The 57,671-nt window shown below is 60.7% G+C and carries 51 protein-coding genes, 1 other RNA gene and 1 riboswitch (1 of these 53 running past the window's edge); of the genes, 29 read left to right on the top strand and 23 right to left on the bottom strand.

The annotated features are described in order from the left end of the window. The 3 genes in view from A477_RS0108120 to A477_RS0108110 are tightly spaced (at most 2 nt apart) and all read left to right on the top strand, a layout consistent with a single transcriptional unit that may run on beyond the window. Window positions 1-1,997: the 3' portion of a glycosyltransferase gene (locus A477_RS0108120; RefSeq protein ID WP_017198518.1), read on the top strand. Its footprint begins 10 nt before the window's first position; only the last 1,997 of its 2,007 coding nucleotides appear in the window; its start codon lies beyond the left edge, outside the window; the stop codon is at window positions 1,995-1,997. Window positions 1,998-1,999: 2 nt separating this feature from the next. Continuing rightward, a complete protein-coding gene (locus A477_RS0108115; protein WP_026005449.1) occupies window positions 2,000-2,857 on the top strand; it encodes an ABC transporter permease in 858 nt (285 codons plus the stop codon). Further along, window positions 2,858-3,589, top strand: a complete 732-nt coding sequence (locus tag A477_RS0108110; protein WP_017198516.1) for an ABC transporter ATP-binding protein — start codon at window positions 2,858-2,860, stop codon at window positions 3,587-3,589. A gap of 269 nt (window positions 3,590-3,858) precedes the next feature. On the opposite strand, the gene A477_RS0108105 is transcribed toward A477_RS0108110, so the two are convergent. The 7 genes from A477_RS0108105 to A477_RS0108070 all read right to left on the bottom strand — a co-directional run bounded on the left by A477_RS0108105 (window position 3,859) and on the right by A477_RS0108070 (window position 17,180). After that, window positions 3,859-6,102, bottom strand: coding sequence for a glycosyltransferase family protein (locus A477_RS0108105; RefSeq protein ID WP_017198515.1), 2,244 nt, complete (start codon window positions 6,100-6,102; stop codon window positions 3,859-3,861). Between the two features lie 97 nt (window positions 6,103-6,199). Further along, on the bottom strand, window positions 6,200-7,228 hold the full coding sequence (locus tag A477_RS0108100; protein ID WP_017198514.1) for a lysylphosphatidylglycerol synthase domain-containing protein: 1,029 nt from the start codon (window positions 7,226-7,228) through the stop codon (window positions 6,200-6,202). Continuing rightward, window positions 7,225-7,980, bottom strand: a complete 756-nt coding sequence (locus A477_RS0108095) for a glycosyltransferase (protein WP_017198513.1) — start codon at window positions 7,978-7,980, stop codon at window positions 7,225-7,227. The genes A477_RS0108100 and A477_RS0108095 overlap by 4 nt, the downstream gene beginning before the upstream one ends. Window positions 7,981-8,193: 213 nt before the next feature. Then, entirely contained in the window at window positions 8,194-11,277 is a 3,084-nt protein-coding gene (locus tag A477_RS0108090) for a chitobiase/beta-hexosaminidase C-terminal domain-containing protein (RefSeq protein ID WP_017198512.1), read from the bottom strand. After that, entirely contained in the window at window positions 11,277-11,804 is a 528-nt protein-coding gene (locus A477_RS0108085; protein ID WP_017198511.1) for a hypothetical protein, read from the bottom strand. The genes A477_RS0108090 and A477_RS0108085 overlap by 1 nt, the downstream gene beginning before the upstream one ends. A 1,043-nt stretch (window positions 11,805-12,847) precedes the next feature. Then, window positions 12,848-14,194, bottom strand: coding sequence for a hypothetical protein (locus A477_RS0108075; RefSeq protein WP_017198509.1), 1,347 nt, complete (start codon window positions 14,192-14,194; stop codon window positions 12,848-12,850). Between the two features lie 262 nt (window positions 14,195-14,456). Continuing rightward, window positions 14,457-17,180, bottom strand: a complete 2,724-nt coding sequence (locus tag A477_RS0108070) for a GH25 family lysozyme (protein ID WP_237715752.1) — start codon at window positions 17,178-17,180, stop codon at window positions 14,457-14,459. 284 nt (window positions 17,181-17,464) lie between these two features. On the opposite strand from A477_RS0108070, the gene A477_RS0108065 reads away from it, so the two are divergent. The 14 genes from A477_RS0108065 (at window position 17,465) to A477_RS0108005 (ending at window position 28,908) form a co-directional block, all read left to right on the top strand. Beyond that, window positions 17,465-18,688, top strand: a complete 1,224-nt coding sequence (locus A477_RS0108065; protein WP_026005445.1) for a TadA family conjugal transfer-associated ATPase — start codon at window positions 17,465-17,467, stop codon at window positions 18,686-18,688. Next, window positions 18,688-19,542: a type II secretion system F family protein gene (locus A477_RS0108060; RefSeq protein ID WP_017198508.1), complete on the top strand. Its 855-nt coding sequence runs from the start codon at window positions 18,688-18,690 to the stop codon at window positions 19,540-19,542. Before A477_RS0108065 ends, A477_RS0108060 begins: the two co-directional genes overlap by 1 nt. Then, window positions 19,539-20,480 (top strand): type II secretion system F family protein, encoded by a 942-nt coding sequence (locus tag A477_RS0108055; RefSeq protein ID WP_017198507.1) that lies wholly within the window; start codon window positions 19,539-19,541, stop codon window positions 20,478-20,480. Before A477_RS0108060 ends, A477_RS0108055 begins: the two co-directional genes overlap by 4 nt. A gap of 92 nt (window positions 20,481-20,572) precedes the next feature. After that, the gene (locus tag A477_RS0108050; RefSeq protein ID WP_017198506.1) at window positions 20,573-20,812 is read left to right on the top strand and encodes a hypothetical protein; all 240 of its coding nucleotides are present in this window, start codon (window positions 20,573-20,575) and stop codon (window positions 20,810-20,812) included. An 8-nt stretch (window positions 20,813-20,820) separates the two neighbouring features. Further along, complete coding sequence (locus tag A477_RS0108045) at window positions 20,821-21,240, top strand: TadE family protein (RefSeq protein WP_017198505.1); 420 nt, start codon at window positions 20,821-20,823, stop codon at window positions 21,238-21,240. Then, entirely contained in the window at window positions 21,221-21,763 is a 543-nt protein-coding gene (locus tag A477_RS0108040) for a hypothetical protein (RefSeq protein ID WP_017198504.1), read from the top strand. The genes A477_RS0108045 and A477_RS0108040 overlap by 20 nt, the downstream gene beginning before the upstream one ends. Next, window positions 21,760-22,215 carry a pilus assembly protein TadG-related protein gene (locus tag A477_RS0108035; protein WP_044568553.1) on the top strand — a complete coding sequence of 152 codons (456 nt, stop codon included), beginning with the start codon at window positions 21,760-21,762 and terminating at the stop codon, window positions 22,213-22,215. Before A477_RS0108040 ends, A477_RS0108035 begins: the two co-directional genes overlap by 4 nt. A gap of 69 nt (window positions 22,216-22,284) precedes the next feature. After that, complete coding sequence (prfB, locus tag A477_RS0108030; RefSeq protein WP_017198502.1) at window positions 22,285-23,403, top strand: peptide chain release factor 2; 1,119 nt, start codon at window positions 22,285-22,287, stop codon at window positions 23,401-23,403. A 188-nt stretch (window positions 23,404-23,591) separates the two neighbouring features. Continuing rightward, complete coding sequence (ftsE, locus tag A477_RS0108025; RefSeq protein WP_017198501.1) at window positions 23,592-24,356, top strand: cell division ATP-binding protein FtsE; 765 nt, start codon at window positions 23,592-23,594, stop codon at window positions 24,354-24,356. Further along, window positions 24,353-25,267, top strand: coding sequence for a permease-like cell division protein FtsX (gene ftsX / locus A477_RS0108020; protein WP_017198500.1), 915 nt, complete (start codon window positions 24,353-24,355; stop codon window positions 25,265-25,267). The genes ftsE and ftsX overlap by 4 nt, the downstream gene beginning before the upstream one ends. Window positions 25,268-25,322: 55 nt before the next feature. Further along, window positions 25,323-26,738 (top strand): M23 family metallopeptidase, encoded by a 1,416-nt coding sequence (locus A477_RS0108015; RefSeq protein ID WP_017198499.1) that lies wholly within the window; start codon window positions 25,323-25,325, stop codon window positions 26,736-26,738. 75 nt (window positions 26,739-26,813) lie between these two features. After that, window positions 26,814-27,284, top strand: coding sequence for an SsrA-binding protein SmpB (smpB, locus tag A477_RS0108010; RefSeq protein ID WP_017198498.1), 471 nt, complete (start codon window positions 26,814-26,816; stop codon window positions 27,282-27,284). A 97-nt stretch (window positions 27,285-27,381) separates the two neighbouring features. Beyond that, window positions 27,382-27,750, top strand: a transfer-messenger RNA (tmRNA) gene (gene ssrA, locus A477_RS22955). A gap of 174 nt (window positions 27,751-27,924) precedes the next feature. After that, window positions 27,925-28,908, top strand: coding sequence for a S1C family serine protease (locus A477_RS0108005; RefSeq protein ID WP_017198497.1), 984 nt, complete (start codon window positions 27,925-27,927; stop codon window positions 28,906-28,908). On the opposite strand, the gene A477_RS0108000 is transcribed toward A477_RS0108005, so the two are convergent. Beyond that, window positions 28,905-29,273, bottom strand: a complete 369-nt coding sequence (locus A477_RS0108000; protein WP_237715751.1) for a hypothetical protein — start codon at window positions 29,271-29,273, stop codon at window positions 28,905-28,907. The genes A477_RS0108005 and A477_RS0108000 overlap by 4 nt on opposite strands. A gap of 31 nt (window positions 29,274-29,304) precedes the next feature. On the opposite strand from A477_RS0108000, the gene A477_RS0107995 reads away from it, so the two are divergent. Then, entirely contained in the window at window positions 29,305-30,759 is a 1,455-nt protein-coding gene (locus tag A477_RS0107995) for an MFS transporter (protein WP_017198495.1), read from the top strand. Window positions 30,760-30,807: 48 nt separating this feature from the next. Here the strand turns inward: A477_RS0107995 and A477_RS0107990 are convergent, their stop codons facing one another. The 7 genes from A477_RS0107990 to A477_RS0107960 form a co-directional block, all read right to left on the bottom strand. After that, window positions 30,808-31,521 (bottom strand): metal-dependent transcriptional regulator, encoded by a 714-nt coding sequence (locus A477_RS0107990; protein WP_017198494.1) that lies wholly within the window; start codon window positions 31,519-31,521, stop codon window positions 30,808-30,810. A gap of 9 nt (window positions 31,522-31,530) precedes the next feature. Beyond that, window positions 31,531-32,355: a class I SAM-dependent methyltransferase gene (locus A477_RS0107985; RefSeq protein WP_044568568.1), complete on the bottom strand. Its 825-nt coding sequence runs from the start codon at window positions 32,353-32,355 to the stop codon at window positions 31,531-31,533. Window positions 32,356-32,463: 108 nt separating this feature from the next. Continuing rightward, a complete protein-coding gene (locus A477_RS0107980; RefSeq protein ID WP_017198492.1) occupies window positions 32,464-33,873 on the bottom strand; it encodes an aminotransferase class V-fold PLP-dependent enzyme in 1,410 nt (469 codons plus the stop codon). Window positions 33,874-33,905: 32 nt separating this feature from the next. Then, window positions 33,906-34,019: riboswitch (SAM riboswitch) on the bottom strand. Window positions 34,020-34,198: 179 nt separating this feature from the next. Next, the gene (hisN, locus tag A477_RS0107975) at window positions 34,199-35,011 is read right to left on the bottom strand and encodes a histidinol-phosphatase (protein ID WP_017198491.1); all 813 of its coding nucleotides are present in this window, start codon (window positions 35,009-35,011) and stop codon (window positions 34,199-34,201) included. Window positions 35,012-35,067: 56 nt separating this feature from the next. Then, window positions 35,068-36,183, bottom strand: coding sequence for a ribosome small subunit-dependent GTPase A (gene rsgA, locus A477_RS0107970; RefSeq protein ID WP_017198490.1), 1,116 nt, complete (start codon window positions 36,181-36,183; stop codon window positions 35,068-35,070). Between the two features lie 2 nt (window positions 36,184-36,185). Further along, on the bottom strand, window positions 36,186-37,568 hold the full coding sequence (gene aroA / locus A477_RS0107965) for a 3-phosphoshikimate 1-carboxyvinyltransferase (protein WP_017198489.1): 1,383 nt from the start codon (window positions 37,566-37,568) through the stop codon (window positions 36,186-36,188). 6 nt (window positions 37,569-37,574) lie between these two features. Further along, window positions 37,575-38,090, bottom strand: a complete 516-nt coding sequence (locus A477_RS0107960; RefSeq protein ID WP_017198488.1) for a DoxX family membrane protein — start codon at window positions 38,088-38,090, stop codon at window positions 37,575-37,577. A 181-nt stretch (window positions 38,091-38,271) separates the two neighbouring features. Between A477_RS0107960 and A477_RS0107955 the strand changes: the two genes are divergently transcribed. Then, complete coding sequence (locus A477_RS0107955) at window positions 38,272-39,066, top strand: sigma-70 family RNA polymerase sigma factor (RefSeq protein WP_017198487.1); 795 nt, start codon at window positions 38,272-38,274, stop codon at window positions 39,064-39,066. After that, on the top strand, window positions 39,063-39,323 hold the full coding sequence (rsrA, locus tag A477_RS0107950; protein WP_017198486.1) for a mycothiol system anti-sigma-R factor: 261 nt from the start codon (window positions 39,063-39,065) through the stop codon (window positions 39,321-39,323). The genes A477_RS0107955 and rsrA overlap by 4 nt, the downstream gene beginning before the upstream one ends. A 101-nt stretch (window positions 39,324-39,424) precedes the next feature. Here rsrA and A477_RS24070 read toward each other — a convergent pair whose 3' ends face one another. From A477_RS24070 to A477_RS0107930, 5 genes are all read right to left on the bottom strand, one after another. After that, entirely contained in the window at window positions 39,425-39,499 is a 75-nt protein-coding gene (locus A477_RS24070) for a 50S ribosomal protein bL37 (RefSeq protein ID WP_369299106.1), read from the bottom strand. Window positions 39,500-39,624: 125 nt separating this feature from the next. After that, the gene (locus A477_RS0107945; RefSeq protein ID WP_017198485.1) at window positions 39,625-40,239 is read right to left on the bottom strand and encodes a PadR family transcriptional regulator; all 615 of its coding nucleotides are present in this window, start codon (window positions 40,237-40,239) and stop codon (window positions 39,625-39,627) included. Beyond that, window positions 40,239-41,087 (bottom strand): DUF4097 family beta strand repeat-containing protein, encoded by an 849-nt coding sequence (locus tag A477_RS0107940; protein WP_017198484.1) that lies wholly within the window; start codon window positions 41,085-41,087, stop codon window positions 40,239-40,241. Before A477_RS0107940 ends, A477_RS0107945 begins: the two co-directional genes overlap by 1 nt. A 252-nt stretch (window positions 41,088-41,339) precedes the next feature. After that, entirely contained in the window at window positions 41,340-41,987 is a 648-nt protein-coding gene (locus A477_RS0107935; RefSeq protein WP_017198483.1) for a GDSL-type esterase/lipase family protein, read from the bottom strand. Between the two features lie 92 nt (window positions 41,988-42,079). Beyond that, complete coding sequence (locus A477_RS0107930) at window positions 42,080-45,883, bottom strand: multifunctional oxoglutarate decarboxylase/oxoglutarate dehydrogenase thiamine pyrophosphate-binding subunit/dihydrolipoyllysine-residue succinyltransferase subunit (protein WP_017198482.1); 3,804 nt, start codon at window positions 45,881-45,883, stop codon at window positions 42,080-42,082. Between the two features lie 487 nt (window positions 45,884-46,370). On the opposite strand from A477_RS0107930, the gene A477_RS0107925 reads away from it, so the two are divergent. The 5 genes from A477_RS0107925 (at window position 46,371) to A477_RS0107905 (ending at window position 51,774) form a co-directional block, all read left to right on the top strand. Continuing rightward, window positions 46,371-47,723 (top strand): hemolysin family protein, encoded by a 1,353-nt coding sequence (locus A477_RS0107925; RefSeq protein ID WP_017198481.1) that lies wholly within the window; start codon window positions 46,371-46,373, stop codon window positions 47,721-47,723. Beyond that, on the top strand, window positions 47,720-48,790 hold the full coding sequence (locus A477_RS0107920) for a hemolysin family protein (RefSeq protein WP_017198480.1): 1,071 nt from the start codon (window positions 47,720-47,722) through the stop codon (window positions 48,788-48,790). The genes A477_RS0107925 and A477_RS0107920 overlap by 4 nt, the downstream gene beginning before the upstream one ends. Window positions 48,791-48,896: 106 nt before the next feature. After that, on the top strand, window positions 48,897-49,913 hold the full coding sequence (locus A477_RS0107915; RefSeq protein WP_017198479.1) for a metal ABC transporter solute-binding protein, Zn/Mn family: 1,017 nt from the start codon (window positions 48,897-48,899) through the stop codon (window positions 49,911-49,913). A gap of 136 nt (window positions 49,914-50,049) precedes the next feature. Further along, on the top strand, window positions 50,050-50,883 hold the full coding sequence (locus A477_RS0107910) for a metal ABC transporter ATP-binding protein (protein WP_192811991.1): 834 nt from the start codon (window positions 50,050-50,052) through the stop codon (window positions 50,881-50,883). Further along, entirely contained in the window at window positions 50,884-51,774 is an 891-nt protein-coding gene (locus A477_RS0107905; RefSeq protein WP_017198477.1) for a metal ABC transporter permease, read from the top strand. On the opposite strand, the gene A477_RS0107900 is transcribed toward A477_RS0107905, so the two are convergent. Further along, window positions 51,771-52,238: a Fur family transcriptional regulator gene (locus A477_RS0107900; protein ID WP_017198476.1), complete on the bottom strand. Its 468-nt coding sequence runs from the start codon at window positions 52,236-52,238 to the stop codon at window positions 51,771-51,773. The genes A477_RS0107905 and A477_RS0107900 overlap by 4 nt on opposite strands. A gap of 94 nt (window positions 52,239-52,332) precedes the next feature. On the opposite strand from A477_RS0107900, the gene A477_RS0107895 reads away from it, so the two are divergent. Next, window positions 52,333-52,986, top strand: a complete 654-nt coding sequence (locus tag A477_RS0107895; protein WP_017198475.1) for an MBL fold metallo-hydrolase — start codon at window positions 52,333-52,335, stop codon at window positions 52,984-52,986. On the opposite strand, the gene A477_RS0107890 is transcribed toward A477_RS0107895, so the two are convergent. Beyond that, a complete protein-coding gene (locus A477_RS0107890) occupies window positions 52,983-54,065 on the bottom strand; it encodes a PLP-dependent cysteine synthase family protein (protein WP_017198474.1) in 1,083 nt (360 codons plus the stop codon). The genes A477_RS0107895 and A477_RS0107890 overlap by 4 nt on opposite strands. 83 nt (window positions 54,066-54,148) lie before the next feature. On the opposite strand from A477_RS0107890, the gene A477_RS0107885 reads away from it, so the two are divergent. From A477_RS0107885 to A477_RS0107875, 3 genes are read left to right on the top strand one after another with little or no spacing between them, the layout of a single operon-like run. Next, window positions 54,149-55,048 (top strand): sulfurtransferase, encoded by a 900-nt coding sequence (locus A477_RS0107885; protein WP_017198473.1) that lies wholly within the window; start codon window positions 54,149-54,151, stop codon window positions 55,046-55,048. Further along, window positions 55,045-56,193 (top strand): NAD(P)-dependent alcohol dehydrogenase, encoded by a 1,149-nt coding sequence (locus A477_RS0107880; RefSeq protein WP_017198472.1) that lies wholly within the window; start codon window positions 55,045-55,047, stop codon window positions 56,191-56,193. The genes A477_RS0107885 and A477_RS0107880 overlap by 4 nt, the downstream gene beginning before the upstream one ends. Then, entirely contained in the window at window positions 56,190-56,618 is a 429-nt protein-coding gene (locus A477_RS0107875; protein WP_017198471.1) for an HIT family protein, read from the top strand. Before A477_RS0107880 ends, A477_RS0107875 begins: the two co-directional genes overlap by 4 nt. A 102-nt stretch (window positions 56,619-56,720) precedes the next feature. Here the strand turns inward: A477_RS0107875 and A477_RS22195 are convergent. Further along, a partial coding sequence (locus A477_RS22195; protein WP_044568546.1) for a DUF3418 domain-containing protein occupies window positions 56,721-57,671 on the bottom strand: 951 nt, incomplete at its 5' end.

Below are 57,671 nucleotides of genomic sequence, written 5' to 3'. Positions count from 1 at the left end.
CAACAAACGAAAGCCAGGAGATCGCCATGACGGCCACCACTGCCGCTGAAATCCCCGCTTCGACGGAACAGAGCCTGCGGATTGTCCAACGCGTAGTTTTCCCTGCCAACCGTGACCTCGACACACTGCCCCTGTATGTGGATCCAGACACCAACAAGGTCCACAGGAGCGACAGCAGCTCCGATGTTCAGGCAATTGGCATGGCCAGGAAACTGCACCCGGAGGACATCTTGGACCGGGGCTCCGTTCAGGTGCGCCGCGGTGAGCGTCTTTCCTTCGGTTCATACTTCAACGCCTTCCCTGCGAGTTACTGGCGCAAGTGGACCATCGCCACCAAGACCGTGCTCCACATTGAAACCGAGGGCGAGGGGACGGTTATTGTTTACCGCTCCAACGCCCGTGGCGCATCTCAGCGTGTCGACTCGATTCTCGTCGAAGGCGCTTCCGTCAATGATTTCGAACTGACCTTGGCACCTTTTGGCGACGGCGGCTGGTACTGGTTCGACCTCATCGCGGGCGGCGATGGCATGACGCTGAAAAGCGCTCACTGGGCTGTCCCCGATGAAGGCCGACCCCAGGGCCGCGTGACGCTGGGCGTAACGACGTTCAATCGCGCCGACTACTGCCTTGAGACCATAAAGTCCATTGATGCTGACGCTGGCCTACGGGAAATCCTGGCGGAACTCATCATCGTTGACCAGGGCAACAAGAAAGTTGCTGACGAAGCTGGCTTCGACGCAGTTGCGGAGTCCATGGGCGATCAACTGCGGATCATCAACCAGGGCAACTTGGGCGGCTCGGGCGGTTTTGCCCGGAACATGTACGAGATGGTCGTTTCTGACAAGAGCGATTACGTCATGCTCCTGGACGACGACATCGAGCTGGAAACAGAGGGCGTCATGCGCGCAGTGGCGTTTGCCGATCTCTGCCGGAAGCCGACCATTGTTGGCGGCCACATGTTCGACATGTACAACAAGTCCGTCCTGCACGCCTACTCTGAGGTAGTCAACTTTTATCGCTTCCTCTGGGGTCCTGTGGAGGGACTGGGTAACCACGACTTCTCCACCGCAGGTTTGCGCTCCACGCCGCAACTCCACCGTCGCTGGGATGCAGACTACAACGGCTGGTGGATGTGCCTCATTCCCAAAACCGTTGTCGAAACCATCGGCCTGTCCCTTCCCGTCTTCATCAAGTGGGACGACGCTGAGTATTCCCTCCGTGGCCGTGCAGCAGGCTTCCCCACAGTGACCCTTCCCGGCGCAGCCGTCTGGCACGTTTCCTGGGCTGACAAGGACGATTCCGTGGACTGGCAAGCCTACTACCACGAGCGCAACCGACTTATCGCGACTCTCTTGCACTCCCCGTTCCCCAAGGGCGGACGTATCCTTCGGGAGAGCTTGAACACGGACGTCAAGCACCTGGTGTCAATGCAGTACTATCCGGAGCAGGCCCGTGTTATGGCTCTCCGCGATGTTCTCGCCGGACCAGGCAATCTGCACAAGCAACTGCCCACCATGATGCCGAAACTCCGCGCAATGCGCGAGGAGTTCCCGGACTCCCAGGTCAAGACCGACCCGGCAGCGTTCCCGGAGGTCTTCCTCAAGCGTCCCCCCAAGAAGCCGCAGTCTTATAAGCAGCCAGGTGCTTTGGGCCTGCTTCCTTGGGCAGTTAAGACTGTCCTTAAGCAGACTCTGGCTCCTGTCCGCGATACCGCGAAGGCCAACCCTGAGGCTCATGTGGCCCACCAGGACGGCAAATGGTGGAGCTTGGCGCACCTGGACAGCGCAGTGGTCTCCAATGCCGACGGCACAGGTGCTTCATGGCACTTGCGAGACCCCAAAATGGCCCGTCAACTGGTGGTCGAATCGGCCAAACTCCACGCCCAGCTCTTCTCCAACTGGGAGACCCTCCGGGCCCAATACCGTGAGGCTCTTCCTGAGATCACCTCCATGGAATCGTGGCGGGAAACATTCGAAGCTTCGGAGCCCAGCAAGTAGCAATGACGACTTCCACAGATACTTATGCTGTTCCTGGGGTTGGTGCCGGGCTGCTGGACGTTTACCGGCGCCGATACCTCCTCAAACTGATAGTCCGTAAGGAACTCCGTGTAAGGTACCGGGGGTCCGTCCTCGGCCTTGCCTGGTCCTACGTCAAGCCGTTGGTTCAGTACGTTGTGCTGTTCTTCGCCTTGGGAATTGTCCTGCGCGTGGGGGATCAGATTCCCAATTACGCGTTGTACATGTTCTCCGGCGTCATCGTCATCAACTTTTTCTCCGAAGCGTTTTCGAATGCCACGAGATCCATCGTGTCGAACGCTGCCTTGGTTAAAAAGATCTACCTGCCGAGGGAGCTGTTTCCCGTTGCGTCAGTGTGGGTGGCAGCAGTTCATTTCCTCCCACAACTTGTGGTCTTGTTGGCAGCTGCGCTGCTGAGCGGGTGGAAACCGGACGTCATGCAGCTTATTGGAGCTGCTTTGGGCTTCGTCATTGTGGCAGTTACGGCAACGGGTTTGGGCCTGTTGGCGGGCGCCATCAATGTCTTCTTCCGCGACGCCGAAAATATCGTGGATATGTTGATGATGATCGTGACGTGGACGTCGCCGGTGCTCTATGACTGGACCATGATCCGCCGTCTGGCGCCCCCCTGGGTGTTGGTCATCTATCAGCTCAACCCGATAACCGTCGCTGTCGAATTGTTCCACTGGGCTTTCTGGTATCCCACCGTTGACCGCCCGGTCGAGCTGCCACCGCACCTCATGTGGACGGGATTGATTGGTCTCGGCATGGCAGCCCTGTTCCTTATCATCGGCCAACTCGTCTTCCGACGACTTGAGGGCCACTTTGCGCAGGAGGTCTAGATGGGCGCCGCAATAATCGTCAAGGGCCTTAAGAAGACATTCAATCTCCGCCATTCGCACTCCCTCAAGGAGACCCTCGTTTGGTTGGTCAAGGGTCGGAAAAGCGACCTCAGCAAGAAGTTCGATGCTCTCCACGATGTGAGCTTCGAGATTCAGCCGGGGGAGACCGTGGCACTGTTGGGGTTCAACGGCTCAGGAAAGTCCACACTGCTCAAACTCATATCGGGCGTCATCCTGCCCGACAAGGGAACAGTCCGCACAAAGGGTCGCGTAGCCGGGCTCATTGAGGTGGGAGCAGGATTCCACCCGGACTTGTCCGGGCGTGAAAACGTCTTCCTCAATGCCGCCATTCTGGGAATGACCGAGCAGGAAATCAACGAGAAGTTCGACGAGATCGTCGCGTTCTCTGAAATAGAACAGTTCATTGACACTGAAGTGAAGTTCTACTCCTCCGGTATGTTCCTGCGGCTGGCTTTCGCCGTAGCAGTCCACACGCAGCCGGACATTTTCCTGGTGGACGAGATCCTGGCTGTTGGCGATGAACCTTTCCAGAAGAAGTGTTTGGCCAAGATCAAACAACTTTCGGCGGAAGGACGGACCCTGGTGGTGGTCAGCCATGACCTCGACATGATCTCACGCATATGCGATAGGGGAGTGGTGCTTTCCTCCGGCACGGTGCAATTTGAAGGCCCTGCCAAGGAAGCTGTAGCTTGGCTGCGGGATAGCAACTAGCCGACACTCCTTAGGTGACCGCGTACTGATGTGGCGTCAAGGCCACCTCCCATCTTCTCTAAAGATGGGAGGTGGCCTTTGCCGTACCCCGGAGCAGGAATCAAAGGCCGTGCATCAATAGAAAGCATCAACGTCACACTCAGCACGCCTCGCACCGTCCGTGAATGCTCCTAGCGGGCCTTTGTAGGCAACAAGAAAAGAGCGCCCGCTCCCTGTGAGGAACGGACGCTCTTCTACGTTTCAGGTGCCACTGGGGCATGCACGGCTGCCTAGACAGAAACCTTTTCAGCTGGCGCGTGGACGACATGCTCTTCCGACTTAGTCCGGCGATGCCGGCGGATGTAATGGAAAACAGTGAACACCAAGATCCCAAACCACGCGACTGCTTGAGCGGCAAGGCCCATGGTGAGGCCCGGCGTCGTGAAGGCTACGTCCACTGAGGTGGCGCCGGCCGGAACGTCCACCAGTATTACTCCCGCTGGGCCCTGAGTGAGCTTCTGCGGCTCCCCATCAACAGTGACGGTGTACCCGGGCCAAGCGAGACGGGCGAGTGTCAACTTCCCGGCGCTGCCGTCTCCGGACAGCGTGATGTGTTCATCGTTGCCGTTCCTGACAGCATCCTGCACAGAGATACCGTCGGAAGCCCAGGAAACGGTACCAGGATAGGGTAGTGGGTTCTCCCGCTGGAGGATTGTCCTGGTCTCATCCGAGGCCACGATCCTCCAGCCCGGGGCTACGTTCAGTTGGTCCGGGGCGATCAACGTTTTTTGGACGGCCACAGTCTCCACTTGGAGGACATCTGCCAAAGTAACATCAATTTCACTGGATGCCTGCTTGAACAGCTCAGTGTAGGCCAGTGGACAAGTCTCCCCGCGGTAATTCATGCACAACGCGTTCACGTACGTGGTGAAGCTGATCCCGCTGTACCGGCCCATGCTGTTGTTCACATCGGCATTGAGGATCTGATTGCCATACAGGAGACGGCCCTCAGTGAATTCCTCTCCTGTAATCTTCATGGTGTTGAAGATCTGAATGGTGTTACCCCTGTAGTTACTGGTTGAGTCACGAAGCGTGTCTGCATCCACGGGGGAACCGATCCCGGCAACAGCGTTGTGGGGGACGAACTGCCTGGACTGCATTCCAAGCGTGGCGATTGTGCCGACCACCATGACGGCTGCGAGGCCGCGGTAGCCGAATCGCTTCCAACCCAGGACTGCCAGCCCCACCAAACCCAACGTCACGGCCAAGGTGAAGACCTGCCATTTGCCGCCCTCGGGCACCATGGACCACGCCCGGTAGGTTCCAAAACCAAGGATGGCCACCGTTATGAATAGCCGCTTTTTCCACGACGTGGTCTTCAGGCCCGCTGAGGCCACGACTGCGACGAGGACGATGACACCGAGGTATACATACTCAATGAGCCGAATGGGCCAGCGGAACACAAGCACCTGGGAGGGAGCGAAGGTCAGCAGGAAGTAGATTCCCGTAATGATGTAGATACTGAAAATCTGACGCGAGCGGTTCCTAAAGCTGCGGAAATCCAGCCACGGAAGCAACGGTAGGACAAACCACGCCAAGTAACTGGACGGGACGTTGTCTATGGGAGCCCAGAAGTTGTTGATCCGGGGCCTCATGGACGAGGTGCTCATGGTCAGCAACGATGACATATCCGGGGAAAGGAAGAGGTCATTCAGGATTTCGCTTTGCTGCCTCACGGTGACGGCCGAGCTGAGGGGCAAGGGGAAGTAGACCAGGACTGCGGTCAAACCCACCAGTGCACCCACGATGACGATGGGAATAAGCCGACGCCAGTGCCTCATGAGCATCAGCTCGACGGCGACTGCAGCGAGAACCAGGATGACGCCAATGGCACCGTAGGGGTTTCCGGCGGTCATCGTGAGGAAGCCCAAGAGGAACGGCAGGAACGGAGAGGTGTTGCGACGCGCGTAGCGGCGAACAGACCACCAGAAGACGGTAATCCAGGCGAAGGCCATCAGGCCGCCCGGCCAGCGGGCGGCCTCGTAGAAGAGCGTGAATCCGCTGAAGGGAATGGCTACGCCGGCAGCCAGGGCGAGTGGCCTGTTGGAACCGTAGTCGCGGGCGAGCATGAACGTCCCGAACGCCAGCAACGCGATGAATTGCACGATGATGAAATAGCTCGCCAGAGACAGGTTCTCGAAGTTCGAGACGATAACTGAGTTGACGATGTTGACCGGGTTGAAAATGCCGTAACCAACCTCGGCCACGATGTTGCCGCCGACCCAGCCGCCTGGTTCCATCAATGGGAATCGACCGGACCGTATCTCCTCGCCCATATGCCGCCACAATGGGAGGAATGACTGCATCATGTCATCCCAGTAGTAGAACGTGGGATTGAACAGTCGGGGAATGATGGAGGCAACTGCCGCTATAGCGGCAGTGACAATTCCCCAATGCCAGTCGTGCTGCATGAAGTAGCGCCGCCGGGTGACCGGGGGGCGCTGGGCAGTAGCCCCGGAGGTACCTGCTGTCATGGTCTTAGCTTGCTCCTTAGCGCGCGGCATAAGTATTGATATTGGCCTGGAAGACTGCCGTGGTCACGGAATGCCGGAGAGCGTCCGCCGCCACCCGCTACTTGGCCTCGGACGTGGAGTCTACGGAGGTCTTGGAAGCGGACTGTTGCCGCCACCGGAAGTGAACAAAGGCGATCCCGACGCACAACAGATCGGCGATCGTGAACATGATTCGTGAAAGGGCAGCGATTGCCGTCGCGGCACCGGCGCTCATCATTCCGGCCAGGGCAAGGATCAAGATCGCTTCGCGGGCACCTACGCCGGCGGGAAGCAGGAATGCCAGCACCCCGAGCGTCATTCCAAGAGCCAATGCACCAGTCAGCACCAAGAAAGTTGCGAGGTCCAGAGTGGCCTCATGACCAACCAGGATCCACAGATGCAGGCCGAAGCACAGGTACATCAGGACGCCAAGAATGAAGGCCTTCACCATGGTGTTGGCCTGAATTCGTTCGGGGAGCGGAGGCCGGCGGAACACTCGCAGGACGATATTGACCAGGAAAGTCACGACGTTCGGGTTCATCGCCAGGATGACTACGGGGAGTATGACGTACAGCCACTGCAAATTGGGCTGCCGTTGGACCAGGATTGGAAGGGCAGATGCTCCAACCACCAGGGCCGCGCCAATGGTGATTCCGGTGCTCACCAGGGATGCTACAAAAACCTGCGCGCGCGCAATGCCGTTTTTACGGCCAAGCTCCATCTGTAGCACGAAGGCCCACACGGAACCGGGCAGGTATTTGCCGATCTGGCCGACGAGGTAAATCTGGTTCAGCACCAAACCTTGGGGTTCAATGTCTACCGACCTCAGCAGACTCGCCATGACCACCCGCCACATGTACATTCCCAGAAGAACGCCAGGGATGAGCGCCAGCAGGGACAGCAGGACCTGCCACCATTGGAGGGCGAAGACAGTGGCTTGGACTTGTGGCCATTGGACAGCAATGAAATACACCGCGGCTGCGAACACGATCACTACCAAGGCGCGCCGGGCGAAGTCGACCAGCTTTGCCTTGGTGCTCTTTACAGGCGGCTGTTCCGGATTCAGATCGTTGTCATTGGAAGGTGTTTCCGCGATTGAACCCGTCATGAGGCATGCGTTCCCGCGCTTGGCGCCACCGCGAACTCATGCCGACGGCGGCGCATGGCTACCAGCCCTTTGAACATCTTTACGACGTCGGCAGTACGGATGGTGGTTTCGCCTGGTTCGTCGTCGGGAGCCAGCGTGACGGGCACTTCGACGATCCTGAAACCCTGCTTCTCAGCGGCGTAGACAACCTGGGTGCTGAAAAGGAACCCGGGGTCATCGAAGCGGTCAACCATGCTGCGAAGCCAGTCGCCGTCGACGATCAACGTTCCTTGGGAGTCGCCGATCTTGGATCCAAGTATTACCTGTCGCAGGGTTTTGAACCCGAAAGTGGTAATGCCGCGGATAACACTGCGCTCGGTGATCGAGTCCTTGTGGGCCTTCGAACCGATGACAATGTGCGGTTTGGTTTCGAGCTTCTTGTCTTCGTCGAGATCATCGGTGCCGAAGGGCAGATCGTCGGCGGTGAGAAGCACTCTACGGCCGGAGCTGGCTTGGATGCCCCGGCGATAGGCATTGCCCATGCCCTTTTGGCTCTGGAGAACCTGGAACGTCACGTTGGGAGTGTCTACCGCATGCTTGAGGGCGACCTCAAGTGTGTTGTCGGAAGAACCGTTCTCCACGATGATGATCTCGGAGGTGCCACTGGTCAAGTAGCCGGAAAGACGGGCCATTGTTGCCGCCAATATCCGTTCTCCGTTATAGACCGGGATCACAACGGAGAGATCCGGTTGGCCTGCCTGGTCGAAAGTCAAGACTCTCCTCGGTAGTTCGTGCCGACGAATTCTTGAACGCCAGCCGCAGCCCGCAACGCTGTTGTCACGAGTTCCTTGCAAACCCTCAGTCTAGTTCATTGTTGGATACCTTCTGTGGAAGGGAGCCGGCTTCGCCGCCGGCAGCAGACGAAAGGGGTGCACCGGATATTCTCCGATGCACCCCTCAAAACGGCAAGCTATGTCCGGCCCCTCTCAGGGGAGTGACGTGAATCCTTGCCATCCGTTGCCCACCTGGCCCCAAGCGAGCCAGCCCCCCGAACCATTGCCGGGGTAGAGCCACAGGTTGCCGTTGGCGTCCCGGGCAAGTACATCAGCTTTGCCGTTCCCGTTGAAGTCTCCCGGTCCGAGCAACGCTGTCATGCCGTTCCATCCGCTTCCGATTTGTGAGCGGCTGCCCCACCCACTGCTGCCATTGCCGGGGTAGAGCCACAGGGCACCTGCAGTATCCCGGGCCAACACATCAGTCTTTGAGTCGCCGTTGAAATCGCCCGTGCTGAATATGGCATTCATGACGTTCCAACCTGCCCCTACTTGGGTCCGGCCCGTGCTGAACTTGCCCAAGCCGTCGCCCTTGTAGAGCCACAGGACTCCAGAGGAGTCCCTCGCCAGGACATCGGATTTGCCGTCCCCGCTGAAATCGCCGGGGGCGATCACGGACGTCATACCGCTCCAGCCTGCGCCCGCTGCCTCAGGAGCTTGCCAGCCGCCCACGCCGTTTCCTTTGAAGAGCCACATCTGCCCGGACGCATCTCTGGCCAGGACATCACTTCGACCGTCCCCGCTGAAGTCCCGCGTTGGGACAATCAGGTTGTAGTTGTTCCACGAAGTACCCGTGTTGACCTTGCCCAGCCATCCGCCTGTGCCATTGCCGGGGTAGAGCCACAAAGTACCGGCGGCGTCCCTGGCCAAGACGTCATTCTTGGCGTCGGAGTTGTAGTCCTTCCAGGTGTTGGTTGGCGCCGCAGGCAACGTGTATGTCTGCGAGGCTACTGCGGATTGGTTTCCTGCGGCATCAACGGCGAAGTACTTGACCGTTGTGGTTGCCGTCGGGGTCACCGTCACCGTTGTGGTCCCGCTGGGGCTGGAAACCGTCGGAGTGGAGTTGTTGGTGGTGTAGTAGATCTTCGCGCCGGTCTCTGTGGTCAAAGTGACCTTTTGCCCGAGGGCGAGGCTTCCGCCTTGTGGGCTGGCCGTCACGGTTGGCGCAACATTGTCCAACACGTACACCTGGCTTTGGGGCGCGGAGGCATTGTTGGATGCGTCGACGGCCATGTACGTGATGGTCTTGCTTCCCATCGTGATGGGACCGGTGTAGAGCGTGCTCGCCGCAGTAGGAGTCGTGCCATTTTCCGTGTAGTAGATTTTGGCGTCGGCTTCATTCGCGGTCAGCGTGACCTTGGTCGCCGGACCGTACGTTCCGCCCAGGGGACTGGCCGTCACTGTAGGTGGTGTCGTGTCCGCCACGAAGACGGTGAAGTTGACGCCCGCGACGGTGGTGTTGCCGGCAACATCCCGGGCCTCTACCTCAAACCTGTTGGGTCCGTTGGCAATATCGGCATAGACCTTTGGCGAGGTGCATGCGGTGAAAGCATCGGTTCCCAAGCGGCAGCGGAACCCCGCCACATCCGGAGAGGTGGAGGCGAACTGGAACTGGTACCCGGCTCCCACCGTGGCCCCGCTGGCCGGAGCCGAGATGGCTACCTGGGGGGCCGTCAGATCAGCTGTCACGGTCTGTGCAGCAGCAGGGCTGACATTTCCGGCTGAGTCTGTGCTTCGGATCCTCAAGGTATGCGTACCCTCAGTTGTTAGCGTGAAGGTGTCGCCCGGTACGCAGGTCTGGAAAGAGGCATCGGCAGTGGAATCAACAGAACAGGAGAGGGTTGTTCCTGGCTCGAAAGTGGCGCCGAGGACAGGTTTGCCGTTGACCACTTGACCACTGTTCGGGGCAGTGAAGACCGGCGCAACCGGGGCGACCGTGTCCACTACGAAGGTCCGTGAAACCGGAACCCCGCCGGGGGCCGGCCTGACGGAGAACGTCTGCGGTCCGTTGTTCAGTGCAGTTGACGTGTACGTTCCGCCGGTACAGGCCACCCAAGCGCCACCCATGGAGCACTCCAAAGCGCTACCTGCTGGTTCCGCTGCCACACCGAACGTGGGGGTGGTGTCGTTGGTGAATCCGGGGTTGGGTGCTTGTGCACCACTCGCCAGCGTGGGGCCGGAAGTAATTTTGGCTACAGCGCCGCCAAGGATGCTGATGCTGCCCCTGCCGGTTCCCGGAGGGGAGCTCAACTGTCCAGGATCGTCCAGGACCAGCAGTTGGCCACCGCGCATACCAAGGCCGCTGATCTTGCTGAAGCCCAAGGCCCATTGGTTGTCTACGCTGCCATTCGTGAGATTGAGGCGTGACACCTTATCTGTTCCCGCAGTAGTTCCACTGCTCGTCCCCGTGTAGATGACGTGGGCGTCGTAGTCGTAGAAGATCGACGCTGCGACGCCGACGTTGTAGGAAGCCAGGGGTACGTAATCTGTCATTTCGCCGTTGCCCGGGGCAGAGAACGCCCGTAGGCCAGTGGTTTCCAGTACATAGACACTGACATGTCCATTGCTGTCATAGCCTGCTGCCACAAGGCCGAGTGCCCGGGTGCTGACAGACGCGATGGATTCGATGCTTGGGTGCATGATGGTCGGATCAACGATCTTGATGATGGAGCGGGCGTTGGCGAACGACAAATAGATGTTGCCGTCCGGGCCGTCTGATACTGCGTTCGGGCGGACGTCGCCGTCGAGGACCGTCAGCGTGCTGCTGTATTCGAAGAGGTCCAGCGGCGGATTCCATACGGCTCGTACAAGGTGCGAACTGCCAACTGCTGAATCCGGGATGAAGACGGTTTCGTCGCCGTTGCCGATCGAGCCAGGCGTCGGGTCGAGCACGATGGACACCCCGGGCACTTTTGGTCCGGGCCCTGCTCCGGGCAGGCTCCCGCCCAGGCACGTGTCTTGTTCAAGGGTGCCCGCGTTGCCATTGACTGGTTCGGACATCCGGCAGAATCCGGCCACACTGTCGGAAACCCACATCCTGCCGATGGGGTCCAGAACCGTTCCGGCCGGCTTGGTGAGCCCGATTCCAATGATTTGTTTCTGTTGGTCGGCGTGTGCGGGGGTACTGGAGACCACCGCTGTCATACCTGCAACCGTCAGAAGAACCGCAGCCAAAACCGTGGTGAGCTTGTGTCCGCGAAGCTGCCAACCGCCGTCGCGCCTTATCTGCCGTTCCATCACGCCACTTCCTTCAGCCACTTGGTCAGGACTGCGGCCTGCGGTGCCATGGGCGCCAGAGTGAGCGCTCCCTTGACGATGGGAACGCCGCCAAGCCCATAGAGTGCCGTACTTATGGTTGGCGGATTGTTTCTGGTGCAGGCTTTGATAATTGCGAGGCAAATGTCATTGCGGGTGCCAACGGCGCCCGCTTCCAGAGCGACATTTACCGCGGCATTTTCTTCCGCTTCCAAAACCCGGGGTTGAGGGCCCACATATGTGACCACGACGTCTGCGAATTTCTTGTATTGAGTGTTGGCCCAGACCTCTTCAAGGCTCGACAAGATGATGAGCGGATTTCCATTAATTCCGCGGCACTCAAATTGATAGCGCTTTACTGGTTCGGGTCTTTCGACGCGTGGTTTGTCGGCATCGCCGGCATTCGTCACGCCCAGCCTGAATGGCTCAACATTTTCAACGACCTTGACCGAGCAGCCTGTAAGAACGAGACCGGCTAGGCCAAGCTGGACGATAGCGCGTCTTGGCATGTCCACCGAGGGATCCCCACTTCATTCGGATGCTCCCCAGCTCCGCATGCAGTTGGATTTTCGCCCCAGCCGTTGCCGGCTGCATTACTCTATCTTCTCCCAAATTCCGCATTTGTCACTAGTTAGTACGTCTTTTTCTTCAAGCAGTATTCCCGATTGACCTTCAGCTGCGCCGCCGCTGGCCTTTGTGCTGCCGTCAGAGGCCGTCACCGTCCACGTGCACCCTTCGGGCGGGGTCTTTCGGAGATGGAACCTTCCGGGCACCAGGCCGTCGTTGGTCACCGCGTACTCGCCGTCTGCGGCTCTTTCCCCGGACGCCCAGAATCCAATGATTCTTCCTTGTGGCGCCCTGGGGCATAGCTCGCTGGCTGCTTGCAGCATCTGCCGGCTGCTGCGTCCGAAGAGCTCGGATGCGGCTTCGTCGCTTACGCGGCTACAGAGCGACAAGGCAGTTAAGTAGGCGTCAAGCCCTTCGGATGCTGGCACGCCGGGCTCAGCTACGGAGATGATCCTGGCCTCATCTTCGGAAGGTGCGAAGGGGAGAGGCCCCTCATAGCTTGCCGTGCAGGAAGCCAGCCGGACGTATTCCGAGGAAGCCCAAACCTCCGCAAGGCTCGAATACGTAACATCTGGAACAGCCTCATTCAGGCTGGAGCATAAATACGAGAACCGGCCTGAATCATCCGGGGCACCGGCACCCTGTCCGCTGCCTTCGCCTGGCTCCGTCGGTTCGGGACTCGACGCGGCCGATGACGAGGGCGTTGACGTCGGAGAGACAGATGTAGAAGAACTGGACGATGCTGTGGTCGAAGATGTCGTTGGAGGCGTGGTTGCGCTGGAACAACCAGCAACAAGCAGTAGCATCGCGGCAGCGGCCGGGTACAGGGTTCGCATGGTGACCTCCACCTCCATGGTTGCCATAACCCGAATGCCGGTCAATGAATTTAGCTGCGAATCGGGTATCGATACCGCTACGAAAATTTGCGGTGCGTGTACGTCGAAGGCCTTGCTCCGGGGACCAAGGCCTTCGACGTGGACGGTGCTTAGGCGAACATCGAGTTCAGCGTGTTGATGACAGTCGCTTCTACGCCCGTTGTTCCGCCGCGGAAGTGGCCGATGTGTCCGTAAACAGTCATGGAGCCGCCAGCGATCCCGGGATGGTCCGGGTCCCAGCCGCCCTCATAGCTGCCGCCCGAGGAGTAGGGCGGCAGGAACTGTGCACTGGGCACGTAGTAGCACGACTCGTTTCCGTAGCCACCGACGATGACACCGTTTGCACCGCCGAACCGTGCCCGGAAATATGCGGCATAGCCGCTTACCAACTCGCCACCGACGATCCCGATCCTCAGTTGGGGACTGCCTCCGAACTTCCACACCTGGAAGGGGCAAACGACTGAGGTTTCGTAACTGCCGCTATCAATTCGACCGATCATGACCTGGGCATGGCGTCCGTACCAGGCAGGATTGCCATCGAGGTTGGGCAAGCGGGACGCATAGGCGGCCCGGACAGCAGCCATGTTGCCTGCCGTGGGCGTGATATCCAGGGGGATCTCCACCTCCCGGTAGCTCGTCAGGAGCGGACTGCCGATGGTCCTTCCCGGCGTCTGCATGGCCACGTCAACAGCAGCACCGAGCCTGGTGGCGTACTCGTCCCTCAACTCCCAGCTGGGTACTCCCATGGGGTTCTGATCTCCAGCCGCTCCCTGCAAGAACAAGGCAAAACACTCGGGGTTGGTGTTTTCGATGTAGTTACACGCTCCGGCGGGAAAATCGCCGTCGAACAGCGTACGCATGCCAGCCGCGACCGGATGGCATGCGTAGTTGAAAATCACCGCCGCGGCGTTGCCGTTTGGCTTGCGTGCCACAATGACGGGGACTGTGTTCTCAAGGTATGGAAGGCCCACTCTGTTGTAGGCGATGCTGGCTGTGGTGACCTTGTAATCCAAAGTGACGGCGGTCTGCGAGGCGTTGAGCGCTTCACTGGCAGCGTCCACGAGGTCGTTCTCCAAGTGCTGGCTATAGGTCTCAACCATGGACAAATCTGACAGCCCGTAGCACATGAATGGGTGGAGGGTGTCAACTACGGCCGGCCCGTTATGGGTGTGGGTGGACTGGATCAGGATGTCGCCATTGGACCAGCTTGCCAACTCCAGGATCCGTTGCCGGGCCCGCTGATGAATGGATCTGGGCAGGGCAAGAATATCCACGCTCATGATCAGGTTGGGGGAGCCGTTTTCCCAAAGTATGATCGCCCGAACCCACAGTGATTCGTAGGGTGCACTGCTGGTGGCCTCCCGGCCGCCGTCGAGGGTCCCGTACCCCGCCATGTAGGGATTGACGGAAAGCGGCGGCGAAATGCTGACCTTGGCCGTTGAAACGGTAAACGCCATGAAAGATCACTCCTTGATTGTGCGCATTCGTGACCTTCGCTTGCCCCCAAACAAAGCCCGTTTCCCGAATGCGCTGAACAGCCAATACGTGAGACCACCTTCATTAGATCACGCTATCCCGCGATTTAGACCTGTCTCCAGGCCCAAACATTATTTGTTTCCTTTACGTAGTTTTGCCAAATGCGAAAGGGCCTGCGCACTCCTTTTCGGAGTGCGCAGGCCCTTGGCGAATTTTGGACGCGGAGCGTGCCGCGTTCTAACTTCAGGCGGGGGCGAAGATTCTCAGCGCGCCCCAACCAGTGCCAACTTTGGTGGGCGAACCCCAGCTACGATTCTGTCCGACCGGGTAGTAGCGCAGATCGCCGCCTGTGGTGCGCGCCAGGATTCCGGTTGAACCGGCTCCTGCGAATCCACGGATGGCTCCGTAGCTGTTGACTACGTTCCAACCGGTTCCCACTACGCCGGGCGCTTCCTGGACCAGTGCTCCACTGCCGGATGACCGGTAGAGCAATAAATCACCGGCGGCATTCTTCGCGAGAAGGTCCATGTTGGAGTCCTTGTCGAAGTCCATCTGGGCGATGTCCAAGCCTGCCCAACCTGTACCAATCTGAACCCTGGAGCCCAAGGTGGTGCCGGATGGATTGCTGATATGGAATAAACGGCCCGTGGGATCGTAGCCAACGATGCTCGGGCGTGCGTCAGACTTCTTCCACGAACCAACTGTGAGCGTCCAGTCCTTCCAACCGGTTCCGAGACTGATCGGCGCCCCGTAACCCCGGCCCCTGAATCCCGGGTAGACGCTAAGCCGTCCATCGGTCCACTGCGCAACGATGTCCAAAGCGCCGTCGTTGTTCCAGTCTGCGAGGAAACCGGCCTTAAGACCGGTCCACTGCGTGCCGATAAGCTCGGCTGGCAACAACGAAGTAGACCCGGAACCGGGGTAACGGTACAGGTTGCCGTCTTGACGAGCGGCCACCACATCTTGCGGGTCTACGCCGAGAGTGCTCTCAACGTTGACCGGTGCGCCGCCGATCACGTTCGCGTCATTCCATCCCACTCCGATGAGGAAGCGGTTGCCCCATGATCCGGCGACAGCCGGGTAGTAGAAAAGGTCACCATTGGCAGTCCGGGCGTGGAGCCCCTGCGAACCGGAGCCGTTGAAACCCGCTGCGGAGCTCACCGATGTCATGCCGGACCAGCCGTTGCCAATCACCCGGCTCGATTCGGAGAGGAACGACCCCACGCCGTTTGAGCGGTATAGACGCATGATGCCGTCGGCCGTCCGGGAGACGATGTCCTGGTTGCCGTCCCCGTCGAAGTCCATTTGGTTGAATTGGTGCCCTCCGAATCCGGTCCCGATCAGCACACCCCCATTGAGGGCGCCTCCTGCCGTATTCGTATAGCGGTAAAGGTTTCCTTTGCCATCCTGGCCGATGACACCCGGATATGCGTCCCTCGAGTTCCACCACCCGGCCGTGAGCGACATCTCCTGCCACCCTGTTCCCACCAGCAAGGGTGAAAGGAATCCGCCGCCGGAGGCACCGCGGAAGACTTGGAGGGAGCCGTCCCGCCACTGGGCGAGGATGTCTTGGACTCCGTCCTGGTTCCAGTCAACGACGTGGACGGACTGCGCAGTGCCCCAACCGGACCCGATCGTTACCGGGCCCGTAATACGGCCTTGACCGTCGGCGGGGAAATTGTCCAAGCGTCCGGAGGGCATGGCAGCGAGCACGTCAGCCCCGGACCGAATGGAGGGGCTGGACGGGCGGGGGACTCCACGCGCAAATGTCCGAAGCTGGTCATAGGTGCCGTTGAAAATGTTTGAATCGCCCTCAAAGGGGCCGGTGCTGCTGTACTGCCACATGGTGTAGTTGCCCCAACTGACCGGCAGGTTACCCGGGGAGTTGGTTGGGTTGTTCCAGTAGGACGCGATCCACAGGGGGTAGCTTCCGAAGGTGGAGTTACCCACGCAGGTATTCCACCAGTCGGTGGTGCTGTAGATGACCGGGAAACGGCCGGTCAGGGCCTTGACTGTGTTACCAAAGTCGGCCGCCCACTGTCCGAGCTGGGCTTTGGACATGTCGTAGCACGTGTTGCCGAAGTAAAACCCGTTGATGGTCCGTCCGGCATAGGGGTTGTACTCAATGTCCAGGACGGGAGGCAATGTGTAACCGTCGGCTGTCCACCCACCACCGTTTGCGACGAAATATCGGGCCTGGTCAGCACCTGATGACCAGTTGGGGATTGCGAAGTGGTAGGCACCCCGGACCATGCCTACGCTGCGGGAGCCGTTGTACTGCTGTGTGTAGTTCTCATTGAGGTAGTAGTTGCCTTCAGAGGCCTTGACGTATGCCCATCGGGAACCTTGATTCCATTGGTTCTGCCAGTTGACGTTGCCCTGATGGGCACTAACGTCCTGTCCGGCAATGCCGATAGTGGGGCGCCAGTGCCCCGGGTCCGCCGCCATAGGGAAGACCGTGTCCACGGCTCCGCCGACTGCTTTTGCTCCAGATGGCTGCGAAGCAGCCTTCTGCTGCTTGGCCAATACTCTCGGCGAGCGCTGCCCCATTTCTGCGCCACCGGCTGGAATGGCGGCTCGCATGGCCGTCTTCATGGCTTCGGCGTCCGGGGCGTTGCCGGGCATGGATTTGGGTGTTGCGGCAGGTGCTTCGGGCTGACCGGTGGCGGTTGGGTTTGTCACCACGGGTGAGGGTTCGACGGCGGCCGGCCGCTCTTGCTGATCAGGCACCTGCCCATCCGTTGGCAACCCGCTGTCCGGAGAGGAGCCGGAGCCGTCTCCGGCCGGCCGGGGGCCCTGCAGCGGCGGGTTTTCCTGAGTCTGGGAATGCGGGGCCGGTTGAGGGCCGGACGGCTGCGCCCATGCGGGAACTCCAAGGCTGCCAGCCGCCAGCAGTGCGACAGTCAGCGCCAGGCCGGCACGTGCCAGAGGGATGCGGTGGACCGGGTCCATCGAATTAGTTTTCATTTTCACATCCGGCCCTGTACCGCGGCTTAGCGGCGCATGGTGTGGCTTGCCGACAAGCTCCAGGGCGGGCGCCTGCGCATGAGACCAAAGGCCAGCTCCTAACGGGCTTTACCCTAACATTCCGAAACTGGAGTGACTAGTGGGATTCAGGATGCTTAAGTGACAGAAGGGGGCACTTATCCACACGTGCTTTCTGAGGGACTTGGGCTTCTGCGTTCGCTCGCCTAGCGTGAATGACTCGAGATGCGCCTCTCATTTACGGGTTCGTGATCATGGGGAAAGATGTGGATGCTGTAAGAATCGTCGAGGGAGAAGTCCGCGAACTCATACGACGCCGCGGGCTGGATCCGCTGGAACAAACAAAGGATGTTCGGCTTCTCGTAGATGAGGCCGTCAACGATTACGACGAGCGGGCACTCCTTAGCCCCCTGCCTTCACTCGGACACCTCGAGGCCGCCCGACAACACATCTTTGATGCCGTTGCGGGATTTGGGCCGCTGCAGCCGCTCTTGGATGATGCGGGAATCGAAGAGGTATGGATCAATGCGCCGCACGAGATCTATGTGGCCCGCAATGGGGAATCCGAGCTGACGGCCGTAACGCTCAGCGATCAGCAAGTGCGGGATCTCGTGGAAAGGATGCTCAAGAGCTCGGGGCGCCGTTTGGATCTCTCGTCCCCCTTCGTTGATGCGGCACTTCCCGACGGATCCAGGTTGCACGTAGCGATCCCGGACATCACCCGTAAGCACTGGGCTGTCAACATCCGGAAGTTTATCGCGCGGGCAAACCGACTTGAACACCTCGTGGAGCTTGGAAGCCTGACGCCCCAAGCCGCCAGATTCCTTGGCGCGGCCGTAGCCAGCGGGCTCAACATCCTGGTGTCGGGAGCAACCGAGGCGGGGAAGACAACTATGCTGAACTGCCTTGCCGCAAGCATAGGTTCCCGTGAACGTGTCATCACGGTTGAGGAGATCTTTGAATTGCAGCTCCCGCTTCGCGACGTAGTCGGGTTGCAATGCCGCCAGGCAAATCTCGAAGGTGAAGGGGAAATCCCGTTGCGGCGGCTGGTTAAGGAAGCGCTTCGGATGCGTCCGGATCGCTTGGTAGTCGGAGAGGTCCGCGAAGCCGAAAGCCTCGATATGCTGATCGCCCTGAATTCCGGGTTGCCGGGGATGTGCACCGTGCATGCCAACTCTGCACACGATGCCGTCACGAAGATCTGCACGCTACCACTCTTGGCGGGAGCGAATATCTCCAGCGCTTTCGTAGTACCCACAGTGGCATCCTGCATCGATCTCGTGGTGCACTGCGGCCGACACTCAACCGGGCGTAGGCAGGTAACCGAAATTCTTTCTTTGGGGCGCAGGGTCGAAAACGGGATCATCGAGTCCACTGGTGTCTTTGGCATGGTTGCAGGTCAGTTGCAGCCTAAGGCAAACTCCATGCCGGCAGCGGAAAAGTTTGCCCGGGCAGGCTTTGACGTGGCTGCCCTCCTGGAGTTGAACTGATGGCGCCGTTGCTTGGCATCGCGTGTGGCTTGGGAGTGTTCCTCGTTTGGTGGTCCGCATGGGTCGCGCCACCGGTTGAATCGAGAAGAAACAAGCCCCGTCGCTTGGATCTCCTTCTGATGTCAGCAGGGATCGAAAAAGTAACGGGCGGCGGACTCCTTGCCACCTGCGCCGGCTTCGGATTGTTTGCGCTGCTGGCATTCTACGTTCTGACAGGATCGCCGCCGATTGCCGCGTGTTTTGCGATATTCGGTTCCTGGCTTCCGTTCGCGGCTGTCCGCTGGCGGGCCCGGAAGCGCAGGACTGCGCTCCGGCAGCTGTGGCCGGATGTGGTGGACCACTTGCGGTCAGCGATTCGTGCGGGCCTTGCACTGCCGGAGGCGTTGATTCAGCTGGGACACAATGGACCGGAGGAGCTAAGGGAATTGTTCCTGGACTTTGGAGCCGACTATAGAGCCGCCGGAAATTTTGAGGCGGCGGTGAACAGACTGAAGGATCGGCTGGCAGACCCTATAGCCGACCGCATCATCGAGGCCTTGCGAATGACCCGCGAAGTGGGCGGTTCGGACCTTGGGCGCATGCTGGGAACCCTTTCGATGTTCCTGCGTGACAGTGCCCGGACGCGCAGTGAGCTTGAGGCCCGGCAGTCATGGACCATCAATGCTGCCCGGCTTGCTGTAGCTGCTCCCTGGATAGTTTTGGTGGTCATGGCGAGCCGGGCCGAAGCCATGACGGCTTTCAACTCCGGCATGGGCGCGGTGGTATTGCTGGGAGGGCTGCTGATCTCAGTTTCTTGCTACTCCGTGATGCTTCGCGTTGGAGCCCTGCCAGAGGATGAGCGGGTTTTTCGATGAACACCTCCATTGCTTTCGCCGTGTTGTGCGGCCTGTTCCTGGGCGCCGGATGCTGGTTAATGCTGGTGCGGCTCCCGTTCATGCGGCCACCGACATTCTCTGACCGCATTGAACCGCAGTTGAAGTCGCGGAACCTCGATTCGCGTCTTCTCCGAGCGCCAACACAGAACCTCACGCCGTTCGGTCCGTTGGAACGGATTCTTCGCCCCATCGTTCGCGATGCAATCGTCGCCATGTCCCGCTTCAATCCCGGTTTCACAGCCCTGGGCAAGAGGCTTGCCCGTGCCGGATCTACCAAATCAACATTGGATTTCCGGGCTGAGCAACTTCTGTGGGCCAGCGCCGCTTTCGTGCTCGCTGTCCTCGTGGTTATCGCAGGTGCGACCTCCGGGCGATTCAGTCCGGCTGTCTCTTGTATCGCAGTCATTGGAAGCGCGGTGGGAGGTTACCTGCTTCGCGATTATGTGTTGGGACTGAGGATCAAACGGAGGGAATCAAGGATGTTGGCTGAGTTTCCCAGCCTCGCGGAGCTAATGGCGCTCGCTGTTGCTGCGGGAGAGAGCGCGATGGGCGCAATGGACAGGGTGAGCCGCAGCTCAAATGGTGAACTGTCCGGGGAGTTTGCCACAATCCTGGCGGATACACGGTCGGGGAAACCGCTGACGGAAGCACTACAGGCCTTTTCATCAAGGGCGGAATTGCCGCCCTTGGTCAGGTTCATTGACGGTCTGGTGGTTGCTGTTGAACGTGGAACGCCCCTCGCGGACGTCCTGCGGGCGCAAGCGGCAGACGTCCGCGACGCCGCACAGCGGGAACTCATGGAGTCTGCGGGCAGAAAAGAGATCGCCATGATGGTGCCGCTTGTCTTCGGCGTGCTTCCTCTTACCGTAGTCTTCGCTGCTTTCCCGGCCATTGCGGCTCTGCAAATGAGCCTTTAGCGCACTGCCATCAATCTGTCCTATCCGACCTTTCCGTACTTTCAACCGGCGACACTATGTCAGTGCCTCCAGGAAACACATTGGGGAAAACCATGAAACGAGTTACAAACAAATTGTCCGCTGTATCTTTCCCTCGGCTTTGCTCCTCATGGTTGCTCGTGGGCATCGCTCTGAGGGCGATGCCCCACAGGGAAGATCGCGAGCGCGGTGACGTGCCTGGTTGGGTGATGATCACCTTAATGTCAGCGATCCTCGTGGCTGGACTACTCGCCATCGCCACACCGGCGTTGGGCGATCTCTTCAATCAAGCAATGAGCAAGGTGGGCAAGTAGGACACGGGATGGACCATAAAAGCCTTGTAGGTGACCGTCTCAATCCGGGCGTTGGGCATATGAATGAGCGCGGATCAGCGGTTGTCGACTTCGTGTTGGTTGGCGCCTTGCTGACCTTGTTTTTCATGTCGATTGTTCAGCTGATGCTAGTGCTGCACGTTCGGAACACGCTCATTGATGCTGCCGCTTCCGGAGCGGGATACGGGGCGTTGTCGGATCGAACGTCCGCGGACGCCCGTGCCCGGACTGCCGAGTTGATTGGTGCCGCGTTGAGCGGTGATTTTGCCCGCGATGTCACATCGACTGAAATCACGATGGATGGGATCCGAACCTTGGAAGTGACAGTGAGGGCACCCCTGCCGGTGGTTGGCCTGATCGGCCCCGCCCAAACCTTGGAGGTCAAGGGTCATGCAGACCTCCCGGGGTGACACGCCAAGGTCACTACTCGGCGGCTTCCGGCTTAGGCTGCGGGCGGCCTTGTGCTTACGGGCGGAGCCGCTTGGGACAGCAACGACTTACGCTCCCCATCAGGAACAGGAAACCCAAGGGGGCAACGCCACAGTGGAATTCACCTTCCTGGCGTTGCTGCTCATGGTCCCCGTCGTCTATTTCGTGGTGACTGTAGGCCAGATTCAGGGCGGATCGTTTGCTGTAGTTGGTGCTGCTGACCAAGCAGCGAAAGTCTTCGTGACGCAACGGGATCCCGGCAGCGCAAGGATTGCCGCGGAGCGCAGTGTTCTTGTGGCCCTCAGGGACCACGGTCATGAAGCTGGGAAGGCCAGTATCACCTTCGAGTGTGATCGTGAGAATTGTTTGGCGGCCGGCGCAACCGTAACCGTGACCGTGCGCCTGGACGTGTCTTTGCCCTTGATCCCATTTGGGGACGTATTGCAATTGCACGCAAGCCGGCTCAGTGCTTCAGCATCGCAGGTTGTAGGGCGTCACCAATGACAGTAGTGACATCGAATGGGCACCCGCGGGAGGATGGACAGTTATCGGTTCTCATCCTGGGGTTCGTGCTGTTGTCGCTCCTCCTGGCTTCGGTGGTCATGGGAGCTTCAGCCATGTATCTGGAGCGCAAGAAGCTCTTGTCCCTGGCTGACGGAGCGGCTCTCGCGGCCGCAGATTCTTTCACTGTGGGGGATACCGGGGGAAGCAGTACTCCTTCCACATCCCTGGTGGATGCAAGGGTGGTGGCAGCAACCGGCTCCTACCTCGATGCCAGCAACGCCTTTTCCCGCCATGACCAGCTGGCTGTGGCAGCAGGTACGGGAAGCGAGCCGGGCGGTACTGCAGTTGTGGTCCTCACCGCCGTAGCGCATCCGCCGGTGATCAGCTTTTTGCTCCCCGAAGGGGTTCTCATTGAGGCGAGGTCAACGGCCCGTTCCCGGCTGACCCAGTGAGCGCGTCCCCATAGGCAGAGGGGAGGACGCCCTCTGGGAGGTCGACGGATAGCGTACGCTGGGAAGATCATGGCTGAAATTGATTTTCCCGCGGAAATCCGCGCACTTCGAGCAACGTACAGCTCAATCGAGAACGTCACCGATGTTGATGCCTTAAAGGCGGAGATCGCTGAGCTGAGCGAGCAGGCAGGGGCTCCGGACCTTTGGGATGATCCTGCTTCTGCACAGGTGATCACGTCCCGGTTGTCGCACCGGCAGTCCGAAGTTGAGCGGCTATCCAAGCTCGCTTCCCGGATTGATGATCTCGAAGTCCTGGTGGAACTAGGCCAGGACGAGGGCGATGAGGATTCGATGGCGGAAGCGGCCAAAGAACTTTCCTCTATCCGCAAGGCGCTGGCGGAACTTGAGATTACAACCCTTTTGTCGGGTGAGTATGACGAACGCGAAGCTGTAGTGACCATTAGGGCGGGAGCCGGCGGCGTTGATGCTGCCGACTTCGCTGAGATGCTGATGAGGATGTACCTGCGTTGGGCCGAGCGCCATGGCTACCCGACCACTGTGATGGATACGTCCTATGCCGAAGAAGCCGGTCTGAAATCGGCCACCTTCGAAGTCAAGGCACCTTACGCCTTTGGCACGTTGAGCGTTGAAGCCGGAACCCACAGGTTGGTTCGCATCAGTCCTTTTGATAATCAAGGGCGCCGTCAGACATCCTTCGCAGCGGTGGAAGTCATCCCGTTGATCGAGCAAACAGACTCCATCGAGATCCCGGACAACGAAATCCGAGTGGACGTCTTCCGGTCCTCCGGCCCGGGAGGCCAGTCGGTCAATACAACTGACTCCGCGGTGAGGCTGACCCACATCCCTACGGGCATTGTGGTCTCAATGCAGAATGAGAAATCGCAGCTTCAGAACCGGGCGGCCGCCATGCGCGTACTCCAGTCCCGATTGCTGCTGGTTAAGAAGGAACAGCAGGACGCGGAAAAGAAGGCATTGGCCGGAGACGTCAAAGCGTCCTGGGGCGACCAAATGCGTTCCTACGTGCTCAATCCCTACCAGATGGTCAAGGACCTGCGAACGGAACATGAGGTGGGCAACACCTCGGCGGTGCTTGACGGCGACATAGATGATTTCATCGACGCCGGCATTCGCTGGCGTACCGGCAACCGAAACGCAGCGGCCAACTAGCAAGCGGTTAATGTGCCCGGGGCCACACGCTGGTCAGGATTCCGCGACACGCCCCTGAAAGCCCGGGAATAGCGGCTGACCCGTGCGTATAGTCGAGTGGCCGGTGCTCTCACTTCCCCCATCGAAAGCCCGCGCTCCGGCTGTTGGACTGGGCAACTATGTCATGTCCGGCGGGGTTCTAAAGGGCCATGATCAGATTTGAGAATGTCACCAAGGTCTACGAGCAGAATGCCCGACCGGCGCTCGATTCTGTGAGCCTTGAGATCAACCGCGGCGAATTCACCTTCCTGGTGGGCGCTTCAGGATCAGGCAAGTCCACCTTCCTGCGGTTGATCCTGAAAGAGGACAAAGCCTCGTCCGGATCGGTTTACGTCGCTGGCCAGAATGTTGCCAACATTTCGAGCTGGCGCGTCCCGAAGCTCCGGCGCGGAATCGGCGTTGTCTTCCAGGACTTCCGGTTGCTCCCTCAGAAGAACGTTTTCGCGAACGTAGCATTCGCGATGCAGGTGATCGGCAAAAGCCGCTCGATTATCAGGGAGACGGTACCTGAGGTCTTGAAGACGGTTGGCCTTGAGGGCAAGGAACGCCGCATGCCTCATGAACTTTCCGGTGGTGAGCAGCAGCGTGTGGCGATCGCCCGCGCCGTCGTAAACCGCCCCGGCATTTTGCTGGCGGACGAACCGACCGGAAACCTTGACCCCATCACCTCGATGGGAATCATGGGCGTCCTGGACAAGATCAATCAGAACGGCACCACGGTAGTGATGGCAACCCACGACGACGACATTGTCAATGAAATGCGCCGCCGCGTGGTGGAGCTCAAGAACGGCAAGGTCATTCGCGACGAAGCCAAGGCGCTGTACACCTCCATGATTCCCGTGGTTGGCGAATCGCGCCGGCTGCGCGATGCCAGCGGGGAAGAACTCAACCGTGCGCAGGGGGCACAGCTGTGAGGCTTTTGTTCATCCTGGGGGAAATCGGTGGTGGCCTGCGCCGGAACCTCTCCATGGTAATTTCCGTAGTCTTGGTGACTTTTGTTTCCCTGACGTTCGTTGGTGCGGCCGGCATGCTGCAGATGCAGATCAACCAGATGAAGGGCTACTGGTACGACAAAGTCCAGGTAGCAGTCTTCCTTTGTAATGACGGTTCGACGGCGGTGGGTTGCGCCTCGGGTTCGGCCACCAAGGAACAGCAGGACAATCTGCAGGCAATGCTCGAATCCCCGGCAATCAAGCCGTACATCAACGATTTCCAGTTCGAGTCCCAAGCCGAGGCGTACACACACTTCAAGGAGCAGTTCTCCAACTCTCCGATTGTGGATTCCGTATCTGAGGACCAGTTGCCGGCCTCGTTCCGGATCAACATGAAGAACCCCGAAAAATACGAAATCATCAGTGAGACGTTCTCCTCGCAACCGGGTGTTGAAACGGTCAGTGACCAACGGCAGGTGCTCGAGCGCATATTTTCCTGGATGAACGGGGCGTCGGTCGCGGCCATAGGCGTGGCGGCGGTGATGATTTTCTGTGCGGTCCTCTTGATCACCACCACCATCCGGTTGTCGGCATTCAGTCGACGGCGGGAGACAGGGATCATGCGGCTGGTTGGTGCGTCAAAGACGGTGATTCAACTGCCGTTCATCCTGGAAGGTGTAATAGCTGCCGTTGTGGGTGCGCTACTGGCCTCCGTTACGCTCTGGCTTATGGCCCACTTCTGGCTCAACGGCGACTTGTCGAGGCAGTTCCTCAACACCCCGTTCATCTCGTCCACGCAGGTCCTGGTGATCGCCCCGGTGCTGATTGCCCTTGGCGCGGGTCTTGCCGGTATCTCTTCCCTCTTGACTCTCCGGCGTTACCTGAAGGTCTAACCGTGAACGCCCTGACTGAAACAACGGCCATGCTGACAAGCGAAAAGGAATCCTGATGACCACGTTGGACCCGAACCCCCTGCGCCGACGCCTTGCGTCGGGCCATGCTCGGTTTCTGGGGGCGGTTCTTGCTGTTGGCCTGGCCGTCAGTCTCCTTTCAGGCGCTCCAACAGCCCAGGCAGACAGCCTTGAGGACCAGCAGGCTGCACTGGAAGCAGAAGCGGCCCGGGTCCAGGCTTCGCTCGAGTTTGTCGACTCAAACATCGCAAAGGCTGCCGGTGACCTGGTGATTTACCAGGGCCGGCTTCCCGGTGCACAGCAGGCTCTGCTTGAGGCGCAGGGCCGGGTGGCGAGTGCGGTGAAGGAAGTCGAGGCACTTGCTGCCAGGGTTGAGCTTGCCCAGCAGAACAAGGCCAAAATTACGGAGCAGCTGGAGAGCGATAAGCAGAAGATCACGGACACCAAGAAGCTGATCGGACAGATCGCCTCCCAGGCCTACAAGTCCGGTGGAGTTCCCACGAATATCGCCCTGTTGTTCGGCTCCAGTGAATCCGGAAGCCTGACCGAGTCCATGGATTTGGCTGACCAGGCCATGCGCAGCCAAAACGCGGCGATGACCAAACTCACCCAGCAGAACGCCACCAACGTGAACTCCCAGGCGAGGCTTGTTGCTGTCGAGGAAGAAATCCAGGACCTGAAGGCCAAGGCGGACGCCGCGCTTGAACGGGAAAAGTCAGCAAGGGACGAGGCGGCGAGCAGGAAAGCCGAAGTCGACAAGCTGATTGAAGACACTACACGTCTCAATGGACAACTGCAGGCTGCTAAGCCGGGCATCGAAGCCAACCTTGCCCGGGTGAAGGCCGAACAGAATACAGTCGCCGCCGAAATCGTGGAGCGTGACCGGAAGCTGAGGGAAGCCTGGGAAGCAGAACAGCGCCGGATTGCCGAAGAGGCTGCCGCTGCGGCAGCTGCTGCAGCCGCAGCCCAAGGAAGGCCTGCACCTCCGGAACCGCCATATTCTCCTCCGCCGGCTGGTTCGCCGTCAGCGTTCGGTCTTCGTCACCCCTTTGCAAGTGCTGTCCCCATCACGTCCGGATTTGGCTGGCGGGCGACGCCACCAGGGACCATCGACTTCTATGGCACCGGTGGTTACATGCACACCGGCATTGACTTCGGCGCGGCATGTGGCACGCCGGTCTATGCGGCGGCGGCAGGGGAGGTCTTCAACTCGGGCTGGAACTCTGCCGACGGCGGCGGATGGCGGGTAAAACTGTCCCACGGTGTGGTGCAAGGCAACTCGCTGACCACCATCTACTACCACAACAGCAGCATTGTCGTAGCGAACGGTCAGCAAGTATCGGCGGGGCAACTCATCGCATACTCAGGCAGCACGGGTAACTCGACAGGTTGCCACGCGCACTTCGAAACCTGGCTCAATAGTGCCGCAGTCGACCCCATGACTCTCCTCTAGCGTGCAGATAGCGCGCAGAGGATGTATCGGCTGGCGTACACTAGTTGAAATCCGCATCTAACAAGGAGTTCTACCGTGCCCAAGGAAAGTGGCCGTAAGGTAGTGGCCACCAATCGGAAGGCCCGGCATAACTACCATGTCCTGGACACCTATGAGGCAGGCATTGCACTCATGGGAACAGAGGTGAAGTCCCTCCGTGAAGGCCATGCCTCCATGGTTGATGGCTTCTGCACCTTCTACAACGACGAACTGTGGATGGAGGGCATCCACATCCCTGAGTATCACCAGGGGAGCTGGACCAACCATGCTGCACGTCGCCGTCGTAAGCTCCTGCTGCACCGCGATGAACTGGACAAGATTTCGCAGAAAATTCGCGAGTCCGGCTTTACCGTTGTGCCGCTACAGCTCTACTTCCTGGACGGCCGGGCCAAGGTGGAAATTGCTATCGCCCGAGGCAAGAAGGATTACGACAAGCGCCAGACGCTCCGCGAGCAGCAGGACAAGCGTGAGTCGTTGCGTGAGTTGCGGGAACGCAACCGACGCTAGGCAGCGTGTCTCCGGGGAATGATCTGCCGGATGGATGCGTTATGATAGGTAGTCCGACATGGGTTTAAAACTCTTGTTGGGTTTGATAACAAAATACGGGGATGATCGGTTTCGACGATGTTAGTCGCGACAGGTGAAGCGGGCCGAGGATGCAGAATTATCTCGTAAACGCTGTCTGCAAACCAATAAGTGCCGAATCTAAGCGCACTGACTTCGCTCTCGCTGCCTAAGCAGTAAGACAGTCCGTCAGCCCGGGGTTGCTATCGCCCCGGTTCCTGGCGTCATTTAGATAGCCACTGCTGTTTGCCTTCGTCATTGAGGTAAACGGGACTCTTAGATGACTGGGCCCGGATCAGCCACCTGTTCGCAGGATGGCTGGGGCCGAGAAAATCCGACGCGAACTGCGCCCGGAGAAGCCCTGACAAAACGACATCGGACGGGGGTTCAATTCCCCCCATCTCCACCCCGGAAAGCCCTCGGATCTTCGTGATCCGGGGGCTTTCTTTTTGCAGCAGGCGCGAACGTTCACCCACGGCGTAGCAACTTCCGGACTACAGGCAACTGCATGGCAGTTGTACAGGGTAGACGCGTCGCCGAAGGGTAGCGGTGAAGCGCGGCGGACGTTGGCAGGAGGCGCGAGATGACGACAGACCAGGCTTTCGAAGAACAGGCGTCAGACGACGACGGAGCTTTGGACGCGTATTCACAGATTGTCATACGGGTTGCCGAGTCGGTGACACCCCACGTCGCTGCAATCGAAATGACGAGTACAGACCGCCGCGGACGGGTCCGCGGCGGAAGCGGGTCAGCAGTGGTCTTCACCGGCGACGGATACATGCTGACCAACGCCCACGTGGTGGCAGGCATCGAGTCCGGTCGGGCCGTTTTCGCGGATGGCAAGCAGACTGAGGTTAAGCTGGTGGGCGCAGATCCCCTCTCCGACCTCGCCGTGGTCCGTGGCGTGAAGTCAACCCCGCCTCCGGCATTGCTGGGCAACGCTGAAACCTTGCGGGTGGGCCAACTGGTGATCGCCGTGGGGAATCCGCTCGGTTTGGCCGGTTCGGTAACTGCCGGCGTGGTGAGCGGGTTGGGGCGTTCCATACCCGTAAGGGCGGGCGAACACAGGCGGGTGATTGAGGACGTCATTCAAACTGATGCTGCGCTCAACCCAGGGAACTCCGGGGGTGCACTGGCCGATACGAGGGGACGCATCGTGGGAATCAACACCGCCGTTGCGGGTCTTGGGCTGGGGCTGGCAGTACCCATCAACACCACAACCCAGCGCATCATCGCGGCGCTGCTGAGGGACGGCCGCGTTCGCCGGGCTTACCTGGGCTTGGTGAGCACGCCGATACCACTGGACGTCAGTGCGGTGGTGAGGACGGGGCAGAAGGAAGGCCTGCGAGTGGTGGAGGTCATTGCGGGCTCGCCAGCCGAGTTGTCAGGGCTCCAAGCGGGGGATGTGGTGCTGCGTGCGCAGGATCGTGCGGTGTCCAGTGCTGAGAGTTTGCAGAAATTGCTTTTTGCCGAGGCTATCGGCCAGCCGTTCCCGCTGACGGTGCTCCGGGAGGGAAAAGTACTGAAGCTCACTGCCGTGCCATCCGAAATGAGCCAGCTGGCCTAGTCCTCGCGAACGTCCACAACGCCGATGAACCGGCTTCCCACGCCTTCATATTCGCTGCGGACATCGCCGAGGAACAGTTCGGGAAGTTCGCTGTTCCGGTGGGTTCCACAGAACACGAAGGAAAAGTCCGGCCACCATTTCTTGGGGCGAACGGCCTCGGTGTATCCGCAGACAGCACAAGTCAGGTGGACCCAGACGGGTCGCTTGCCGGTGCGGTTGGCCCGTGACTGTACCAACCACGCCGGAGGGTTGTCCTGGATATCCCTGAGCTCGGCCTCGGAGAGGCGGGACGGAATGCCGTGGCGTTGGGCCATTTCCATCGAAATATCAAGGGCCAATGCGGCATCACGTCTGCTAATCACCATTCAACGATACGGGACTTCCCGGGCGTAGGCTTTGCACATGACTGACGCTGCGGTCCTGACGCCGAGTACCCCGCTTCAAAAGCGTGTCCTTGTGGTGGCAATCGTGGCTTCTTTCATAGCAATCCTGGATGGTTTTGTGGTGAATCTCGCACTGCCGGCCATCGGAAGGGAATTGGGTGGCGGTCTGGTCATTCAACAGTGGGTGGTGGACGCCTACCTGCTCACTCTGGGGGCATTGATCCTGGTTGCCGGCTCGCTATCTGACCATTTCGGCAGGGCCAGGATCCTTGAATGGGGGCTGGCCGGTTTTGCCGTGACCTCGGTGATGTGCGGCCTCGCGTGGACCGGCGAAGTGCTGGTAGTTTCCCGGGCACTTCAAGGAATCGCCGGCGCCCTCCTGGTTCCGAGTTCGCTCGCCATGATCATCTCGTCGTTCACCGGCCCGGCACAGTCAAAAGCCATCGGGCAATGGTCGGGTTGGACGAGCGCTGCGGCCATTGTGGGACCACTGATCGGCGGCATCGCTGTGGACCTGCTTTCATGGCGTGTGATTTTCTTCATCAATGTCATCCCCGCTGTTGCCATCTGGCCAATGCTTGCACGCCTGCGGGCGTCGGACGCGGCGAGGGACAAGAGCAAACGCATCGACTACCTGGGAGCTTTCCTTGCCATGGTTGGCTTGGGCGGGCCGGTGTATGCCTTCATCGAACAGGGGAGGATGGGGTGGGGGAGCGCCCAGGTGTGGGTCCCACTTGTGGTGGGTGTGGTTGCGATGGTGCTGTTCCTCTTCCACGAGGCCCGGACTGCTGAGCCCATGTTGCCGCTGCGACTCTTCAGTATCCGCAATTTTGCCTGGGGTAATCTCGCTACACTGTCCATCTATGCCGCCATCTCCCTGGGCTTCTTCGTGTTGGGCATTTACCTGCAGCAGGTAGGCGGCATGGGCGCCACCGTGGCGGGCATGGCGCTGCTTCCCGGCACAGTCATCCTCATGCTGGGTGCGTCCTACTTTGGTGGCCTCGCCGGAAAGTACGGCCCAAGATGGTTCATGACGGTAGGCCCTCTACTTTGTGGTGCGGGCTTTCTGATGTCGTTGACTGTCCAGGAGCCGCTCAACTACTGGACGCAGGTGTTGCCGGGGCAGATAGTCTTTGGCCTTGGCCTGGCGACGTTGGTTGCGCCCCTCACGGCGGCCATTCTGGGCGCCGTGCCCTCGGAGGAGGCCGGGATTGGTTCGGCCGTGAACAACGCTGTTGCCCGTATAGCGGGTCTGATCTCCATCGCCTTCGCAGGGGTGATTGTGGGGCCGGCCTTCACCCGGGAGGGACTGTACAACGCTTTGCTGGTGACTGCGGGCCTGTTCCTGTTCGGGGCACTGGCCTCCGCCGTCGGAATCCGGAATCCTGTCCGGGAGGCTGCGGCGGCCGCCGTCAGCGAACCGAATACCGCGTCCGACGACGGCGGTGCGGGCGGGCAGCCAAGCTGACCTGATTCGCGCCTGGGCTAATGGGGCCTGGGCTTGTCGGGTTCGGGCTTATCGGGCTGGAAGGATGCAGCCTTCGTGCGTCTCCGCGCTTTGGACCCAAAGAGCTGAAGTGACTTCGTCCGCGAGGTCGAACTCGCGGCCTTTTGCGCCGCTGCCGATGCGCACTACCAAAGCCCCTCCGAAGGGTTTGCGGCCCACCACTTCAACAGGCGCGTCCAAGGAAATCTCTTCCGAGGCAAGGTATCGCAGGAGGTCCGGGTTCTCGTCGCTGATTCGCGTGATCCTGCCTGAATGACCCTGATCCAGTTCAATCATCCGGTAGGCGTGAGGCAAGTCGACCGAACCATCGGCCGAAGGAATCGGATCTCCGTGAGGGTCCCGGACAGGATGTCCAAGCTTGGCCGACATCCGCTCAATGAACGTATCGGACACAGCGTGTTCCAACATTTCGGCTTCGTCGTGGACCTCGTCCCAGCTGTAGCCGAGTTCATCCACCAAGTACGTCTCAATCAGGCGGTGCCGGCGCACCATGGACAGCGCTAGCCGCATGCCCTGAGGGGTCAGCCTGATGGCGCTGTACGGTTGGTGGTCAACCAGGCCTTGGTCCTTGAGCTTGCGCACCATCTCAGACACGGAGGAGTTAGCCACCCCCAGGCGCTGGGCAAGCTGGGACGACGTAATTGGTTTGTCCTGCCACTCCGTGTAGGAGTAGATGACCTTGACGTAGTCCTCGATCGAGGAGGAGGGCGTACTGGTCTTCACACCCCAAGCCTACCGTGGCGTTGTACCTTGAACCTTGACTGCCCGCCAGGTCTGCGTCATGTAGGGCAACCCGATGGTTTCACCAGGGGCATGGCCGAGGTGTTCGTGGAGGTACCACTCCAGGTTGGCCATGACTTTTGCGCGGGTGGCGTCGTTGGCGCGGAGATAGTAGCTGCGCGACTTGGTCAGTTCCATGATGTCCCCCGGCGTCAGGGCATCCTCCCACCGGGTCAGGTGACGTTCCAAACCTTCAAACTCCGGGCCGATGACTGGCCGGAATCCGGGCTTGTGGACATCGCCTGCATGCATGATGCGCGAAAGACGGTGAACCCACGGAAGTGAAGTGTCCAGTTGATTCCAGATCAGTCCCAAGATCCCATGGGGCCGCAGGATCCGCGCGATCTCCGTGCTCGCTGCCAAGGGCTCGCACCAGTGCCAGGCCTGGGCAACGCTGACGACGTCGAATGCTGAGTCCGTCAGTCCAGTTGCCTCGGCTGTTCCCTCCAGCGCATTGACCTGGGGGTGGGCTTTTCGCAATTGCTCCAACATGTCCGTGGAAGGATCGACGGCGGTGACGGCCAGGCCGCGTTCTACGAGGAGTGCCGTGAACTTTCCCGTGCCGGCTCCGAGATCGGCTGCGGACTGCGCTCCAGGAGGAAGCAGCCAGTCCACGGAATCGGCCGGATAGCCGGGTCGCACGCGGTCATAGTGTTCGCCGCCGTCCTGGAAGCTCTGACCGAGTTCATGCCGGCGGGAGGCATGCAGCCTCGGACCACGCGGCCCGGCTGGTCCGGGAGTGCGTGGCTGTCCGCTGGAGGCAGCCGGTGAACGCAGGGCCACGAAAAGCTCCTTCACAGGGTCACTGAAAGTACCCTATGAATTTACCGCAGTGCTTCTGGTCCGCAGTGTTCCTAGTCCAGTGTTCCTAGTCCCGCAGTGTTCCTAGTCCACAGTGCAGGGAGCTGCGCCCGCAGTGCCGGGAGTGTTCGGAGCCCATTCGGGGTAGCTGCGATGGTCGTTTGCAGGAACCCAACGACCCTCGTCCACTACGTAGTCCCAGCCCAGTCCGTCGCGCTTGAGTCCTTCGATGCCGGCGAGCAGCCTGGCGGCGTCCTCCAACCGGGAGCCGACGCCGAAGCTGGCACGCAGGGACCCGGAGGGGAGCCCGAGGCGCTTGAGGAGGGGGTGGGCGCAGAACCGGCCATCACGGAGGCCCACGCCGTGCTCGGCCGCCAGGTAAGCCGCAACCAGTCCGGCGTCGAATCCTTCTACAGAGAAGTTGACCACACCGATGGTGTCCAGGGAGTCAGCGAAGATCTTGTGGACGGTCACGCCATCGATGGCCTCCAGGCCGTTCACCAAGTACGAGCGGATGGCGGACTCGTGGGCGTGCCACGCGTCCTGGTCCAGGCCTGCGAGGACTTGAGTGGCCCGAGCAAGTGTCGCGGCACCCAGCACGTTGGGGGAGCCGCCCTCGTGGCGTGCCGGGCCCGCGGCCCAGCTGACGGAGTCCAGGCGCGCTTCGCGTACGGCGCCGCCTCCGGCAAGGTGCGGTATGCCGGCGTCGAGCCAGTCCGGACGACCCACCACGACACCCGCACCGAAGGGGGCGTAGAGCTTGTGTCCGGAGAAGACTATGTAGTCGACGTCCGCCTCGGTGATGTTGATCCGGCGATGCGGTGCGAGCTGAGCTGCGTCCACCACGATCCGGGCGCCGTATTCGTGGGCAAGGGAAGCGAGGCGGGCGATCGGTAGGATCTCCCCGGTCACGTTCGAGGCGCCGGTCACGGCCAGGAGGCTGACCCCGCCCTGGGCAAGTTCGGCCTCCAGCTTGTCCAGCGTTTCGGCCAGGGTTGGTGCTGCGACGACGCTGCGGTGCGGGACTCCCTGCCACGGCAGCAAGTTGGCGTGGTGTTCGATGTCCAAGTACAGGACCTCGCCCGCAAATTGGCCATCCACCTGCGGGAGGCATCCGGCCAGGAGGTTCAAGGAGTCCGTGGTGTTCCGGGTGAAGATCACTGAGTCATCAGCCCGCCCGCCGACGAAATCACGGACGATGTTCCGCGAGTTCTCGTACACCGACGTGCTGATTTGGGAGGCATACCCGGCGCCCCGGTGAACGCTGGCGTAGTAGGGCAGGACCTCGTTGAGGTAGGCCGAAACGATGGTCAAAGCCGGAGCCGATGCGCCGTAGTCCAAGTTTGCGTAGCGGACGTGGCCACCCTGAATGAGCGGAGCCTGCAGCTCAGCGCCAGTGACCGCGGCAAGCGGACGCGCAGCCGGGGTTGTCTCTGCCGCGGATTCTTCAACAAAGGACGGAATGGTGTTGGGGTTGAACGTGACAGTGCTCATGGAACCTCACTCAAGAGGGACCCCCATAGGGGGATCCGCGCTTGCCGCATCCGTTCCGGACCGGCCGGGTCGTCACCCGGGGCACCCCACCGCGAATGGAGGGTTGCCGGCCAGCAAACCGGGGTTTAGCGCTGGCACTCGTGACCTGTAAAAAAGGTTATGGCACGTCCGGGGAAGCTTCCAAAGCCGCTGCCTTTTGTTAAGCCCTTTGTTACGTCGAATGGGAAATCCCCTCATCGCCGAATAAAAAACGGCGGAGACCCCCAAAAGGGGTCATCCGCCGTCGAAAATTTTGCCCGCTGTGTGGTGGCTGGGCGCGGAAAATTTAGAGAAGGTCGTCCAACCCGGGGTTGAGGCGCTTCAGGACCTCGGAGTGCAGAATCGAGTTGGTTGCCAGGGCGTTACCGCCAAACGGACCGTCTTCGCCTTCCAAGGATGTGAAACGGCCGCCTGCCTCTGTGACAATCGGGACGAGTGCTGCCATGTCGTAGAGGTTCAGTTCAGGCTCGCAGGCAATATCCACGGCACCCTCGGCTACCAGGCAATACGACCAGAAATCACCGTAGGCGCGTGTCCGCCAGACGTCTTCGGTCAGCCCCAGGAATTCATCCAGGTTGCCGCGTTCCTTCCACCCCGAAAGGCTGGAATATGACATGGAGGCATCGGCCAGGCGGGAAACGTTGGACACCTTGAGCCGCGTTGCCGAGGCGAGGGAGCGGCCCATGTAGGCGCCCATGTCCTTCGCAGCCCACCAGCGCTTGCCCAGCGCAGGCGCACTCACTACGCCCACCACAGGTTCCCCTTCATCCACGAGGGCGATCAACGTTGCCCACACCGGGACGCCGCGGACGAAGTTCTTGGTTCCGTCGATGGGATCGATGATCCAGCGACGTGAACCGTGACCGCTGCTGCCGAACTCCTCGCCCAGGACCGCGTCCCGCGGACGCGAGCGGGACAGCTGACCGCGGATTGCTTCCTCAGCTGCCTTGTCAGCGTCAGTGACAGGTGTGAGGTCGGGCTTGGTTTCGATCTGCAGGTCCAGTGCCTTGAAGCGATCCATGGTCTGGGCGTCGACTGAATCGGCGAGGACGTGCGCCAGGCGCAGGTCATCGTTGTAGGTGGAAACGGGATGGGTCATGCCACCAAACTATCCTGAATCGTTCGCTGCATTGGGGACGTGAAGCAGACAACGAATCAGTTGACGGTGCCCAGTTCCTTGGTCTCTTTCGCTTCGAGCCTTGGGTCTGCACCCAACAGTCGGCGCAAGGAGGCCAACCGGGCCACTCCTGAAGGCCCTGCGTGGCCATCGTTCACCCATGCATCCAGCCCGCAATTGGTGGCGGTGGCACCGTGCTTGCAGCCACGGTCGCAGGTCTCCGTGCCGGGCTCCAGGTCAGGGAACGAGTGCAGTATCCGGTCCGGATCCACATGCGCCAAGCCAAAGGAGCGGATGCCGGGAGTATCGATGATCCAGCTGCCGGACGGTGCATCGTCGAGCTTCAATGCCAACGCCGAGGATGATGTGTGCCTTCCCCGGCCCGTCACCGCGTTGACGCCACCAGTGGCGCGCTCTGCGCCGGTCAGTGCGTTGACCATGGTGGATTTACCCACGCCGGAGTGGCCGAGCATGACGGTGACTTTTCCACCCAGGTGCGAGCGGAGTTGGGATACGGCGTCCTTGTCCAGCCGGGCTGATAGGCCGTCATCGGAACGGGCATCGATGCCTCCGGCATCGGAGTCAGCGGTTCGGCTGATGATCACGGGGAAGTCCAAGCTCAGGTAATTGGCCAGGAGTTCCGCCGGGTCCTTCACATCCGCCTTGGTGATGAGCAGCAACGGCTCGATGCCGGCGTCGTACGCTGCAACCAAGGCGCGATCAATGAATCCGGTACGTGGCTCCGGGTTGGCCGCCGCAACAACCACCACGAGTTGATCGGCGTTGGCGACAACCACCCGTTCGATGGGGTCCGTGTCGTCGGCACTGCGGCGCAGGAGCGTCTTCCGCTCTTCCACGCGGACCAGGCGTGCCAAGGTATCGGGAGACCCTGAGACGTCACCCACCAATGCGACGAAGTCACCGGGGACAACGGGGTTGCGACGCAGTTCGCGGGCGCGGGCTGCGATGACGATGCGTTCGTCGGCGGAATCTTCGCCCACAATTGCCCTGTACCGTCCGCGGTCCACGGTGATGATTCTGCCTATGACGGCGTCATCGTGGCTGGGGCGATCCTTGGTGCGGGGCCTGGATCCTTTTTTGCTGGGACGGATCCGGACGTCGGATTCGTCCCACGAGCGTGCGTCACGGCCCATGGTTAGTTGCTGGCCTCATCAGGATCGGTGTTGGCATCAGTTGGCTGAAGCATTGCGTCCCACATTTTTGGAAAGTCCGGCATGGTCTTCGACGTCGTGGCGATGTCCTCAACCTGTACGCCTTCGACGACGAGCCCCAGGATCGCCCCGGCAGTGGCCATGCGGTGGTCTGCGTAGCTGTGGACCACGCCGCCGTGAAGGGCCGCAGGGCGGATCACCAAGCCATCGGCGGTCTCTTCAGCGTCGCCCCCGAGGCCGTTGATTTCGGCAACCAGCGCGGCGAGCCTATCAGTTTCGTGTCCGCGAAGGTGGGCAATACCGGTGAGCCGGGAGGGTCCGCTGGCCAATGCGCACAGCGCGGCAACAGTGGGTGCCAATTCGCTTGTTTCGTCGAAGTCAGCGCCCTTGATTTCTGCCCCGCCGGTCACTGTCAGTGTTCCGTCCTGGAAGGTTACTTCTGCTCCCATGGTGGTCAGGATGGTTCGCCACTGGTCGCCCACTTGTGTTGTGCCAGCCGGCCAATTGGGGATGCGGACGGTGCCACGTGTGGCCAGCGCAGCGGCGAGGAAAGGCCCTGCGTTGGAAAGGTCTTGTTCGATGCGCTGGTCAAAAGCGCGGATAGGCCCCGGAGAGACGCGCCAGTGGTTGGGCACGGAATCGTCCACGACGACGCCGACGCTGCGGAGCACTTCCACGGTCATGGTGATGTGGTCCAAGCTGGGCACGGGCTTGCCCACGTGTTCCAGATGCAAGCCCTCTGTGAAGCGGGCACCCACCAGCAATAACGCGGAAACGAACTGCGATGAAGCGCTGGCGTCGATCACCAGGTGGCCGCCCCGGACCTGGCCGGTACCCTCTACGGCGAAGGGAAGGGACGACGGCGTCCTGCCGCCATCTGCTGCCACCGGAACGCCGAGGGCGATCAACGCTTCGATGATGGTTCCCATGGGCCTGTTGCGGGCGTGGGGATCGCCGTCGAAGACGGTAACGCCTTGACGCAATGCAGCCAACGGGGGGACGAACCGCATCACAGTTCCGGCCAGCCCGCAGTCAATTGCCGTTTCAGCCCCCGATGCGGCGGGATCCATGGGCGTTATTTCCAGGTCCGGTCCGAAGGAACCGTCCCCGGGTACCTCGGTGACGGTTGCCCCCAACTGGCGGAGGGCCTGGATCATGAGCGCAGAGTCGCGGGAATGAAGGGGCGCCCGCAGCCGTGAGGGACCATCCGCCAAAGCCGCCAAAACCAAGAACCTGTTGGTCAGCGACTTTGAACCAGGGACCGTCACCGTTGCGTCCACGGGCCCCTTGGCATGCGGGGCAGGCCACAGTGGCAGCATGGTGGCGGCTTTGGTTGATTCGGGGTTTGTGGCGGTGGTACCGGTCATGCTTCCTTATGCTCCAACTGCGTTGTCAACGGCTTTGCGAACGGCTTTGTCTGCACGCTTGATCTGCTTGCCCGTCACCTTTTTGGCGTCGGCAGCCAGGTGCTCCGCCCGCCAGGCAATGCTGGGCCGGCCCGCCGTATCAACAGAGGCAAGGAGCACGCCACCGGTGAGGGAAATGTTCTTCAACAACTGGGCCTTGCGGGCACTTCGGCCTTCCTTCGTGCTGATATCGGCGGACCGCCACTCCACGTAGGAGTTCAAGGCCGAGGTCACAGCCAAAACCGTGGCGGCAAAACGGGAGAGCTTGCCGAGCCCGAGCAAGGCTCCGGCCCCCAACTGCGCCCCGCCGATGACGCGCGCCAGGGTCTTTTCATCAGCTTTGAAGGGCAGGGATTCCGAGGCTCGGCGAAGGACTGGCGAGAGTTGCTTCGCAGTGTCGTCCGCGTTCCTGAGCTTATCCAGCCCTGCGACGACGAAGCTGGACGCGAGCATGGGACGTGCGAGAAAACGGATAACAGACATGTCTTGCCTCCTGGATGGCTTGCCACATTAGTTCGATAAGTGTTGTGTTCAAGGGGTGCAGTCTGCTCTAGTCTTGCACTTTTGCGGAATATTTACCCAGCAGCAGCCGTTGTGAACTTCAGGTGCGGCGGAGACCGGACTGCGGCATTGTGCTTGCCGCCTGTTGAACGGAGTTGGTTTTTTGACTTTGGTTAAGGACCGGGTGGTTCTACCGGAGCCCGTGTATGGGATGCAGCCGGAATCCCGGCAGCTGACAGTAGACTTGGCAACGATGAGCACCACTGAACCGGCCGCAGCGGCCATGTACCAGGCAACCGGCGCGGACGACCCGGCGGCTGTCACCGACGTCGATCCTGCTACGGAAACTCCAGAACAGCGGCGGGCGCGCTTTGAGCGCGACGCCATGCAGTACGTGGACCAGCTGTATTCGGCAGCCATGCGGATGGCGCGCAACCCATCCGATGCCGAAGATCTGGTTCAAGAGGCTTATACCAAGGCGTTTTCCGCCTTTCACCAGTACAAGCCGGGGACCAACCTCAAAGCCTGGTTGTATCGCATCCTGACCAACACGTACATCAACCTTTATCGGAAGCGGCAGCGTGAGCCGCTGCAGTCCAACTCGGACACGATCGAGGATTGGCAGTTGGCGAAGGCAGAGTCGCATACTTCGGCCGGTTTGCGGTCCGCGGAGACTGAGGCTCTTGACCACCTCCCTGATTCCGACGTGAAGAACGCCTTGCAGTCGATCCCGGAGGAGTTCCGGCTGGCCGTCTACTTCGCGGATGTTGAAGGGTATGCGTACAAGCAAATTTCAGAAATTATGAACACCCCGATCGGCACGGTCATGTCACGGTTGCACCGCGGCAGGAAGATGCTGCGGGACATGCTGGCGGATTACGCCGCCGAACGGGGCTTCAGGGCCCAAACCGAAGATCAGGCCACGGCCGGAAGCAACAATCAGGAGAAAGAGAAATGAGCGACTGCCAGGGATTGGGCGATTGCGACGATACGCGAATGCAGCGGATCTACGAGTACCTCGACGGTGCGCTGACCCGTGAGGATTTAACCGAGATCAAGCAGCACCTGGACTCCTGCGAGGAATGTGCCGAGCAGTATGACCTTGAGTGCCTCATTCGCACCATGGTCAAGCGATCATGCACTGAGTCCGCCCCCGAGAACCTGAAGAACTCGATTCTTGACCGGATTCACTCCATCAAGCCTGTGGACGCCTGATTCGGCTCCCATTCAACTTATGAGGCTTAACTTCGAAGGCCCCGGAAACCGCATGGTTTCCGGGGCCTTCGCTTTTAAGCCTGTGACGCTAAGCCGATGGCTTAGGTGTTGGGACGCTTGCCGTGGTTCGCGCCGCCGCGCTTACGGTCACGACGCTTACGTGCACGCTTGCTCATAGCTGGCCTCCTTCAAGGATTGATACTCAATAAAGCTGCCCTCCAGTTTCGCACATCCGGGTGCTGCGCCGCGAACCGGGCGGGTGTTGGCATGTTCGGAGCCAACGGAATGGTCACCCAAGGACCTAGTTCTGCAGCGAATTCCTGATGGAGATGCGGGCTTGGTCCAAAACGGTACGAACGGTTTCCAGTGCCAAGGGAGTCAGTGGCTGGGAGGCGCCGTGTTGGCGTAGCTCGACTCGGATGTCATCCCTGAAGGACTGAACCAATAGCTCAGCTTCCTTGAGGATGCGCTGGCTTTCGGGGGTGTAGCCCGCTGTCCTGCTCCGAAAAGTAGCCGAAGAGGCGCTGGTGCGCGCGGCCTCCGCAGTGGCCGCGAGATCTGCGCGCAGCCCACGCATATTTGCCCGGATGTCATCCCGCAGGTTGTCAGCCAGCCGCCTGACGGAGGCCGATATGGTGTCCTCGACGTCGGCCAGCTCCTGCCGACGGCTGTCCAACTCAGCGCGTCCGGCTTCCGTAATGAGGTACTTGGTGCGGCGTCCTTCGGTTTCCGTGGCAACGAGCCCTTCCTCTTCCAGCTTTCCCAACCGCGGGTAGATGGTGCCGGCACTGGGGGAGTAGGTGCCGCCGAATCGCTCGCCCAACGCTTTGATCAGCTCGTATCCGTGCTTCGGACCTGTCTCGAGCAACGCAAGCAGGTACAGCCGCAGGGCGCCGTGTGCGAAGACGGGAGGCATTAGAGGCCCGCTTCCCCTGGGACCGGATGGCCGTTTTCCGGCGTGGGCGCCGATCCGTGCATGATGTAAGTCTTACCGGATACCGTGTTGGTCCGCACCAGCATCAACCTTTCGTCCGGGCCGACAATCGTGTGGACGTTGCTGCCAGGCTGGGCGTACATTTGGTCGTCGATTACCACGGTTCCGCTGGCCGATTTCGCTACGATGTCCAAGCCGACGTCATACGGCAGCCGGATGGTCAGGTCCCCGGATACGGAGTTGGCGCCGAGGTCGTTGGTGTAGTCCTGGAGATCGAAGCTGAGGTCGCCGCTGACGGTGCTCGCGCGGACATTCTTGAACGTGCCCGAGGCGGTAACTTCGCCGGAGACGCTCTTGGCGGTCAGGACGCCGTCGTGGTTTCTGACGATGACCTCGCCACTGACTGTGTTCACGTGCAGTTCGCCGCTGGTGTTGTCCGCCAGGACTGAACCGGAGACGGTGTTCAGGCGGGTGCGCCCGCTGATGCCGGACACCATCCCGTCACCGCTCACGGTACCTGCTTCAACGTCGACGCCGGACGGCAGCGCTATGCCGACGATCACCGAGTTGGTGCTTGTGTTGTTGACGGTACCCATCAGGTTGCGGAACCAGCCCTGAGGTCCTTGGAGTTGGTGGCGGACTTCCAGCCTGCCGTCTACAAGCGTGACCGTCAGGGGGTCGCCAGTGATCTCACTGATTTCGATGCGGACGAATGGCTCGTCGTGTGTCACGACGTCGAAGCGTCCCTTGACGATGCCGAGTTTGAGGGAGCGGACCTCCTCTACATCAATGGTTTGCGGGCCCGTCACGGTCCATAGTTCGTCAGACATGATCCCTCCAAGTTGCGATATATCGCGTTGATAAAGAACACGATATATCGCGTTTTGCCAGGAGGCAATGCTTAGTCAGGGTTACTTCACGGGGTAAACGACAGCATCATGGCCCGGGACGGAGACCTTTGCCGTCCGACGTCGCAGAAGGAGCGGGCAGACCGGAACTGCAGGAAACTGTGGCTCACACCGCAGCAGCGACCGCCGCTGTGAATGCTGCTCGGACAGAAACCTGCACGTTCCGCGTCCTGGCTACTCCGGTTGAGCGATATTAAGCCACTGGAACCAGCCGCGGTGCAGAACAAGCCACGCAATTAATCCGTAGCCGGCCTGGCCCGGTGTTCCCCCATTGGCTGCGAGGTCGGTCCTCCACTGCTCATGATTAAGCAAGGGGGAGAAGGTGTCCACGTAATGGTGATTCCGCCGTGTTGTGACATCGGCAAACGCAGTGTTCAGTTCAGCAAGCCGCTTGTTGCGCGTGGGATCCAGCGTGGGAGGCGGGCCCACCACAAAGACTTCCACGCTGCTGTGCGATGCGCCATCCAGGATGTTGGCAAGATTCAACCGGCTGCGCGCGGTGGACAGCCCAAACTCGAGATCCCGCCCCGAAAGGCCGATCACCAACCGATTCTCATGCGTGTCACTGAATCGTCTGCCGGCTTCATCCTGCCAGCGGGCCGCAAGGCCCTCAGTACCTTCCATGGGGCAGGGGAGCGGGAAACTTTCCACCACGACGGAATCCTGGGGTGTGCGGGCCAGGACTCGTCCGAGCCAACCCAAGGCGCGGGGATCCCCCAGGCCCGCGAGTAGTTCATCTCCTACAGCTGCGATGCGCAGCTTCCTGTCTTCCACGGTTACCTCTTCACACTCGTTACGGTCCTTGCACGGTTTCCGGATCATCGGCCGGTTCGTGAACCGGGTACCTCTGTCCCATTAAACAGAACTGCCCGGCCTAAGGCGCGCTCATCGCTCCTCAGGCCGGGCAGTTTCGCTTACTTGCGTTCGAACGCCTGCTTGATCAGGGCGTCCTGTTCAGCGGCGTGGCGCTTCATGGAACCGGCAGCAGTGGATGCCGAAGCCGGACGTGAAACGAGGCGGAGCTTGCGGTCGAGCTCCGGCGCCAGGTTCAGGCCCATGAACGGCCACGGACCCTGGTTGGCGGGCTCGTCCTGTGCCCACACGATGTCAGCGTTCGGGTACTTGGCAAGCTCGGCGTCGATCTCAGCCTTGGGCAGCGGGTAAAGCTGCTCTACGCGGATGATCGCCGTGGAGGTATCCCCGGACTTCTGACGGTTGGACAGGAGGTCGTAGTACAAGCGTCCGGAGACCAGGATGACGCGGTCCACATTGGCGGGCTGCACTTCCGGATCGCCGATAACCGTCTTGAAGCCGCCGGTGGTGAAGTCCTCGACAGCCGAGGCAGCACCCTTGAGGCGGAGCAGCTGCTTGGGCGTGAAGATGATCAACGGCTTCCGGGGACGGCTGTAGGCCTGGCGGCGCAACAGGTGGAAGTGAGATGCAGCCGTGGTGGGGTTGGCCACGATCATGTTGTCCTCGGCGCACATCTGCAGGAAGCGTTCGATGCGTGCAGACGAGTGGTCCGGCCCCTGGCCTTCATAGCCGTGCGGGAGCATGAGCACCAGCGATGAACGCTGGCCCCACTTCTGTTCGGCCGAGGAAATGAACTCGTCAATGATGGTTTGCGCACCGTTGACGAAGTCACCGAACTGGGCTTCCCAGAGGACCAGGGCATCAGGGCGCTCCACGGAGTAGCCGTATTCGAAGCCCATGGCTGCGTATTCGGACAACAGGGAGTCGTAGATCCACAACTTGGCCTGGTCGTCGGAAAGGTTGCCCAGTGGCAGCCATTCGTTGCCGTTGGCGCGATCGTGGAACACGGCGTGACGCTGGACGAACGTCCCGCGACGGGAGTCCTGTCCGGCCAGGCGAACGGGTACGCCTTCCATGATCAGCGAGCCAAATGCTGCGATCTCGCCAAATCCCCAGTCGATGCCGCCTTCACGGGACATCTGCTCACGCTTCTCCAGCAGCTGCTTGAGCTTGGAGTGAACGGTGAAGCCTTCCGGAATTTCCAGGTGCGCCTTGCCGATGCGGGCAAGGGTCTCTGCGGAAATCGCCGTAGACGCGGGGGAATTGGTGCCGAAGTCCGACTGCTGGGCAATGGGACGCTCGATGTCCGAGACCGCCGCGGAGTCAGCCGTGATGATCGGGATCGGCGACGTCTGCGCAGCATGCGTTTCGGCGAAGACGCGCTCGAGGCGCTCCTGGTAGTCGCGGAGCAGCTGCTCTGCTTCTTCCTCGGTGATGTCACCACGGCCGATGAGCGACTCGGTGTACAACTTGCGAACGGAACGCTTGGCTTCGATCAGGTTGTACATGAGCGGCTGGGTCATCGAGGGGTCATCGCCTTCGTTGTGGCCGCGACGGCGGTAGCAGACCATGTCGATGACGACGTCCTTGTGGAAACGCTGGCGGAACTCGTAGGCAAGCTGTGCAACGCGCACCACGGCCTCGGGGTCATCGCCGTTCACGTGGAACACGGGGGCCTGGATCATCTTGGCCACGTCCGTGGAGTACGTGGACGAACGCGACGAGGACGGAGCGGTGGTGAAGCCCACTTGGTTGTTGACGATGACGTGGATGGTACCGCCGGTGCGGTAACCACGCAGCTGCGAGAGGTTGAGGGTTTCAGCCACAACACCCTGGCCTGCGAAGGCTGCGTCGCCATGGACCATGATGGGCAGAACCGGGAAGGATTCGCCCTGATCGAGACGATCCTGCTTGGCGCGGACGATGCCTTCCAGGACGGAGTCGACTGCCTCAAGGTGGGACGGGTTGGCGGCGAGGTAGACCTTGGTTTGCTTGCCGTTGTCCGACGTGAAGGTGCCTTCGGTGCCGAGGTGGTACTTGACGTCACCGGATCCCTGGACCGAGCGGGGGTCCTGGGTGCCCTCGAATTCGCGGAAGACCTGCGCGTAGGTCTTGCCCGCGATGTTGGTCAGCACGTTGAGGCGGCCACGGTGGGCCATGCCGATGGCAACTTCGTCCAGCCCGTCATCGGCTGCGTCCGAGATGACAGCGTCGAGCAGCGGGATCAGCGACTCGCCACCCTCAAGGGAGAATCGCTTCTGGCCGACGAACTTGGTCTGCAGGAAGGTCTCGAAGGCTTCTGCGGCGTTGAGCTTGGAGACGATGCGCAGCTGCTCTTCACGGCTCGGCTTGGAGTACGGGTGCTCGAGCTGGTCCTGGAACCACTTGCGTTCTGCCGGTTCCTGGATGTGCATGTATTCGATGCCCGTGGTGCGGCAGTAGGCGTCGCGGAGGACGCCAAGGATGTCGCGGAACTTGAGCTGCGGCTTGCCGCCGAACCCGCCGGTGGGCCATTCGCGGTCCAGGTCCCAGAGCGTCAGGCCGTACGTCAGGACGTCCAGGTCAGGGTGCTTGCGCTGTACGTACTCCAAGGGATCGGTGTCGGCCATGAGGTGGCCACGCACGCGGTAGGAGTGGATCAGCTGCTGGATGCGGGCAACCTTGTTGATCTCGTCCGCAGGATCAACCTGAAGGTCCGGGCTCCAGCGAACGGGCTCGTAAGGAATACGCAGGGCTTCGAAGATTTCGTCGTAGAAGTTCTGCGCACCCAGGAGGAGCTGGTGGACGAGCTTGAGGAATTCACCGCTGCCTGCGCCCTGGATGACCCGGTGGTCATAGGTGGAGGTCAGCGTGAGGATCTTGCTGATGGCGTTTTGGGCAATGATCTTCTCACTTGCGCCCTGGAACTCAGCGGGGTAGTCAAGGGCGCCGACGCCGATGATGGCAGCCTGGCCCTTCGAAAGGCGCGGTACTGAATGGACCGTACCGATTCCGCCGGGGTTGGTCAGGGAGACCGTGGTGCCTGCGTGGTCGTCAGCAGTCAGCTTGCCGTTACGGGCACGCTTGATGAGGTCCTCGTAGGTGTGCCAGAACTCGGCGAAGTCCATGGTTTCTGCCTTCTTGATGTTGGGAACCATCAGGAGGCGGGTGCCATCGGGCTTGGGCATGTCAATGGCGATACCGAAGTTGACGTGTGCCGGCTGCACGGCGCTCGGCTTGCCGTCGATCTCGTCGTAGTAGACGTTCATCGACGGGAACTGAGAGAGCGCGCGGACAACGGCGTAACCGATGAGGTGCGTGAAGGAGACCTTGCCACCACGTGCACGGGCAAGGTTGGAGTTGATGACCACGCGGTTGTCGATGAGCAGTTTGGCCGGGACCGCGCGGACGCTCGTGGCCGTAGGTACTTCGAGGCTGGTTACCATGTTGGTGGCAATGGCCTTGGCCGGGCCGCGGAGGACGGAAACAACGTCTTCCTCAGGTGCCGTGGGAGCCTTGGTGCTCTTGGGCAGCTGAGCCGGGATGGGCTGGGCCGTGGTGCCGGCGGCGGGCTTCTTTGCTCCGTCCCGGGCCACTGTGGCGGGTGCCTTTTTCGCCGGGGCGGGCGCCGCCGGTGCAGCTGGTTCGACCGTAGGAGAAGCTGCGGGAGCGGCCGGCGCCGGTGCCGGAGCCGCTGCAGCCGGAGCTACCACGGGAAGTACTTGGGTAGGGGGATTGGCAGCCGATGCGGCTGCGGAGGATCCGTTGGAAGAAGTGCCGTCACCGGAAGCAAAGGACTCGAAGAGTGGCCACCACTTGGCGTCGACCGAATTCTTGTCCTGTTGGTACCGCTCGTACAGTTCGTCAACGAGCCACTCGTTTCCGCCAAATTCCTCTGGTAGACGGTGGCTGGGCTGCTCTGGCACTTGAAATACGCCTCTTCCATGAGTGTTGTTTTCCCGCTGGCCACAGATGCTCTCCACAACGATGGGCCAGGGTCCGGGTCCCGCGAACTCAGACCCATGTCAGTCTAGTTAGGATCGTTGGTTAACTGCCAATAGTGGTGACCTAAATCATGTTGCGGCTGACTTAATGAGCATGTCCTTCACTCATGGAGGCGCACGTGACGCCAGCGAGGCGCCCTGGCCGGGTGGACTGTAGACTGAAATTCTTATGGACAGTAAATCTAGGTGCCGGCCTGGGAACTGTCGGGGGAGCCAATCTGGCAACTCCGCACAGCGCGCCCGTCGAGCCGGCAACACCCGTTCACATGCCCATCACGCGCCGGCGCTCATAGCCGGTGGTGCCTCGGACCATGCGTCCGCGGGACCCGACCAGCCTCCGCCGGGGCGAATCCCCGCGCTGAAGGCATTCTCCCCGTTGCACGCGCCCACTCTTGGAGTGATGCGCTAAGTGGAATGGATTCTTCTCCTTGCCGGTTTTGCCTTGATTCTTGGCACCGGCTTCTTTGTAGCAGTTGAGTTTTCCCTTGTTGCCCTGGACCAGGCAAGCGTTCAGCGTGCGGTGGACAACGGCGACCATGCTGCCGCTCCTCTGCTGAAGTGCCTCAAGTCGCTCTCCACGCAGCTCTCCAGTTGCCAGCTTGGCATCACACTGACAACTCTGTTGACAGGTTTCGTGATGGAGCCCTCTGTGGGGCAGTTGCTGGTCGGGCCCCTCGGCTTGATGGGCCTCGCCCCTGAGGTAGCGCATTCGCTCGCCCTGATTGTTGCCATGGCGTTTGCCACGCTGCTGTCGATGCTTCTGGGTGAGCTGGTCCCCAAGAACATGGCCATTGCCTTGGCCTTCCCTCTAGGTAAACGCCTCGCGCGGCCCCAGCTGATGTTTACAGCCGTTTTCAAGCCGGCCATCGTGGTGCTCAATGGTTTCTCGAACAAGGTGCTGAACCTGTTCGGCCTCGAAGCAAAGGAAGAGATCTCGGGGGCAAGGACCCCCGCAGAGCTTGCATCCTTGGTGCGGCGCTCCGCCGAGCTGGGGACGCTCGATGCCGGGACAGCCAACTTCGTTGCCCGCACCCTGAACTTTTCCGGGCGCACGGCAGCGGACGTCATGACGCCCCGCATCCGCATGGAAACCATCGACGCCGATCAGCCGGTCTCAGACGTTCTGGACGCCGCGCGGCGGACCGGATACTCCAGGTTCCCTGTCATTGGTGATTCCACGGACGATATCCGCGGCGTGGTTCACGTCAAGAAGGCAGTTGCCGTCCCCGCGGAGCGTCGGGCGAAGCTTGAGGCGGGCGCGATCATGACTGACGTCCTGCAGGTTCCGGAGACTATTCATCTGGACGCACTCTTGTCTGAACTTCGTGAAGGCAACCTTCAGCTGGCCGTTGTGCTCGATGAATACGGCGGCACTGCGGGAATCGCCACCCTTGAAGACCTTGTGGAAGAGATCGTGGGCGAAGTCTCCGACGAGCATGACAAAGTTCGGCCGGGCGTGTTGCAGAGCGCATCCGGCGACTGGTATTTCCCAGGCTTGCTGAGGCCGGACGAAGTGTCCGAGCAGATCCCCAACCTCACTGTTCCTGATGAATCGGCCTACGAGACTGTTGGTGGGTACGTCATGAGCCAGCTAGGCCGAATTGCCAGAACAGGCGATGTGGTGGACACCGATGGCGGGACGCTGACCGTGACCCGGATGGATGGCCGAAGGATCGACCGGATCTGTTTCCATCACGTGGAGACGGGCGAATCATCATCCGCTGACTCCGGAAGCACGCGTCACGAAGCAGGTGCCGTATGAGCGACTGGGCAGGAATCGTCTGGCTCGTGGTCCTTTTGATCGGCAACGCCTTCTTTGTTGGTGCAGAGTTCGCAGTCATGTCCGCGCGTCGCAGCCAGATTGAGCCGCTTGCCGAGGCGGGATCCAAGCGCGCGCAAACTACGCTTCGCGCCATGGAAAACGTCTCGCTGATGCTCGCCTGTGCGCAGTTGGGTATCACCGTCTGTTCGCTCCTGATTCTTCAGGTTGCAGAGCCCGCAATCCACCACTTGCTGGCCGAGCCCTTGGAGTTGGTTGGCGTTCCGGTTGAACTGGCAGACATCATCGCTTTTGCCATCGCGTTGCTGTTCGTCACTTTCCTGCACGTCACCTTTGGTGAGATGGTGCCCAAGAACATTTCGGTCTCCGTTGCGGACAAGGCTGCCCTGCTGTTGGCCCCGCCGCTGATGTTCATAGCCAGGGTGGTCAACCCGATCATCTGGACGCTGAACTGGCTGGCCAACCACATCCTGAGGTTGATGAAGATTGAACCCAAGGATGAAGTCTCTTCTTCGTTCACGCTGGAGGAAGTGCAGTCGATCGTCCAGGAATCCACGCGCCACGGCCTGGTGGACGACGAAGCGGGCTTGCTGAGCGGTGCCTTGGAGTTCTCGGAGCATACTGCCTCGCACATCATGGTTCCTCTGGACAAGTTGGTGGTACTAAAGACAGCGTCCACGCCCGTGGACCTTGAGAAAGCGGTCAGCCGCACCGGATTTTCCCGGTTCCCGATGGTGGACGACGACGGCGAACTCGCCGGGTACCTGCACGTGAAGGACATCCTGTCCATTCCCGAGGAGGGCCGAAGGCACCCTATCGCTGAGGGTCGAATCCGCTCGCTGGCAAACCTTTCCCCGGATGACGAGATCGAACAGGCGATGTCCGTCATGCAACGCACGGGTTCACACTTGGCCCGTGTTGTTGGTGCGGGGGGCGAGACTCAGGGTGTCCTGTTCCTGGAGGACGTCATCGAGCAGTTGGTAGGTGAAATCCGTGACGCCACGCAGGCGACCGGCATTCGCCGATATGGTGGCCAACAAGCGCAATAGCAGGAGAAAAAGAGTCTGGCGTCGATGGATCTCCATCGACGCCAGATCTGTCTAAACAGGAATCATTCCTATTTAGGGGTACACTGGACAGAGCCCCTAATTGTGTTTGATTCTCATTTTGACTAGATCCGAGGTCCCCGTGCGCCGTTCCGCCGCCCGACTTTCCCTTGCCGCTTCCGCAGGTCTTGCTGCCCTCTTGTTGTCCTCCTGTGCCGGCCCGGCCGGTGGCAATACTCCGTCTTCATCCGGTGCCATCGAGGTGGTGACCTCCACCAACGTCTATGGGGATGTGGTCAAGGCAATCGGTGGTGACAAGGTCAACGTGAGCGCGATCATCACCAAGACCAGCCAGGATCCGCACTCCTATGAAGCCACTGCGCAGGACAAGCTGCTGATCTCCAAGGCCAAGCTGGTGGTTGAGAACGGGGGAGGGTACGACGAGTTCCTTCACAAAATTGCTGACGAGACCAAGGTCGGCCACGAGAACATGATCAGTGCCGTGGAGGTCTCAGGGCTGGCTCCCGAAGAAGAAGGACACGGCACGGAATCCAGTAGTGCCGGGGCCCACAACGAAGATGAGCACGCGCATGACCATGGTGAGTTCAATGAGCACGTCTGGTACAGCCTGGACGCCATGGGCAAGCTGGCAGATGCCGTTGCCGAAAAGTTGGGCAGCCTGGACGCTGGATCTGCTTCCACTTTCACTGCGAACGCGGATTCCTTCAAAACGAAAATAGCTGAACTGACCGGCAGGCTCGGTGAAATCAAGGCCGGCAACGAGCACGCACCCGTTGCTGTTACCGAACCCGTTCCCCTGTATCTCCTGGAGGCGGCCGGCCTGGAGAATAAGACGCCGGAGGCCTACAGCGCCGCCATTGAAGAGGAAACAGATGTCCCTCCCGCTGTACTGAAGGAAACTACAGACCTTGTCAGTGCCAAATCTGTGCGTCTTCTTGCCTATAACCAGCAGACGGAGGGGCCGCAGACCGAGTCCGTCAAGCGGGCGGCCGAAAATGCAGGGGTGCCGGTTGTGAACTTCACCGAAACGCTTCCGGACGGCAAGGACTACCTTCAGTGGATGGCGGACAACGTGGAATCCATCTCGGCAGCACTCAAGAAGTAGCCATTCCGCAAAACAACGTGCAGTGAAGAGCCCCGTTGGCGTCCTAAGATATTCAGGATGGGCTGCGGGGCCTTTGCCTGCCATCAGCACGCAGCCGCGGAGACCAGCGGCACAACTATTGCGTTCCTCGGAGCGCATGGATCGAGGACAACTTTTGACACCGGTAGTGAGCCTCCGCGGAGCGAGCCTGCAGTTCGGCAAGAGGACACTGTGGCGGGATCTGGACCTGGACATCCACCCCGGAGAGTTCTTTGCCGTGCTTGGGCCCAACGGCAGCGGAAAAACAAGCTTCCTGAAAGTCCTTCTGGGGCTCCAGGAGCTGCATTCCGGTACGGTTTCACTGGGCGGCCACCCCGTTGAACGCGGCAGCAAACGGATCGGGTATATACCGCAGCAAAAGTCTTTTGCGGCGGATACGCCGCTCCGGGCGCGCGACCTGGTAGGGCTGGGGATCGATGGACACCGCTGGGGAATGCGGCTCGCATCCGGCAAGGTCAACCAGCGCATCGACGAGTTGTTGGAGCAAGTGGGCGCGTCAGACTATGCCAAGGTGCCGGTGGGGCAGTTATCCGGTGGAGAGCAACAACGTCTTAGGGTGGCACAGGCACTGGCTACTGAACCCCAGGTTCTCCTCTGCGATGAGCCGCTGCTTTCCCTCGACCTGCATCATCAGCAGGGCGTCAGTTCACTGATCAACAAGCAATGCCACGATCGGAACAGCGCCGTGGTCTTCGTGACCCACGAGATCAACCCGGTGATCGATTACGTAGACCGGGTCCTCTACCTTGCCGGCGGCCAGTTCCGTGTAGGAACGCCTCAGGAAGTCATGACCACGGAGGTTCTCTCCGAGCTGTACGACAGTCATGTGGAGGTCATCCACACCAACGGAAGGATCGTCGTCGTCGGTCTTCCAGACGCAACCACGCACTTCCATGACGATGCCCACGCCACCGCGGGAGAGGAGTTCTAGATGGATCTTGAGAGCATCCTGCAGACCATTTTCAACTTCGAGAACTACGGTGAGTTGCTGGTACTTGTGCAAAATTCCATCTGGGCGGGAGCTGTCCTCGGTTTGCTGGGCGGACTGGTCGGCACCTTCGTGATGAAACGGGACCTCGCCTTCGCTGTTCACGGCATCTCAGAGTTGTCCTTCGCCGGCGCGGCGTTTGCTCTCCTGATCGGCACCGACATCATTTTCGGTTCCTTGATCGGTTCGGTGGCCGCGGCAGTGCTTCTGGGTTTCATGGGAGTCCGTGCCCGGGACAAGAACTCGATCATCGGTGTGATCATGCCATTCGGGCTGGGCTTGGGGATCCTGTTCCTCGCCCTTTATGAGGGGCGCGCGGCCAATAAATTCGGCCTGCTGACCGGTCAGATTGTGTCCGTGGATACGGTGCAACTGCAGGTTTTGGCGGGTACGGCAGTGGTGGTGATGGCGGCACTGGTGGCGATCTGGCGGCCATTGAGTTTTGCCAGCGTTGACCCGGAGATGGCTGAGGCCCGAGGTGTCCCTGTCCGTGGCCTGGCCATCGGATTCATGGTTCTGCTGGGTGTCAGTGTGGCCCTGTCCATCCAGATTGTGGGCGCGCTGCTGGTCCTTGCCTTGCTGATTACCCCTGCAGCCGCTGCGCTGCGGGTCACCACATCGCCCCGTTTGGTGGTGTTGCTGAGTGTAATCTTCGCGATGACGGCCACCGTGGGCGGTATTCTCCTGGCCTTGGGCAGCCGCATTCCCATCAGCCCTTACGTCACCACGCTGTCTTTCCTGATCTACGTGGTGTGCCGGGTCACCGGCAGGGTTCGTGCCAACAGGGGCCTCAATGGCCGGGTGTCACGCGACCAACCGGCAGGTGCCCTCTAGAGCTTCCCGGCTGCCTTCTTGGCCGTGCATTCGGGGCACAGCCCGAAGATCTCCACGGTGTGGGCCACCTCGGTGAAGCCGTGTTCAGTTGCCGTACGGGCAGCCCAGGTCTCGACGGCGGGTGCTTCCACTTCTTCTGCCTTGCCGCAGTTGCGGCATAGCAGGTGATGGTGGTGCCCTGTGACTGCACAACGACGGTAGACGGCTTCGCCGTCACCGTTCCGGAGGACATCAATGAGTCCGTCGTCAGCCAGGGATTGCAGGATGCGGTATGCGGTGGCCAAGGACACCGAGATGCCCTTGTTCTGCAGAAGCCGGTACAGCTCCTGGGTGCTGACGAAGTCATCCAATTCATCCAAGGCGGCGCTGACGGCCAAGCGCTGCTTGGTGACGCGCTGCTCCTTGACGCCGCTGGTGGCAGGCGCGTCATGGCCGGTCGTGGCGGGACTGGTGCCTTGTGGCATTGAAAGACTCACTTCCCTGGGGATGCTGGCAAACCCCAATTTTACCAGCAGGGGAACCTTGGAAACTGTCAGCGGGCGGCCCTAGGCTGTGTCCATGAAGCTCACCAAGTACACCCATGCCTGTGTTCGGTTGGAGAAGGACGGAAAGGTCCTGGTGATCGATCCCGGAACTTTCTCCGAGGCAGAGGAAGCGCTAAGCGGTGCCCACGCTGTACTTGTCACGCACGAGCACGACGACCACATTGACCGCCCGGCAGTGACGGCAGCCCTGCGGAGCAACACCATGCTGGAGGTCCATGCGCCAGCCCGGGTGGCAGCTGCGCTCAAGGAAAACGGTGATGTCGCCGGCCGCGTCCATACTGTGGAACCCAACTCCGGCTTTGACGTGGCAGGCTTCAACATCCGGACTTACGGTGGGCAACATGCCATCATCCACGCCCAGATTCCTGTTGTAGCGAACATCGGGTACCTGGTGGATGACAACGTATTCCACCCCGGGGATTCGTTCGTGGTCCCCGACGGAATCAACGTCCAAACCCTCCTTGTCCCCATCCATGCCCCGTGGTCCAAAGTGGGAGAGGTTGTGGACTTCGTCATCGCCGTCCGTGCGCCCAAGGCTTTCCCTGTCCATGATGGGCTGCTCAACGAACTGGGCCGGGGGATCGTCGAGGGACATGTCACACGGATCGGGGCCCGCTACGGAAGCACTTACGCGCGACTGGCGCCAAAAGAGTCCGTGGAGGTCTAGCCGGTCCACACTCCTGTGTTGTGGAAGTGGTCAAGTACTGCTTCGTGCGGCGCCGGGTCCAGTCCGTGCGCGGCCAGCCACCCGGTGTCGTTGTAGCTTCCCGCATAGCGGTCGCCGGCGTCGCACATCAGGGAAACCACGCTGCCTTTGCGGCCCTCGGCCACCATCCCGGCAACCAACTGCCACACGCCCCAGAGGTTGGTCCCGGTTGAAGGCCCTGCATGCAGGCCGGTGAGTTTCCGGAGGTGCCGCATGGCGGCAACCGACGCGGCATCGGGCACCTGGATCATATGGTCGATGACTGCAGGCACGAAGCTGGGCTCAGACCGAGGCCTGCCGATGCCCTCAATCCTGGAAGGGAGGCCAGTGGCTGCGGCCGCGTCACCGTCCCGCCACGCCGGGTAGAAGGCTGAGTTTTCGGGATCCACCACGGCCAGGCGGGTGTTGTATCGGTTGTACCGCAGGTAACGGCCGATGGTGGCGCTGGTTCCGCCGGTGCCGGCGCCCACAACGATCCATGCCGGAACCGGATGCTCTTCCAGGGACAGCTGTTCGAAAATCGACTCCGCGATGTTGTTGTTGCCCCGCCAGTCCGTTGCGCGCTCGGCAAACGTGAATTGGTCCATGTAGTAGCCACCGGACGTCCTGGCAGTCTCTTCGGCCACGGCGTAAACCTCCGAGGCGTGGTCCACCAGCAGGCATGCGCCGCCGAACTCCTCGATCAGGGCGATCTTCTCGGGGCTGGTGGTCTTTGTCATGACGGCGATGAAGGGCAAACCGATCAGCCGGGCGAAGTAAGCCTCTGATACGGCTGTGCTGCCGCTGGAGGCTTCCACGATGGTGGTGCCCTCGGTGATCCAGCCGTTGACCAAGCCATACAGGAACAGGGATCGCGCCAGACGGTGCTTGAGGCTGCCGGATCTGTGGGTTGACTCGTCCTTCAGGTACAACTCCACTCCCCAGTGGTCCGGGAGTGGAACTGCATAAAGGTGAGTGTCGGCGGAGCGGTTATTCTCGGCCTCGATCTTACGGATGGCCTCGCTGGCCCATGCCCTGTCCTGAATACACGAATTGCTCACCGGATAAGCCTAGGCTGGAATTCGGACACCGGCAGCAATGAAACCTCTGCAGGAAGACCAGCCGCCAGAACGAAGGAGATCCCATGGCCACGTTGATGAGTGCGTCAGAACTGCACCAGCGATTCGAATCCGGACGGCGTACCGTGCTCCTCGACGTCAGATGGGTCCTGGGCCGCACCGACGGGCACCTTGAATATCTGGGCGCTCATCTTCCTGGCGCCGTTTTCGTGGACCTCCCCACAGAGCTGGCAGATCACGCGCAACCCGGGTTGGGCCGCCACCCTTTGCCAAGCCCGGAGCGTTTTCAGGAGTCGGCTCGAAAGTGGGGGATTAACGACGGCGACACCGTGGTCGCGTACGACAACAGTGGCAGCATGGCCGCGGCACGCGTTTGGTGGATGCTGCGGAACGCTGGATTTGCCTCTGTGTACCTGCTCGACGGCGGCCTCGCCGCTTGGCGGGCGGCTGGTTACCCGGTGGAATCCGGTGAGGTGGGTCCCGCCGTCGGAAATGTCACTCTGGGCGAAGGCCTCATGCCGGCCATCACTGAGCAGGAGGCAGCACAGTGGCACCGCACTGGTGTGTTGCTGGATGCCCGGGCAGGGGAGAGATATAGGGGCGAGGTAGAACCGATAGACCCCAGGGCGGGGCACATTCCCGGCGCGGTGAGCGCGCCGACCACAGGAAACGTATCAGCCGATGGCACGTTCCTTCCCAGGGAAGAGCTGCGCAGGCGTTTTGAGGAGTTGGGCGTGGACCAGTCGTCCAACGTAGCTGTTTATTGCGGGTCCGGCGTGACAGCCTCCCATGAGATCGCTGCCTTGGAGATCGCCGGGTACCCTGCGGCGCTCTATCCGGGCTCGTTCTCGCAGTGGTCAAACAATGCTGCGAATGACGTTGCTGTGGGCAGCACTCCGTTTGTTGAGGAATCCGCTGGCCCAAGTGGCACAAGCACAGCTGCCGGGAGTAGCGTCGGAGCATGACTCCCGGACGCCCTGTGCCCCCGCCCCTCGCCAAGCCCGTCACCCTGGATACCAGTGAGGACCGGTCCGTAACGCTGGCTGCAGCGTATGGTGCCACTTCCCCGGACAGTGGTTTGGTGCCGCTGACTGTTGCGCGCCGGACCCCTACGGCGGACGACGTCGAAATCGCGATTGAATTTTGTGGTTTGTGCCACTCGGACGTGCATGCAACGCGCGGTGAATGGCGGGTTCCTCCCTACCCGTTGGTTCCTGGACACGAGATCGTGGGCCGGGTGGCACGTGTGGGTGCCGGGGTGCAGGAATTTGCCCCGGGCGATCGTGTTGGTGTGGGGTGCCTGGTGGACTCCTGCCGCGAATGCGAGAGCTGCCTTGATGGACTGGAACAGTACTGCGAGAGGGGCAACGTCGGTACGTATGGAGCTCCGGACCCGCGTCATGGGGACGACATTACGCAGGGCGGATACTCGACATCGGTAGTGGTGGATAAGCGCTTCGTGCTGCGAATTCCGGAGGCCCTTGATCCTGCAGCGGCCGCTCCCTTGTTATGTGCCGGAATCACCACGTACTCTCCGCTGCGGTATTTCGATGTGGAGGAAGGCGACTCCGTGGGCGTCGTAGGGCTGGGTGGCCTTGGCCATATGGCAGTGAAGATCGCCAAGGCCATGGGCGCCAACGTCACCGTTTTCACGACGTCGGAATCCAAGTTCGAGGCTGCGCGGGAACTGGGCGCGGACCATGTGGTCCTCTCCAAGGATGCGGACGCCATGGAGGCCGCCAACCGGAGCATAGACGTCATCATCGATACCGTCGCAGCGCCGCATGACCTCAACCCGTACTTCCGGACCCTTCGCCTGGACGGAGCCCTCTTCCAGTTGGGCCTCCCAGCGGATGACATGCCCCCGGTCAACCCGGGCCTGCTCATCCGCCGACGACTCGCCTATGCGGGTTCACTGATCGGCGGCATTGAGGAAACGCAGGAAATGTTGAATTTCTGCGCTGAACACGGTGTCGTGAGCGACGTCGAAATAGTGGGAGCCGGGCAACTCAATGAAGCTTACGACCGCATGGTGGCCGGGGACGTGAAGTACCGTTTCGTCCTGGACATCGCAACACTTCAGGAACCAGCCGAAAGGGCAGACGCATGAGCACACTGTTCACCAAGATCATCAATGGGGAGATCCCGGGCCGTTTTGTCTGGAAAGACGAGGACGTCGTCGCCTTCCTGACGATTTCGCCCATTACCCAGGGACACACCCTGGTGGTCCCGCGTGAGGAAGTGGATTCGTGGACGCAAGCCAGCCCAGTACTGCTGGCCAAGGTCATGGACGTTGCCCAGCGCATCGGCAAGGTGCAGGAGAGTTTGTTTGATGCCAAGCGCGTTGGCGTGCTGATGGAAGGTTTCGAGGTTGACCACCTGCATGTCCACGTGTGGCCCGCCTACTCCACGGCAGACTTTGAAATCCACAACGTGGACCACAACCCCGATCCCGCAGTCATGGAGGCCATCGCCGTGAAGCTCCGTGCTGCCCTTCGGGAAGCAGGCCACGGCGACGCTGTCCCTGAGGACTAATCCCGGGTGGGGACCGAGCCCTCCAAGAGTTAACCCGGCAGCGCTTAATAAGCGCCGCCGGGTTTTTTCATGGCTGTGTGGCGGCGTGAAGCGCGACGGCCGCTATGCGGGCGCCAAGGCCTGGTTCAGGACCGTGCGGATGCGCTTTTCCGACACCGAGTAGGCGGTTCCAAGCTCGACGGCGAAGAGGCTCACCCGCAGCTCTTCGATCATCCAGCGCACACGGGTTAACTCGGCGCCCGCCCTGCGCCCCGGAAGGAGTGCCGACACAGCGTCATCATAATCGTCTTCCAACGCCTGCACGATAGCCATGTTCAAGCTGTCCCTTTGGACGTTGCCGGGGAGCTTTTCCAACCGCTTCTCGATCGCCTGGAGATAGCGTGGCAGTTGGCTAAGCTGCGCGTAGCCCGTCTGAGCCACAAAGCCCGGGAAAACCAGTTGCTCCAGCTGGCTCTTCATGTCGTTGAGGGCGCTGATCAGAGGCAAGCTGGCGTTGGACTTCAGCTGCTTCTGGATGCGCCGCGTACTGGCCAGGATGCGTTCGACAACGGCAGTAACTGTAAACACGGTGTCGATCAGTTCTGCCCTGACAACTTCGTACAACGCATCGAAGGCCTCCCTGTCCCACGGCAGATCCTGCGGAACCAGTTTGTCGATGGCGGCCAGTGCGCAATCAGCGATGAGAGCACTGACGGATCCGTGCGGGTTTTGGCTGAACGTCAGCTTCTCCGTGTTACTGAGGTGCTCCAGCACATAACGGTCCGGCGGCGGGATCCGCAGGGCCAGCAACCGGATGACACCGCCACGCATGGCGGCTTCCTGTTCCGGTCGGCTCTGGAAAACCCGAAGGGCAACAGACTTGCCCTCATCGACTACTGCGGGGAAGCCGGTCACTGCGTGACCCTTCACAGTGCGCGTAACCTGGCGTTCAACTGCGCCGAAGTCCCAGGCGGTGATACCTTCGCGTTCGGCAACCGCTCCGCCACCGGCGGGAGCCGGACCTGGCGTTTCGCCGCTGGGTGCACCCGCCGCGCCGGTTGCCTTGACGCTTTT

The organism is Arthrobacter sp. M2012083 (assembly GCF_000281065.1).
Classification (GTDB): Bacteria; Actinomycetota; Actinomycetes; order Actinomycetales; family Micrococcaceae; genus Arthrobacter.
Note: the sequence above shows the minus strand (reverse complement) of the source record. Positions and strands in the feature narration are given on the sequence as shown.

What these genes read in the sequence shown, in the direction of transcription:
- A477_RS0108115 (WP_026005449.1), top strand. Translation starts at nt 2,000, where the DNA reads ATGACGACTTCCACAGATACTTATGCTGTTCCTGGGGTTGGTGCCGGG.
- A477_RS0108110 (WP_017198516.1), top strand. Translation starts at nt 2,858, where the DNA reads ATGGGCGCCGCAATAATCGTCAAGGGCCTTAAGAAGACATTCAATCTC.
- A477_RS0108105 (WP_017198515.1), bottom strand. Translation starts at nt 6,102, where the DNA reads ATGACAGCAGGTACCTCCGGGGCTACTGCCCAGCGCCCCCCGGTCACC.
- A477_RS0108100 (WP_017198514.1), bottom strand. Translation starts at nt 7,228, where the DNA reads ATGACGGGTTCAATCGCGGAAACACCTTCCAATGACAACGATCTGAAT.
- A477_RS0108090 (WP_017198512.1), bottom strand. Translation starts at nt 11,277, where the DNA reads ATGGAACGGCAGATAAGGCGCGACGGCGGTTGGCAGCTTCGCGGACAC.
- A477_RS0108085 (WP_017198511.1), bottom strand. Translation starts at nt 11,804, where the DNA reads ATGCCAAGACGCGCTATCGTCCAGCTTGGCCTAGCCGGTCTCGTTCTT.
- A477_RS0108075 (WP_017198509.1), bottom strand. Translation starts at nt 14,194, where the DNA reads ATGGCGTTTACCGTTTCAACGGCCAAGGTCAGCATTTCGCCGCCGCTT.
- A477_RS0108070 (WP_237715752.1), bottom strand. Translation starts at nt 17,180, where the DNA reads ATGAAAACTAATTCGATGGACCCGGTCCACCGCATCCCTCTGGCACGT.
- A477_RS0108060 (WP_017198508.1), top strand. Translation starts at nt 18,688, where the DNA reads ATGGCGCCGTTGCTTGGCATCGCGTGTGGCTTGGGAGTGTTCCTCGTT.
- A477_RS0108055 (WP_017198507.1), top strand. Translation starts at nt 19,539, where the DNA reads ATGAACACCTCCATTGCTTTCGCCGTGTTGTGCGGCCTGTTCCTGGGC.
- A477_RS0108050 (WP_017198506.1), top strand. Translation starts at nt 20,573, where the DNA reads ATGAAACGAGTTACAAACAAATTGTCCGCTGTATCTTTCCCTCGGCTT.
- A477_RS0108045 (WP_017198505.1), top strand. Translation starts at nt 20,821, where the DNA reads ATGGACCATAAAAGCCTTGTAGGTGACCGTCTCAATCCGGGCGTTGGG.
- A477_RS0108040 (WP_017198504.1), top strand. Translation starts at nt 21,221, where the DNA reads ATGCAGACCTCCCGGGGTGACACGCCAAGGTCACTACTCGGCGGCTTC.
- A477_RS0108035 (WP_044568553.1), top strand. Translation starts at nt 21,760, where the DNA reads ATGACAGTAGTGACATCGAATGGGCACCCGCGGGAGGATGGACAGTTA.
- prfB (WP_017198502.1), top strand. Translation starts at nt 22,285, where the DNA reads ATGGCTGAAATTGATTTTCCCGCGGAAATCCGCGCACTTCGAGCAACG.
- ftsE (WP_017198501.1), top strand. Translation starts at nt 23,592, where the DNA reads ATGATCAGATTTGAGAATGTCACCAAGGTCTACGAGCAGAATGCCCGA.
- A477_RS0108015 (WP_017198499.1), top strand. Translation starts at nt 25,323, where the DNA reads ATGACCACGTTGGACCCGAACCCCCTGCGCCGACGCCTTGCGTCGGGC.
- A477_RS0108005 (WP_017198497.1), top strand. Translation starts at nt 27,925, where the DNA reads ATGACGACAGACCAGGCTTTCGAAGAACAGGCGTCAGACGACGACGGA.
- A477_RS0108000 (WP_237715751.1), bottom strand. Translation starts at nt 29,273, where the DNA reads ATGGTGATTAGCAGACGTGATGCCGCATTGGCCCTTGATATTTCGATG.
- A477_RS0107980 (WP_017198492.1), bottom strand. Translation starts at nt 33,873, where the DNA reads ATGAGCACTGTCACGTTCAACCCCAACACCATTCCGTCCTTTGTTGAA.
- hisN (WP_017198491.1), bottom strand. Translation starts at nt 35,011, where the DNA reads ATGACCCATCCCGTTTCCACCTACAACGATGACCTGCGCCTGGCGCAC.
- rsgA (WP_017198490.1), bottom strand. Translation starts at nt 36,183, where the DNA reads ATGGGCCGTGACGCACGCTCGTGGGACGAATCCGACGTCCGGATCCGT.
- aroA (WP_017198489.1), bottom strand. Translation starts at nt 37,568, where the DNA reads ATGACCGGTACCACCGCCACAAACCCCGAATCAACCAAAGCCGCCACC.
- A477_RS0107960 (WP_017198488.1), bottom strand. Translation starts at nt 38,090, where the DNA reads ATGTCTGTTATCCGTTTTCTCGCACGTCCCATGCTCGCGTCCAGCTTC.
- rsrA (WP_017198486.1), top strand. Translation starts at nt 39,063, where the DNA reads ATGAGCGACTGCCAGGGATTGGGCGATTGCGACGATACGCGAATGCAG.
- A477_RS0107945 (WP_017198485.1), bottom strand. Translation starts at nt 40,239, where the DNA reads ATGCCTCCCGTCTTCGCACACGGCGCCCTGCGGCTGTACCTGCTTGCG.
- A477_RS0107940 (WP_017198484.1), bottom strand. Translation starts at nt 41,087, where the DNA reads ATGTCTGACGAACTATGGACCGTGACGGGCCCGCAAACCATTGATGTA.
- A477_RS0107935 (WP_017198483.1), bottom strand. Translation starts at nt 41,987, where the DNA reads ATGATCCGGAAACCGTGCAAGGACCGTAACGAGTGTGAAGAGGTAACC.
- A477_RS0107920 (WP_017198480.1), top strand. Translation starts at nt 47,720, where the DNA reads ATGAGCGACTGGGCAGGAATCGTCTGGCTCGTGGTCCTTTTGATCGGC.
- A477_RS0107910 (WP_192811991.1), top strand. Translation starts at nt 50,050, where the DNA reads ATGGATCGAGGACAACTTTTGACACCGGTAGTGAGCCTCCGCGGAGCG.
- A477_RS0107905 (WP_017198477.1), top strand. Translation starts at nt 50,884, where the DNA reads ATGGATCTTGAGAGCATCCTGCAGACCATTTTCAACTTCGAGAACTAC.
- A477_RS0107900 (WP_017198476.1), bottom strand. Translation starts at nt 52,238, where the DNA reads ATGCCACAAGGCACCAGTCCCGCCACGACCGGCCATGACGCGCCTGCC.
- A477_RS0107895 (WP_017198475.1), top strand. Translation starts at nt 52,333, where the DNA reads ATGAAGCTCACCAAGTACACCCATGCCTGTGTTCGGTTGGAGAAGGAC.
- A477_RS0107885 (WP_017198473.1), top strand. Translation starts at nt 54,149, where the DNA reads ATGGCCACGTTGATGAGTGCGTCAGAACTGCACCAGCGATTCGAATCC.
- A477_RS0107880 (WP_017198472.1), top strand. Translation starts at nt 55,045, where the DNA reads ATGACTCCCGGACGCCCTGTGCCCCCGCCCCTCGCCAAGCCCGTCACC.
- A477_RS0107875 (WP_017198471.1), top strand. Translation starts at nt 56,190, where the DNA reads ATGAGCACACTGTTCACCAAGATCATCAATGGGGAGATCCCGGGCCGT.